At 64.9% G+C, this 57,671-nt stretch carries 49 protein-coding genes and 1 pseudogene (1 of these 50 running past the window's edge); 32 read left to right on the top strand and 18 right to left on the bottom strand.

Annotated elements, in window-relative coordinates; all coding sequences use genetic code 11:
- Window positions 1-472, bottom strand: a pseudogene (locus tag HYH07_RS17880) (thiolase); the annotation flags it as partial.
- Window positions 473-475: 3 nt separating this feature from the next.
- Window positions 476-889, bottom strand: coding sequence for a Zn-ribbon domain-containing OB-fold protein (locus HYH07_RS17885; RefSeq protein WP_220003715.1), 414 nt, complete (start codon window positions 887-889; stop codon window positions 476-478).
- 206 nt (window positions 890-1,095) lie between these two features.
- Between HYH07_RS17885 and HYH07_RS17890 the strand changes: the two genes are divergently transcribed.
- The 9 genes from HYH07_RS17890 to alkB all read left to right on the top strand — a co-directional run bounded on the left by HYH07_RS17890 (window position 1,096) and on the right by alkB (window position 9,315).
- Window positions 1,096-2,343, top strand: a complete 1,248-nt coding sequence (locus HYH07_RS17890; RefSeq protein ID WP_220003716.1) for an amino acid ABC transporter substrate-binding protein — start codon at window positions 1,096-1,098, stop codon at window positions 2,341-2,343.
- A 40-nt stretch (window positions 2,344-2,383) separates the two neighbouring features.
- Entirely contained in the window at window positions 2,384-3,307 is a 924-nt protein-coding gene (locus HYH07_RS17895; RefSeq protein WP_220003717.1) for a branched-chain amino acid ABC transporter permease, read from the top strand.
- Complete coding sequence (locus tag HYH07_RS17900) at window positions 3,300-4,220, top strand: branched-chain amino acid ABC transporter permease (protein ID WP_220003718.1); 921 nt, start codon at window positions 3,300-3,302, stop codon at window positions 4,218-4,220. Before HYH07_RS17895 ends, HYH07_RS17900 begins: the two co-directional genes overlap by 8 nt.
- Window positions 4,210-4,941, top strand: coding sequence for an ABC transporter ATP-binding protein (locus tag HYH07_RS17905; protein WP_220003719.1), 732 nt, complete (start codon window positions 4,210-4,212; stop codon window positions 4,939-4,941). Before HYH07_RS17900 ends, HYH07_RS17905 begins: the two co-directional genes overlap by 11 nt.
- Window positions 4,931-5,650: an ABC transporter ATP-binding protein gene (locus HYH07_RS17910; protein ID WP_220003720.1), complete on the top strand. Its 720-nt coding sequence runs from the start codon at window positions 4,931-4,933 to the stop codon at window positions 5,648-5,650. Before HYH07_RS17905 ends, HYH07_RS17910 begins: the two co-directional genes overlap by 11 nt.
- 42 nt (window positions 5,651-5,692) lie before the next feature.
- The gene (locus HYH07_RS17915; protein ID WP_220003721.1) at window positions 5,693-7,042 is read left to right on the top strand and encodes an amidase; all 1,350 of its coding nucleotides are present in this window, start codon (window positions 5,693-5,695) and stop codon (window positions 7,040-7,042) included.
- Complete coding sequence (locus HYH07_RS17920) at window positions 7,035-7,721, top strand: DUF2848 domain-containing protein (RefSeq protein WP_220003722.1); 687 nt, start codon at window positions 7,035-7,037, stop codon at window positions 7,719-7,721. The genes HYH07_RS17915 and HYH07_RS17920 overlap by 8 nt, the downstream gene beginning before the upstream one ends.
- A 184-nt stretch (window positions 7,722-7,905) precedes the next feature.
- Window positions 7,906-8,652: a 2OG-Fe(II) oxygenase gene (locus HYH07_RS17925; protein WP_220003723.1), complete on the top strand. Its 747-nt coding sequence runs from the start codon at window positions 7,906-7,908 to the stop codon at window positions 8,650-8,652.
- Between the two features lie 9 nt (window positions 8,653-8,661).
- Window positions 8,662-9,315: a DNA oxidative demethylase AlkB gene (alkB, locus tag HYH07_RS17930; RefSeq protein ID WP_220003724.1), complete on the top strand. Its 654-nt coding sequence runs from the start codon at window positions 8,662-8,664 to the stop codon at window positions 9,313-9,315.
- 97 nt (window positions 9,316-9,412) lie between these two features.
- On the opposite strand, the gene HYH07_RS17935 is transcribed toward alkB, so the two are convergent.
- From HYH07_RS17935 to hpaH, 6 genes are all read right to left on the bottom strand, one after another.
- A complete protein-coding gene (locus HYH07_RS17935) occupies window positions 9,413-11,038 on the bottom strand; it encodes a thiamine pyrophosphate-dependent enzyme (RefSeq protein WP_220003725.1) in 1,626 nt (541 codons plus the stop codon).
- 26 nt (window positions 11,039-11,064) lie between these two features.
- The gene (locus tag HYH07_RS17940; protein WP_220003726.1) at window positions 11,065-11,934 is read right to left on the bottom strand and encodes a fumarylacetoacetate hydrolase family protein; all 870 of its coding nucleotides are present in this window, start codon (window positions 11,932-11,934) and stop codon (window positions 11,065-11,067) included.
- Between the two features lie 3 nt (window positions 11,935-11,937).
- Window positions 11,938-12,921: a 3,4-dihydroxyphenylacetate 2,3-dioxygenase gene (gene hpaD / locus HYH07_RS17945; protein ID WP_220003727.1), complete on the bottom strand. Its 984-nt coding sequence runs from the start codon at window positions 12,919-12,921 to the stop codon at window positions 11,938-11,940.
- A gap of 126 nt (window positions 12,922-13,047) precedes the next feature.
- Window positions 13,048-14,586: a 5-carboxymethyl-2-hydroxymuconate semialdehyde dehydrogenase gene (gene hpaE / locus HYH07_RS17950; protein WP_220003728.1), complete on the bottom strand. Its 1,539-nt coding sequence runs from the start codon at window positions 14,584-14,586 to the stop codon at window positions 13,048-13,050.
- Window positions 14,579-14,977 (bottom strand): 5-carboxymethyl-2-hydroxymuconate Delta-isomerase, encoded by a 399-nt coding sequence (locus HYH07_RS17955; protein ID WP_220003729.1) that lies wholly within the window; start codon window positions 14,975-14,977, stop codon window positions 14,579-14,581. Before HYH07_RS17955 ends, hpaE begins: the two co-directional genes overlap by 8 nt.
- Before the next feature lie 33 nt (window positions 14,978-15,010).
- Window positions 15,011-15,817 (bottom strand): 2-oxo-hept-4-ene-1,7-dioate hydratase, encoded by an 807-nt coding sequence (gene hpaH, locus HYH07_RS17960; RefSeq protein ID WP_220003730.1) that lies wholly within the window; start codon window positions 15,815-15,817, stop codon window positions 15,011-15,013.
- Between the two features lie 110 nt (window positions 15,818-15,927).
- Between hpaH and hpaR the strand changes: the two genes are divergently transcribed.
- The 9 genes from hpaR to HYH07_RS18005 all read left to right on the top strand — a co-directional run bounded on the left by hpaR (window position 15,928) and on the right by HYH07_RS18005 (window position 29,149).
- Window positions 15,928-16,446, top strand: coding sequence for a homoprotocatechuate degradation operon regulator HpaR (gene hpaR / locus HYH07_RS17965; protein WP_220003731.1), 519 nt, complete (start codon window positions 15,928-15,930; stop codon window positions 16,444-16,446).
- A gap of 179 nt (window positions 16,447-16,625) precedes the next feature.
- Window positions 16,626-17,402 carry an aldolase/citrate lyase family protein gene (locus tag HYH07_RS17970; protein ID WP_220003732.1) on the top strand — a complete coding sequence of 259 codons (777 nt, stop codon included), beginning with the start codon at window positions 16,626-16,628 and terminating at the stop codon, window positions 17,400-17,402.
- A gap of 95 nt (window positions 17,403-17,497) precedes the next feature.
- On the top strand, window positions 17,498-19,021 hold the full coding sequence (locus HYH07_RS17975; protein WP_220003733.1) for a UxaA family hydrolase: 1,524 nt from the start codon (window positions 17,498-17,500) through the stop codon (window positions 19,019-19,021).
- Window positions 19,022-19,197: 176 nt separating this feature from the next.
- Complete coding sequence (locus HYH07_RS17980) at window positions 19,198-19,719, top strand: PAS domain-containing protein (RefSeq protein ID WP_220003734.1); 522 nt, start codon at window positions 19,198-19,200, stop codon at window positions 19,717-19,719.
- Entirely contained in the window at window positions 19,697-21,001 is a 1,305-nt protein-coding gene (locus tag HYH07_RS17985; protein ID WP_220003735.1) for a methyl-accepting chemotaxis protein, read from the top strand. Before HYH07_RS17980 ends, HYH07_RS17985 begins: the two co-directional genes overlap by 23 nt.
- Before the next feature lie 317 nt (window positions 21,002-21,318).
- A complete protein-coding gene (locus HYH07_RS17990) occupies window positions 21,319-24,588 on the top strand; it encodes a DUF2126 domain-containing protein (protein WP_220003736.1) in 3,270 nt (1,089 codons plus the stop codon).
- 27 nt (window positions 24,589-24,615) lie between these two features.
- Entirely contained in the window at window positions 24,616-27,141 is a 2,526-nt protein-coding gene (locus HYH07_RS17995; protein ID WP_220003737.1) for a circularly permuted type 2 ATP-grasp protein, read from the top strand.
- Entirely contained in the window at window positions 27,138-28,016 is an 879-nt protein-coding gene (locus HYH07_RS18000) for a transglutaminase family protein (protein ID WP_220003738.1), read from the top strand. Before HYH07_RS17995 ends, HYH07_RS18000 begins: the two co-directional genes overlap by 4 nt.
- Before the next feature lie 305 nt (window positions 28,017-28,321).
- Window positions 28,322-29,149, top strand: a complete 828-nt coding sequence (locus tag HYH07_RS18005; protein WP_220003739.1) for an HD domain-containing protein — start codon at window positions 28,322-28,324, stop codon at window positions 29,147-29,149.
- Window positions 29,150-29,155: 6 nt separating this feature from the next.
- Here the strand turns inward: HYH07_RS18005 and HYH07_RS18010 are convergent, their stop codons facing one another.
- From HYH07_RS18010 to HYH07_RS18020, 3 genes are all read right to left on the bottom strand, one after another.
- The gene (locus HYH07_RS18010; RefSeq protein ID WP_312016682.1) at window positions 29,156-29,773 is read right to left on the bottom strand and encodes a sigma-70 family RNA polymerase sigma factor; all 618 of its coding nucleotides are present in this window, start codon (window positions 29,771-29,773) and stop codon (window positions 29,156-29,158) included.
- Window positions 29,774-29,925: 152 nt separating this feature from the next.
- A complete protein-coding gene (locus HYH07_RS18015) occupies window positions 29,926-30,579 on the bottom strand; it encodes a ChrR family anti-sigma-E factor (RefSeq protein WP_220003740.1) in 654 nt (217 codons plus the stop codon).
- A gap of 1 nt (window position 30,580) precedes the next feature.
- Window positions 30,581-31,120, bottom strand: a complete 540-nt coding sequence (locus HYH07_RS18020) for a sigma-70 family RNA polymerase sigma factor (RefSeq protein ID WP_220003741.1) — start codon at window positions 31,118-31,120, stop codon at window positions 30,581-30,583.
- A 317-nt stretch (window positions 31,121-31,437) separates the two neighbouring features.
- On the opposite strand from HYH07_RS18020, the gene HYH07_RS18025 reads away from it, so the two are divergent.
- The 4 genes from HYH07_RS18025 to HYH07_RS18040 all read left to right on the top strand — a co-directional run bounded on the left by HYH07_RS18025 (window position 31,438) and on the right by HYH07_RS18040 (window position 35,484).
- The gene (locus HYH07_RS18025; RefSeq protein WP_220003742.1) at window positions 31,438-32,328 is read left to right on the top strand and encodes an alpha/beta fold hydrolase; all 891 of its coding nucleotides are present in this window, start codon (window positions 31,438-31,440) and stop codon (window positions 32,326-32,328) included.
- An 80-nt stretch (window positions 32,329-32,408) separates the two neighbouring features.
- Complete coding sequence (locus HYH07_RS18030; protein ID WP_220003743.1) at window positions 32,409-33,932, top strand: FAD-dependent oxidoreductase; 1,524 nt, start codon at window positions 32,409-32,411, stop codon at window positions 33,930-33,932.
- Between the two features lie 103 nt (window positions 33,933-34,035).
- Window positions 34,036-34,608: an HdeD family acid-resistance protein gene (locus HYH07_RS18035; protein WP_220003744.1), complete on the top strand. Its 573-nt coding sequence runs from the start codon at window positions 34,036-34,038 to the stop codon at window positions 34,606-34,608.
- 384 nt (window positions 34,609-34,992) lie between these two features.
- Complete coding sequence (locus tag HYH07_RS18040; protein WP_220003859.1) at window positions 34,993-35,484, top strand: septal ring lytic transglycosylase RlpA family protein; 492 nt, start codon at window positions 34,993-34,995, stop codon at window positions 35,482-35,484.
- A 582-nt stretch (window positions 35,485-36,066) separates the two neighbouring features.
- Here HYH07_RS18040 and HYH07_RS18045 read toward each other — a convergent pair.
- Window positions 36,067-37,797, bottom strand: a complete 1,731-nt coding sequence (locus tag HYH07_RS18045; RefSeq protein WP_220003745.1) for a methyl-accepting chemotaxis protein — start codon at window positions 37,795-37,797, stop codon at window positions 36,067-36,069.
- Window positions 37,798-38,107: 310 nt separating this feature from the next.
- Here HYH07_RS18045 and HYH07_RS18050 point away from each other — a divergent pair, with 310 nt between their 5' ends.
- From HYH07_RS18050 to HYH07_RS18065, 4 genes are all read left to right on the top strand, one after another.
- Window positions 38,108-39,490: an ethanolamine ammonia-lyase subunit EutB gene (locus HYH07_RS18050; RefSeq protein ID WP_220003746.1), complete on the top strand. Its 1,383-nt coding sequence runs from the start codon at window positions 38,108-38,110 to the stop codon at window positions 39,488-39,490.
- A 173-nt stretch (window positions 39,491-39,663) separates the two neighbouring features.
- Window positions 39,664-41,250 carry a B12-binding domain-containing radical SAM protein gene (locus HYH07_RS18055; RefSeq protein ID WP_220003747.1) on the top strand — a complete coding sequence of 529 codons (1,587 nt, stop codon included), beginning with the start codon at window positions 39,664-39,666 and terminating at the stop codon, window positions 41,248-41,250.
- A complete protein-coding gene (gene eutC, locus HYH07_RS18060) occupies window positions 41,247-42,032 on the top strand; it encodes an ethanolamine ammonia-lyase subunit EutC (protein WP_220003748.1) in 786 nt (261 codons plus the stop codon). The genes HYH07_RS18055 and eutC overlap by 4 nt, the downstream gene beginning before the upstream one ends.
- Before the next feature lie 207 nt (window positions 42,033-42,239).
- Complete coding sequence (locus tag HYH07_RS18065) at window positions 42,240-44,606, top strand: RND family transporter (protein ID WP_220003749.1); 2,367 nt, start codon at window positions 42,240-42,242, stop codon at window positions 44,604-44,606.
- Between the two features lie 29 nt (window positions 44,607-44,635).
- Here HYH07_RS18065 and HYH07_RS18070 read toward each other — a convergent pair whose 3' ends face one another.
- Together HYH07_RS18070 and HYH07_RS18075 are read right to left on the bottom strand one after the other, a co-directional pair.
- The gene (locus HYH07_RS18070; protein WP_220003750.1) at window positions 44,636-45,481 is read right to left on the bottom strand and encodes a hypothetical protein; all 846 of its coding nucleotides are present in this window, start codon (window positions 45,479-45,481) and stop codon (window positions 44,636-44,638) included.
- A gap of 65 nt (window positions 45,482-45,546) precedes the next feature.
- Window positions 45,547-46,044: a hypothetical protein gene (locus tag HYH07_RS18075; protein WP_220003860.1), complete on the bottom strand. Its 498-nt coding sequence runs from the start codon at window positions 46,042-46,044 to the stop codon at window positions 45,547-45,549.
- 473 nt (window positions 46,045-46,517) lie between these two features.
- Between HYH07_RS18075 and HYH07_RS18080 the strand changes: the two genes are divergently transcribed.
- From HYH07_RS18080 to HYH07_RS18105, 6 genes are all read left to right on the top strand, one after another.
- Window positions 46,518-46,754: a hypothetical protein gene (locus HYH07_RS18080; RefSeq protein WP_220003751.1), complete on the top strand. Its 237-nt coding sequence runs from the start codon at window positions 46,518-46,520 to the stop codon at window positions 46,752-46,754.
- Between the two features lie 193 nt (window positions 46,755-46,947).
- A complete protein-coding gene (hpnC, locus tag HYH07_RS18085; RefSeq protein WP_220003752.1) occupies window positions 46,948-47,832 on the top strand; it encodes a squalene synthase HpnC in 885 nt (294 codons plus the stop codon).
- On the top strand, window positions 47,822-48,661 hold the full coding sequence (gene hpnD, locus HYH07_RS18090; RefSeq protein ID WP_220003753.1) for a presqualene diphosphate synthase HpnD: 840 nt from the start codon (window positions 47,822-47,824) through the stop codon (window positions 48,659-48,661). Before hpnC ends, hpnD begins: the two co-directional genes overlap by 11 nt.
- Window positions 48,661-49,917: a hydroxysqualene dehydroxylase HpnE gene (hpnE, locus tag HYH07_RS18095; RefSeq protein WP_220003754.1), complete on the top strand. Its 1,257-nt coding sequence runs from the start codon at window positions 48,661-48,663 to the stop codon at window positions 49,915-49,917. Before hpnD ends, hpnE begins: the two co-directional genes overlap by 1 nt.
- A 65-nt stretch (window positions 49,918-49,982) precedes the next feature.
- Window positions 49,983-51,935, top strand: a complete 1,953-nt coding sequence (shc, locus tag HYH07_RS18100) for a squalene--hopene cyclase (RefSeq protein WP_220003755.1) — start codon at window positions 49,983-49,985, stop codon at window positions 51,933-51,935.
- Entirely contained in the window at window positions 51,932-52,681 is a 750-nt protein-coding gene (locus HYH07_RS18105) for a phosphorylase (RefSeq protein ID WP_220003756.1), read from the top strand. The genes shc and HYH07_RS18105 overlap by 4 nt, the downstream gene beginning before the upstream one ends.
- Before the next feature lie 69 nt (window positions 52,682-52,750).
- Here HYH07_RS18105 and HYH07_RS18110 read toward each other — a convergent pair whose 3' ends face one another.
- The 4 genes in view from HYH07_RS18110 to HYH07_RS18125 are tightly spaced (each overlapping or abutting the next) and all read right to left on the bottom strand, a layout consistent with a single transcriptional unit that may run on beyond the window.
- A complete protein-coding gene (locus HYH07_RS18110; RefSeq protein WP_220003757.1) occupies window positions 52,751-54,094 on the bottom strand; it encodes an aspartate aminotransferase family protein in 1,344 nt (447 codons plus the stop codon).
- Complete coding sequence (gene phnX / locus HYH07_RS18115; RefSeq protein ID WP_220003758.1) at window positions 54,091-54,906, bottom strand: phosphonoacetaldehyde hydrolase; 816 nt, start codon at window positions 54,904-54,906, stop codon at window positions 54,091-54,093. Before phnX ends, HYH07_RS18110 begins: the two co-directional genes overlap by 4 nt.
- Entirely contained in the window at window positions 54,903-56,066 is a 1,164-nt protein-coding gene (locus HYH07_RS18120; RefSeq protein ID WP_312016684.1) for a TIGR03364 family FAD-dependent oxidoreductase, read from the bottom strand. The genes phnX and HYH07_RS18120 overlap by 4 nt, the downstream gene beginning before the upstream one ends.
- Window positions 56,051-57,671: the 3' portion of a putative 2-aminoethylphosphonate ABC transporter permease subunit gene (locus tag HYH07_RS18125; protein ID WP_220003759.1), read on the bottom strand. It continues 98 nt past the right edge of the window; the window shows 1,621 of its 1,719 coding nt (coding positions 99-1,719); the start codon falls outside the window, past its right edge; its stop codon occupies window positions 56,051-56,053. Before HYH07_RS18125 ends, HYH07_RS18120 begins: the two co-directional genes overlap by 16 nt.

Raw genomic sequence — 57,671 nt, forward strand, 5'->3', positions numbered from 1 at the left:
GTTCATGGGTGATGCCGTAGGTCTTCATGAAGCGCAGCACGGGAATCGGGAACATGCTGGGCGGGCCGTAGACGCCATAGGGCGCCTCGAACTGGCCGTTGAGGCTGTCCGCCGGTGTCGAACGGGGCAGCTTGCCGATCATCGACTTTCCGCTCTCGGCATGGGTGATCAGGACGGTCTTGCAAAGACCAGCCTCGATCGCGGCGGCCGCATGGCGGACGTGCAACATGAACGAGCAGCCGCCGACGGACGTGCCGTCCACCCAGGTCGGCTTGATGCCGAGATAGTGGCAGACCTGCTGCGGCGTTTCGATCGCGGTGGCAAAGCCGTCGATGTCGGAGAGCTTCAGCCCGGCATCGGCGATCGCATTGAGTGCTGCATCCGCGTGGAGCTGGAGCTGCGAGGCGTTGGGGATGATTCCGAGTTCGGTGGTCTCGGCCGCGCCGACGACGGCAACCTGGTTCTTGCGCATGGCTTACCCTTTCGCCGGACGGAATACGGGTAGGGTGATCTTGTCGTCCAGCTGCTGGAACGCGACTTCGAGCTTCATGTCGAGCGCGAGCGCCTCCGGCGTCTGCGGGCAGTCGATGATGTTGCTCATCATCCGCGGTCCCTCGTCGAGCTCGACGACGGCGATCGCGTAAGGCGGCGTGAAGCCAGGCGCGGCAGGGCGGTGGTTGATGACGTAGCTGTAAAGGAAACCCTTGCCGCTCGCCTTGAAGACCGAGACCTTGCGCGAGGCGCAGGACGGGCAAAACGGGCGCGGCGGAAAGTAGACATGCGCACAGGCATCGCAGCGTTGCAGACGCAGTTCGCCCGCTTTGGTGCCATCCCAGAAATGCTGGGTTTCCGGCGTTGGTTTCGGTCGTGCGCGCTGCGGTTCGGCCATGTCGGCAGCTCCTCCCAAAGGCGAGAACTCGATGCTCGTCCGTTTCAATCTTGATGCGCCAATTGACTATCGCGCGTCAACGGTCCAGCACTGAGCTCTGCACGCGCCGTATTCCACCATGCGCACAATTGCTGACGGCGTGCTTGTGTGCCAGTAAGTTCGCACGGTACATAAGTGCCGAGACAAGAAGAGATCGGGAGGATTCCATGTTGAGATCAGTAGGCGTTGCGTTGGTTGCAGGTCTGGCCTTCGCTGCGCCGGCCCTTGCTGGGGATGCGCCGGCCGAGATCAAGATCGGAACGCTCTACGCCTCGAGCGGGCGCTATGCCTCGATCTCGATGCCGGTTCACTATGGGCTGAAGCTGTGGGTCGAACAGAAGAACGCCGAAGGCGGCGTCTATGTGAAGGCGTTCGACAGGAAGATCCCGATCAAGCTCGTTGCCTATGACGACCAGAGCAACACGGCGACCGCGGCGACATTGTACAATCAGCTCATCACCCAGGATAAGGTCGATCTTCTGGTTGCCGATTCCGGCTCGGTGCTGACCGCGCCTGCGGTCGCGATTGCCCGCGACCACAAGATGTTCCTGTTCGACCAGACCGGCACGGGCGCCAGCTTCTTCTCCAAGGACAATCCCTACATCGCCCTGATGGCCGATCCGGTGTCGACCATCTGGCCGAAGCCGGTCGCCGATTTCGTCTCGCATGATGGACCTGGCCTCGGCATCAAGAAGGTCGCGATCCTCTATGCGACCAACGAGTTCACGGGCACGCAGGCCAATGCCTTCCGGAAGTTCGTCAAGGAATCGGGCGCGCCGATCGAGATCGTCTACGATCAGGGCGTTCCCACCGAGACGACCAACTACACCGTCATCATCAACAACATCGCCAACACCAATCCGGACGCGGTGATTCACTTCGGCTATGCGCCGAACGACATCGCCTTCCTTCGCAACGTCCAGGACGTCGGCGTGGTCTTCAAGATGCTGTTCTCGATCTATGCCGGTCTGGAGACCGAGCTGCTCGAGAAGAACGTCGGTGAGAAGGGACTGGAGCACGTCTTCACCTACGTGCCGCCGCAGGAGCTGAAATATCCGGTGAATTTCGGGATGAACATCGACGAGTACAAGGCGGCGTGGAACAAGAAATATCCTGACGGCAAGGTCGAGTTCGGCTTCAACTCGGTTGCCGGCTACACCACGGCTCTGGTGATCGAAAAGACCCTGTCGGTCGCGACCAGCCTCGATCAGCTCGAGCTGCGCAAGGCGACCTTCAGCCTGTCCAACCAGCTGCAAACGCTGGACGGCACCTTTGCACTCGACGAGATGGGCGGCCAGATCGGCGAGCTCACGCCGCTCGGCCAGCTCGAGCTTGGCGATCACGGGCATCTCAAGTTCATCTCGATCTATCCCCATGAGACGGCGACCGGAAAGCCGGTCTATCCGCGTCCATGACGGGAAACCCTGCTGAGCAAGTGCTGGGAGTCGGCTGCTGATGTTGACCTACGCGTTGGTCGCCGGCGTCCTGTTCGGGCTGTATTTCAGCCTGGTCGGTATGGGGCTCAATCTGGTCTTCGGCGTCATGCGCATCGTCAACCTTGCGCATGGCGACGTCTTGATGCTCGGCGCCTTCGTGGCCCTTGGCGTCGTCACCCTGGCCGGAATCGACCCGCTGTTTGCGGTGCCGCTGGCATTCGTGCTGTTTCTGCTAGTCGGCACGCTGCTTTATTGGGTGCTGGTGCCGCGTCTGCAGGGATCGGCAAATCCCGAGATGCTGTCGATCATCCTGTTCTTCGGCCTGTCGCAGGTGATCGAAGCCATCACCACGATCTTCGCCGGCACCAGCGAGCGCTCGATCCAGAGCCGGCTGCTCGGCACGGTGTTCTCGACCATCAAGGTCCAGCTGTTCGGCGGCAAGCCGCAGACCGGTCCGATCCGCATCCTCGGCCAGGGATTTCCGGCGCCGTGGGTGATTGCTGCCGGAATCAGCCTGGTCGCGATCGGTCTCGTTTACGTCTATCTCTATCGCACGCGGCTCGGCACCTTGACGCGCGCCGTGATGTCGCGACGCGACGAGGCGTTGGCCTCGGGCATCGATGTCGATCGTGTCTCGGCCGCGGCGTTCGGAATTGGACTCGGGCTTGCTGCGGTTGCGGGCGTATTTGCGCCGTTCATGTTCGGCTCGATCACGCCGGCCTTCGGCGCGGACGCGACGGTGACGTCATTTGCGATCGTCGTGCTGGGTTCGCTCGGCAATCCGCTCGGCACGGCCCTCGGCGGTGTCGTCTATGGTGTCTGCTACATGCTGGTGCAGACCTATCTCAGCTCATGGGCGGACCTTCTGCCCTATGTGCTGCTGATCCTGATCCTCTTGCTACGTCCGAGCGGCCTGCTTGGAAGGCGGGTGCGCGTTGCCTAATGCCGTCAAGCATGTGCTGTTCATTCTGGTGCCGCTGATCGCCGTGTTTGCGGTGTTGCCGGGCCTCTACCAGAACCATCTGCTGCTGTTCAATTTCGTCACGTTCCTGATCCTCGCGCAGGGCGTCAACATCATCTACGGCTTCACCGGCTATCTGCCGTTCGGCTATGTCGGCTTCTTCGGGGCCGGCGCCTACGGATTTGCCGTGCTGGTGATGCATTATCAGTCGCCGGCGCTGGTGGCCGTGCTGGCGGCGGGGCTGGTCGGCGTGCTGCTCGGCCTGCTGCTGACACCGCTGTTGCGGCTCTCCGGCGCCTATTTCGCCATTGCCAATCTCGCCGCGTCGCTGGCTGTGCTGCACCTGGTCGCCAATCCCGCATTGGAGGGCATTACCAAGGGGCCGTATGGCGTGTCGCTGACGGGCACGTTCAACCCCTCGCACGCCTATGATGCGGCACTGGTGGTGCTGACATTGACGGTGGGCGGTGTCGTCTTCCTGAAGAATTCGAGCTTTGGGCTTGCACTGCAGGCCGTTCGCGAGGATTCGGTGAGCGCGTCGATGGCGGGGGTCAACGTCGTCAAGATGCGCATCGCGGCCTGGCTCGCCTCGGCGCTGGTGGCGGGGCTCGCCGGCGGCATCTATGCCTGGTACGTCTCCGTGTTCTATCCCGACAATGTCTTCAGCGGCGAGTTCAGCATCTTCGCGATCGTCTTCGCGCTGTTCGGAGGTGTCGCGACGATCTCCGGTCCGATCATCGGCGTGCTGATCCTGTACGGCGTCTATAATCTGATCGGGTTCACGACCCCGCAATATTTCCAGCTCATCTACGGTCTTCTCATCATGGGGTTGGTGTTGTTCCTGCCGGCAGGGCTGGTCTCGCTGGCGACGCGGAGGGGCTGGCATGTCCCCTGACACGAAACCCATTCTCAGCGTCGATAAGCTGGTGAAGCGCTTCGGCGGTTTCGTCGCGCTCGACGGCCTCAGCTTTCATGCCGCGCCCGGCGAGGTGCTGGGGCTGGTCGGTCCGAACGGTTCGGGCAAGACCACGGCCATCAACGTGATTTCGGGTCTCTATGCGCCCGACGGCGGCGAGGTCGCTTTCGATGGCGAGCCGATCGGCGGCGTTGCGTCCCACAAACTGGTCCATCGCGGCATCAACAGGACTTTCCAGGTGCCGAAGCCGTTCATGTCGCTGACCGTGCGGGAGAACGTCAGGGTCGCCCTGGCCTACGGCCACTTTGGCGGAACGCCGCCGGCGCTCGATGCGCTGCTCGACGAATATCGTCTGGACGCGGTCGCCGATCGGCCGGCAGCCGATCTCAACAGTGCGCAGCAGAAGATGCTGGATCTGGTCCGCGCCCTGGCGACGCGACCGCGCCTGCTGCTGCTCGACGAGCTCGCCGCCGGGCTCAATCCCGCCGAGCTCGACTGGATTGCCGAGCGGATCAAGCAGCTCGCGGCAGGCGGCATGTCGATCATCGTCGTCGAGCACCTGATGGGCTTCATCGAGCACATCACCGACCGCGTCATCGTTCTCAATGCGGGACGGGAAATCTTCGAGGGCAAGCTCGCTGCGGCCGTGAAGGAACCGCAGGTGATCGAGGTGTTTTTGGGAGGCGAGCATGCCGCCTGAAGCAACGCCTCTTCTCCAGGCGCAAGGCGTCGATGCGGGCTACGGCACGATGCAGGTGCTGTGGGGCGTCGATCTCGACGTCAAGCCCGGCGAGACGGTCCTGCTGCTCGGCGCCAACGGTGCCGGCAAGACCACGTTCCTGAAATCGCTGGTCGGCCTGGTCGAGGCCCGTCACGGCAGCATCGCGCTCGGCGGCCAGGATATCGCGCATATGCGCTCCAGCGACCGCATGAAGCTCGGCATGACCTACATGTCGGAGCTCGCGGTGTTTCCTGACCTGTCGATCGAGGAGAACATCCTGGTGGGGGCCCAGGCGCTGGGACATGCCAACCCGCGCCGGCGCCTCGACGAGCTCTATGGCCTCTTTCCCGTTCTGCGCGACAAGCGCCGCGACGCCGCCTCCAGCCTGTCAGGCGGGCAGCGCAAGATGCTCGGGATCGCCAAGGCGCTCGCGGCCGAGCCGAAGCTTCTCGTCATGGACGAGCCTTCGGCCGGGCTGTCGCCGCTGTTCGTCAAGGAGGTCATCCGTATCCTGAACGGCCTGCAGGGGCGCGGGATCGCGCTTTTGATCGCCGAGCAGAATATCGGTTTCCTTGAAGTGGCAACCCGCGTATTTGTCTTGGAAGGCGGGCGCATTCGCTTTTCCGGCACGGTTGCCGAGATGACCGATAACGAGGCGCTGCGGCGCGCCTATTTTGGATTGAAATAGCGCGGCAGCGTTTTGGCCGCGCCCGACGCAGGCGAACCAGACATGCCGAACGCCCCGACCCTCGCTACACTGGCCGACGATCTCGAAAGCGGCCGTACCACCTCCCGAAAACTGGTCGAGGCGTGCATCGCCAGGATCGCCGATCCCGCCGGCGAGGGGCAGCGCACCTTCATCCATGTCGACAAGGATGCCGCGCTGACCACCGCCGACGCCATGGATGCCCTGCGCAAGGTCAAGGCGGCGCCCTCCCGTTATGCCGGTATCCCGATCTCAATCAAGGATCTGTTCGACATCAAGGGACAGACCACGCGCGCCGGCTCCCGTGCGCTCGACGATTCCGATCCGGCCGAGCACGATGCGGCGGCGGTCGCGCGGCTGCGCAAGGCAGGCTTTGTCGTGATCGGACGCACCAACATGACCGAGTTCGCCTATTCCGGCATCGGTATCAATCCGCACTATGGGACACCTAAAGGCGCCTGGAACCGGGCCGTGGGGCACGTGCCGGGCGGCTCGTCCTCGGGCGCGGCGGTCTCCGTGCTCGACGGCATGGCCCATGGCGCGCTCGGCACCGACACCGGCGGCTCCTGCCGCATTCCTGCGGCCTATAACGGCATCGTCGGCTACAAGCCGACGCAGCGCCGCGTGCCGCTGGATGGCTCCGTGCCGCTGTCGTTCTCGCTCGACAGCATCGGCCCCTTGGCGCGCTCGGTCAGTTGTTGTGCCATTCTCGATGCGGTGCTGGCGAACGAGCCGGTCACGGCGCTCACGCCGCGTCCCGTGAAGGGCATGCGGCTGGCCGTGCCGACCACGATTGCGCTTGACGATCTCGACTTCCCGGTCGCCGAAACCTTCGAACGCGCGTTGAAATCGCTCGCCGATCACGGCGCCATCATCGAGCGCATCGAGATGGCCGAATTCCACGACATCGGCCCGATGAACGCCAAGGGTGGCTTTGCGGCGTCCGAGAGCTATGCCTGGCATCGTTATCTCATCACGGCCAAGGGTGACGTCTACGATCCGCGCGTCGCCGTCCGCATCATGCGCGGCGAGGCGCAGAGCGCGGCCGACTACATCGATCTGCTCAACGAGCGCCGCTCGCTGATCGCCCGCGTCAACGCCCGCATTGCACCCTACGACGCGTTGGTGCTCCCGACCACCGCCAACACGCCGCCGAAGATCGCAGATCTCGCCGACGACAAGGCGTTCACGACGCAAAACCTGCGCGCGCTGCGCAATTGCACGCTGATCAACGTGATCGACGGCTGTGCCATCTCGCTGCCGGCGCATCGCGAGGGCGAGGTTCCCGTCGGCCTGATGCTTGCCGGAGCGGGCGGCTCGGACCGCCGTATTTTTGAACTTGCTGCCGGCATGGAGGCCGTCATTCGTGTTTGATCTGACTTTCACCATCGACGCCCAGGACACCACCACGCCGCTGACCTTGGCGATCGACCAGATGGTCATCGCCGGATGGACCGGCCGCGATCCTGTTGCGCGCGACAAGCACATTGCCGAGCTGCAGGAGATGGGTATCGCCCCGCCGGCCTCGACGCCGATCTACTATCGTGCCTCGGCGCGGCGGCTGACCCAGGAAGACAGCATCGAATGCACCGGCGGCGATTCCTCCGGCGAGGTCGAGTTCGTGCTGGTCGGCTGGCAGGGCCGTATCTTCGTCGGCTGCGGCTCGGATCACACCGACCGCAAGGTCGAGGCCTACAACGTCACAGTCTCCAAGCAGATGTGCGACAAGCCGATCGCCTCCACGCTGTGGGAGCTCGAGGATGTCATCGGCCACTGGGACAAGATGATCCTGCGCTCCTACGCCACCATCAACGGCCAGCGCGTGCTCTACCAGGAGGGTACGCTGGACGCGATGCTGCCGGTAGCCGAGCTCATCACGCGCGGCTTCGCGGGCGGCAAGTTCCCCGACGGCTGCGCCATGTTCGGTGGCACCTTTGCGGCCAAGGGCGGCATCCGCCCTGCGAACCGGTTCGACTTCGAACTTGAGGATCCCGTGCTGAAGCGGATCATCAGGCACGGCTACGATGTGGTGACGCTGCCGGTGCGAGGCTAAGGCGCTTCCTCCGTCACTGCGAGCGCAGCTCTCTCCGTGTCATTGCGAGGGGCCCTTGCGACGAAGCAATCCAGGCTGGTTCCGCGGAGGGATTCTGGATTGCTCCGCTACGCTCGCAACGACAAGGAGACAGTCATCGGAAATCGGGTGGTCGGGTGAACGTCGGCCTGCGAAGTTGGTTGTTATGACAATGACCGCTCGGAAACCGCCCCAAAATCCCTCCGCCGACCTCGCCACCCATGTCGACAGCCTCGACTGGCCGCAAATCACCGCCGAACTCGACTCCCATGGCTGCGCCGTCCTCAAGGGCCTCCTCACGCCCGACCAGTGCCGCGCCATCGCCGCGCTCTATTCCGACGACGCGCACTTCCGCAGCCGCATCGTCATGGGTCGCCACGGCTTTGGCCGCGGCGAGTACAAATATTTCTCCTATCCGCTGCCCGATCCGATCGCGGAGCTGCGCCCGGCGCTCTATAGGCATCTGCAAGGCGTCGCCAACCGCTGGAACGAGGGGATGGGGATCGACATCCGCTATCCGACCTCGCACGCCGCGTTCCTGAAGCGCTGCCATGAGGCGGGGCAGGTCCGGCCGACGCCGCTGCTGCTGCAGTACGAGGCCGGCGATTACAACTGCCTGCATCAAGACCTCTACGGCGAGCATGTGTTCCCGCTCCAGGTCGCGATCCTGCTGTCCGAGCCGGGAGGCGATTTCACCGGCGGCGAGTTCGTGCTGACCGAGCAGCGCCCGCGCATGCAGTCCCGCGCCGAAGTGGTTCCGCTGATGCAGGGCGATGCGGTCGCCTTCGCTGTGCATCACCGCCCGGTGCAGGGGACACGCGGCACGTATCGCGTTAATCTCCGCCACGGCGTCAGCAGGCTTCGTTCGGGGCAGCGCCACACGCTGGGTGTGATCTTCCATGATGCCAAATGAGCGGAGCCATTGACGGCTGATTTGTTCGACAGCGTTGCCGAAGCCCAACCGTCGCGCGAGCAGATCGCGGACGGCGCCGTGCTGCTGCGCGGCTTCGTCAGGCCGATCGAGGACGAGCTGATCGAAGCGGTGCGCGCCATCGTGGTGCAGTCGCCGTTCCGGCGAATGACCACGCCCGGCGGCTACCAGATGTCGGTGGCCATGACCAATTGCGGCGAGCGCGGCTGGATCACCGATCACACCGGCTACCGCTATGATCCCATCGATCCGCGAACCGGCGCGCCATGGCCGGCGATGCCGCCGGCGTTTCGCGATCTCGCCCACCGTGCGGCGGAGCAGGGCGGCTTCAAGCACTTCGCTCCCGACGCGTGCCTGATCAACCGCTACGAGCCCGGCACGCGGCTGTCGCTGCATCAGGACAAGGACGAGCTGGACTATTCGGCGCCGATCGTCTCGGTCTCGCTCGGCCTGCCCGCGACCTTCCTGTTCGGCGGCCTGGCGCGCGCCGACAAGCCGCGCCGCTTTCGCCTTGTGCATGGCGACGTCGTGGTGTGGGGCGGGCCGAGCCGGCTCGCCTATCACGGCGTCGCGCCGCTGGCCGAGGGCGAGCACGCGCTGCTCGGGCGTATCAGGATCAATTTGACGTTCCGCCGGACGCGGTGATCTTTCCCGTCATTCCGGGGCGCGCGTAAGCGCGAACCCGGAATCTCGAGGTTCCGGATTCGGCTCTGCGAGCCGCTCCGGAACGACGATGTCTTGATTACGGCTTCGGCGGGTGGATGAATGCCCAGGGGCTCACCTCGGAGTCCCGCGGCACTTCCACTGAGATCAGATACGGCCCACGATGGGCGAGCGCCTTCTCCATCGCGGACTTGAACTGGTCCGGCGCCGTGACGCGCGCGGATGCCACGCCAAAGGACTCCGCGAGCTTGACGAAGTCAGGATTGACCAGATCGGATGCCACCACGCGACCGTCAAAGCGTTCGCGCTGGTCGCGGCGGACATTGCCATAGGCGTTGTTGTTGAACACCAGCGTCACCACGCCGATGTTGAACTGCACGGCGGTGGCCAGCTCCTGCACGCCGAACATGAAGCCGCCGTCGCCGGTAATCGCAACCACCGGCGTGTCGGGACTGGCGACTTTGGCCCCTAACGCCGTCGGAAAGCCCGAACCGAGCGTGCCCTGATAGCCAGAGGTGATGAAGGTCCGCGGCTGGTAGATCGGAAAGCCGTACCAGGAGGCGAAGCCGAACTGCGACAGCTCGTCGGTGACGATCGTGTTCGCCGGCAGCACCTCGCGCAAAATGTTGAGATACGCCATCTGCGGCTGGACGCGCTGGATCTCTGCCAGCGCCGTCGCGGTCGCCTCGCGGATCGCCCCGCGGCGGCCGGCGATCTTGCTGTAGCCGACCTTGCTGACGGCGGCGACGAGATCGGCGGTCGCGGCCTTGGCATCGGCAACGATGGAAGCGTCCGAAATGAAGCGTCGCATCTCGACGGGATCGATATCGATCCGGATGCTCTTCAATCCGTCCGGCCGATAAGGCCAGCGCGACATCGTCGGCAATTCCAGCCGCGTGCCGATGCCGATCATCAGGTCCGTCTTGGCCCACAGCTTGTAGGCGGCAGCCATGGTCAGGCCAAGTCCGTGCGCATTGGAGACGATGCCGCGGCCGCTGCGGAAGGCGACCACGGGCGCATCGATCATCTCGGCGAGCTCGAGGATTTCCTCGCCTGCCTCGATCGCGCCGCTGCCGACGAAGATCATCGGTGCTTTGCTGGCCTTGATCAGCGCTGCGGCCTGCTTGATCGCATCGGGATCGGGGAGCGGCGCGGGCAGGGGCTCCAGCACCTGCGCAGCGGCGGTGTCCGCGCGCTGCGTAAAGATATCCCACGGCATCTCCACCGAGGCGGGGCCGCGTCGGCCGGACATCATTTCCTGGAAGGCGCGCGCCACCGTGGTCGGTGCATTGGCAGGAGCTTCGATCCTGTCGGCCCATTTCACATAGCTCCGCAAGGTCGCGAGCTGGTCCGGCATCTCGTGCAGATGGCCGCGCCCCTTGCCCAGAAACTGCGTCGGCACTTGTCCGGTGACGCACAGCACCGGCTCGTTGCAGCCGTAAGCGGTGAGCAGCGCCGCGCTGGCGTTGAGCACGCCGGGGCCGGGAACCACGCTGAACACGCCGGGCCGGCCGCTCGCGCGCGCATAGCCGAACGCCATGTAGCCGCAGGCCTGTTCGTGCCGCGCGCCGATCACCTTGAGCTGAGCCTGTTGGAAGGCGTCGAACAGGCCGTAGATCTGCGCGCCAGGCAGGCCGAACACGGTGTCGACGCCATGGGCGACGAGCCCGCTTACGATCGCTTCGCCGCCGGTGAGGGTGGTCATTGCATCATTCCATTCGTGTTGTTGTCTTAGGCTTCGTCGACGACGCCGTTGCGTAAAACTCCGATGCCCTCGGCCGCGACCTCAATGACGTCACCGGGCTTCAGGTACCGCGGCGGATCGAATCGCGCACCCGCGCCGGTCGGCGTGCCCGTGACGATGATGTCACCGGGCACGAGCGTCGCGAAGGTCGAGATATAGCTGATGAGATAGCGGAACGGAAACATCAGCCGGCTGGTGCGGTCGTCCTGCCTGAGCTCGCCATTGACATGCGTGGTGAGCCTGATGTCGGCAAGCTGTGCTTCCCTGGTGTAAGGCACCAGCCACGGCCCGAGGCTGCCGCTGGAGTCAAAATTCTTGCCTTGCGTGACGTTGAACTTGGCGTGGCGCAGCCAGTCGCGCACTGAGCCTTCGTTGCAGAGCGTCAGCGCGGCGACGTGATCGAGCGCAGCGCTCTGCTTGATGTGCCGGCCGGCCTTGCCGATCACCAGCACGATCTCGCCTTCATAGTCGAGCTGCGCGGACGCGCGCGGGCGCACCAGCGGCGTGTCGTGGCCGACGAAGGAGCGGGGCGAGCGCATGAACATGCTCGGATATTTCGGCGCATCCTGGCCGTCCTTGTACTCGGCGTTGCGGTCGGGATAGTTGACCCCGATGCAGATGATCTTTTCCGGCGCTGGCACCGGCGGCAGCCATGTGATCTCGCCGAGCGCGTGAACCGGCGTACGGCTGGCGGCCTCTTCGGCGAGGGGCACGTGCTTGCCGGCGGCGATCACCTCGCGCAGCGTCGGATAATCCTTGGCGTAGCGCGCAGAGAGATCGACGATGCCGCCCTCCAGGACGGCGCCGTAGCGGGTTTCACCCTTGACGGAATAGGTAGCGAGGCGGGGGAGCTTCATCGCTTAATCCGCCACCAGCACATCGGCGACGAATTTCGGCTCGCGCACGGCCTGGCCCGTGAACGGCGAGCCCTGTTCGAACCATGAGCGGGGCGCCGGCGCGCCCCACAGCGTCTGGCGGCGCGGGTCGCGCAGCGACCAGCGCAGCGGCTCGTGGTCATGATCCCCGGTAAAATAATCGCTGGTGTAGAGCTCGAGGCGGTGGCCATCGGGATCGCGGACGTAGAGGAAGAACGCGTTCGAGATGCCGTGGCGCCCGGGGCCGCGCTCGATGTTCTTCACAAAGCCCTGTGAAGCCATCACGTCGCAGAGATGGATGATGTTCATCGCCGTCGGCGTCCAATAAGCGAAGTGGTGCAGGCGGGGGCCCTTGCCATTCGTGATCGCAAAGTCATGGACGTTGCCCTTGCGATGCATCCAGGCGGCGGCGATGCGGCCGTTCGGCCCATCTTCCTCGGCGTATTCAGTGAGGCGGAAGCCGAGCCGCGCATAGAAGTCGACTGTGTCCTGCACCTCGGCGGCGAAGACGTTGAAATGGTCGAGCCGCTGCGGGTGGCAGCCCCGGTAGAGGTCGTAGCGGCGCAAGAGATGCGGCCGCCGCTCCATCGAGGCATAGAGCTCGATCTGGAAGCCGAAGGGATCGGTGAATTGCAACGTGCGCCCCTGGAACGGCTGATCGACCAAGGCATGGGCGAGGCCGTTTTCGGACAGAAACTTTGCGGCCTTGTCGAGATCGCCCTCATTGCCGACCTTGAAGCCCAGCCGGGCGCAGGCCGGCGCCGCAGCTTTCCGCAGCACCAGCGAGTGGTGCTGATGCTCCTCGGCGGCGCGCAAATATACGATGTTGTCGTCGGCATCCTCGACATGCAGACCGACGGTGATCTCGTAGAACTCGCGGCTCAGCTTCAGATCAGTGACGTCGAGCACGACGTGGCTCGAGCGGATGATGTTGAACGGCGGCTCGAAGATATGTTGCGGTACCGGCATTGGCGTTTCCCCTCCTGTCATTCCGGGGCGTGCGAAGCACGAACCCGGAATCCATCACGCGGCAGAGTTGGTGGATGAATGGATTCCGGGTTCGATGCTTCGCATCGCCCCGGAATGACCGTTTCCCTAAATTCCCAGTTTCTGAATCTTGTGCGTGCCCCGCGCCAGCGAGACGTGCTTGGTTTCCATATAGAAATCGAATGAGTAATCGCCGCCGTCGCGGCCGATGCCGGAGGCCTTCATGCCGCCGAACGGTGTCGGCAGATGGCGGACGTTCTCCGAGTTCAGCCAGATCATGCCGGCTTCCAGCGCGTCGGCAACGCGAAGAGCGCGGCCGACATTGTTGGTCCAGACATAACCGGTGAGGCCATAGCGGATGTCGTTGGCGATCTCGATGGCGTCGGCTTCGTCGTTGAACGGCAACACGGTGAGGAAGGGGCCGAACACCTCCTCCTGCGCCACGCGCATCCTGCCGTGCGCGCGCGTCACCAAGGTCGGCTCGACATAATGTCCGCCGCCGGGACCGTCATAAGCCTTGCCGCCGACGGCGATGGTCGCGCCGTCCTGGCGCGCGACGTCGAAATAGGAGCAGACCTTTGCGAGGTGCCGCTCGTGGATCAGCGGCCCGATCTCGGTGGCGGGATCGAGGGGATGGCCGACCTTCAGCGCCTTCACGCGCGCAGTCAGCTTCTCAACGAATTTCTCGGCAATGTTCTGCTGGATCAGCAGGCGGCTCGACGAGGTGCAGCGCTCGCCATTGAGCGAGTAGATCATGAACACGACGGCATCGAGTGCGCGGTCGAGATCGGCGTCGTCGAACACAATCACGGGGTTCTTGCCGCCGAGCTCGAAATGCACGCGCTTCAGCGTCGGCGCGCCCTGGACCATGATCGCCGAGCCCGTCGCGCTCTCACCGACGAAGCCGATCGCCTTGATGGCGGGGTGCTCGGTCAGCGCCTTGCCGGCCTCTTCGCCAAAACCGTGCACGGTATTGAGCACGCCGTCGGGCACGCCGGCTTCCCTGACCAGCCGCGCCAGAATGGCCGCCGTCACCGGCGACCACTCCGCCGGCTTGTGCACGACGGTGCAGCCGGCGGCCAGGGCCGGCGCGATCTTCCAGGTCGAGAGCATGAAGGGCGTATTCCACGGCGTGATCACGCCAACCGGGCCGATCGGCACGCGGGTCGAGATGTTCCAGTGCTCATCGCTCGGGGTGTTGAGGCCGTCGCGCGCTTCGGCGCATTTGTCGGCGAAGAAGCGGAAGTTCTCGGCGGCACGGATCGCGGCCTTGGCCATGAAGCGATAGGCTTGTCCGGTGTCGATGCATTCGAGGACGGCGATGTCCTCGGCATTGTCCTCGATCGCATCGGCGACGCGATGCAGCAGCTTACGCCGCATCGCCGGTCCCATGTCGCGCCAGGACTTGAAGGCAAGCGCTGCGGCTGTAGCGGCGGCATCGATGTCCTCGGCGTTGCCGCGCGCGACGCTCGCGAGTGTCGCGCCGTCGACCGGCGACTTCGTCTCAAAAGTCTCGCCGGAGATCGACGGCACGATCTTGCCGTCGATCATGTGACCGATGCCGTCCGCCCTGAGTTTCTTCAGCAGCGGCGCGACGCGGTCGCGATTGGCCTGGAATACGTCGACTTTCGGAGCGGGCTTATCCATGGGCGGCTTCCGCTTTCAGGGCGTGGTGGATATTGTTGCGCTTCCAGCTGGTGTCCTTGTCGTTGATCTGCATGTCGAACGACAGAGCGAACTTGCTGGCGGCGAAGACGGGATCGAGATGCTTTGAGAGTGCCTGGAAGACGTGCTCACCGGCTTTCTGGCGGGTCGGCAGATCGCGGCCCTCGCCGATGCGCAGCACCATGTCGAGGAAGCCGTAATCGTGCCTGCCATCTGCGATCGCGTAATACTCGCATTTGATGGCGCGAACACGGATGCCGCCGAGCGGGAAGATACCGGTCTCGACCGCCGCTTTGCGCACGACCTCGCACACCGCGCCGATGTCGAGGCAGCCATCGAGATTGGCCGAGTATTCGATCCTGAAATGCGGCATGGCGGTTTCACTCCTTAGGTCGTCTTATTGCTTCTAAGCGAAGTAGCAGCTGACCGAGCCGTAGGCACCGTAATCGGCTTGAATTGTGTCGCCCTTGCGGGTCTCGATCGGACGGATGAAGGAGCCGGCGAGCACGATCTGGCCGGGCTCGAGCGCAAGGCCGAGCGGCGCGATCTTGTTGGCAAGCCAGGCAACCGCGGTTGCGGGATGATTGAGCACGCCGGCGGCAAGGCCGGTCTCTTCCAGCTGGCCGTTCCTGAAGCAGAGCGCACCGATCCAGCGCAGGTCAGCCTCGAGTGGACGGATCGGCCGTCCCCCGAGCACGATGCCAGCGTTCGCCGCATTGTCGGCGATGGTGTCGCAGATTTTTCGCGTCGCCTTGGTCTTGGCATCGACGCGCTCAATCCGCGTGTCCAGGATCTCCAGCGCCGGCACCACGAAGTCGGTGGCGTTGAGCACGTCGAACATCGTGCAGTCCGGCCCCGACAAGCGTTTGCTCATGACGAAGGCGAGCTCCGCCTCGATCCGCGTCGCGATGAAGCGGTCGGTCGGAACGACCCCGCCATCGGCGAAGAACATGTCGTCGAGCAGCACGCCGGAATCAGGCTCGTTGATGTCCAGCGCGCTTTGCATCGCTTTCGAGGTCAGGCCGATCTTGTGGCCTTTGACGATCCGTCCCTCGGCGATCTTGATGTCGACCCATGCCTTCTGAATCGCGTAGGCGTCAGTGATGGTGATCTCGGGGAAATCCTGCGACAGCTGCCGGATCTGCACGCGGGTCTTCTCCGCCTGGTGCAGACGGCCCGCGCAAGCTTGGATATCGTCGTGGGAAAGCGCCATCCCTGATCTTAAAAAACGTGGTGCCGAAGATATTTAACATGTTAAGTGAATGCGTCAAACACAAATCGGGCTTGCTGCACTGCAAACGTTTGGTGGTCTGAGAGGGTATCATGGCGAAGAGACCGGCTGATCCGATCAGCGCAAGCGCGCCTGCCGCCCGGCAAGTGCCGATGCGCGACTTCTCGCGCTCGCTGCCGATGTCGCTGCTGCGGGCGCGCGAGGCAGTGATGCGGCAGTTCCGTCCCTCGCTGCGCGAGCATGGCCTGACCGAGCAGCAATGGCGCATCCTGCGCGCGCTCGCCGCCATCGAGGCCGCCGAGGTCACGGAACTCGCGCGCACCGCATTTCTCCTGGGCCCGAGCCTGTCGCGCATCCTGCGCGATCTCGAGGCGCGTAATTTGATCGAGCGCAGGACGGCGAAGACCGACCAGCGCCGCAGCATGGTCTCGATCTCGAAAGAGGGCGTGAAGCTGATGGCCTCCGTTGCGCCATCCTCGGAAGCGATCTATGCCGAGATCACGCGGCGCTTTGGCGCACGCAAGCTTGCTGACTTGCAGGAGATGCTTGGAGAACTCGAGCAGAGCCTTGCCGGGCTCAGTGGTGGCGATGAGGCAAGTGCCGAGGAGTGAAACCAGATATGCGCGCCAGCGCGGCAACAGCCATGGACATTGCCGTCGTTTTTCGCTCAAAGTGCCGCCCAAGCTGATCCGTCCAAAATCGGCACCGGAAAGCAGGATCTCACTGTCGTCGCCGCCGTCATGGTGACGAAGATCCAAACAGCGTTCGAAGCAACAAGAAGGAAGGCAACGTGGCGAACAAGGTCAAGGACATCTGGAAGTCGGGCAAGGCCGTGGTCAACGCGTGGCTCGCCATTCCCTCCGGCTTCTCGGCTGAGATGATCGCGCAATGCGGCTTCGACAGCGTCACCGTCGACATGCAGCACGGCGTGCAGGACTATCTGTCGATGGTGCAGTGCTTCCAGGCCATGGACAAGCACCCGGTGACCCCGATGGTCCGCGTGCCCTGGAACGAGCCCGGCATCATCGGCAAGGTGCTCGATGGCGGCGCCTATGGCGTGATCTGCCCGATGGTCAACACGCCGCAGGAAGCCAGGAACCTCGTTTCCTACTCGAAATATCCGCCGCAGGGGGTCCGTTCCAACGGCCCGATCCGCGCCGGCATGTACGGCACCGCGGGCTCGTACCAGAAGACCGCCAACGCCGACACCATCCTGCTGCCGATGATGGAGACCAGGACTGCGGTCGAGAACATGGAAGCGATCCTCGACGTCGAGGGCATCGATGGCGTCTATATCGGCCCGTCCGACCTCGGCTTCTCCTACGGCCTGGAGCCGAAGCTCGACCGCACCGAGCCCGAGATCCTGGCGATCTACGACAAGATCATCAAGGAATGCGGCAAGCGCGGCCTCAACCCCGGGATCCATTGCAGCGGCGCCGAAGGCGCAGCACGCGCCATCAACATGGGCTTCAAGCTCGTGACGCTCTCGAACGAGGTCGGCATGATGACGACCTACGCCAGGATGCAGGTCAACGCCACCCGCAAGGATTCCGGCGGCAAGGCCTGACAAGTCTCGCGAATGGCGAATGGGGAGTAGCGAACGGCTGCTCCCTTTTCCATTCGCCACTCAACATTCGCTACTCGCCTCCGAAGGAGACTCCCATGACCATCAGCCCCGTCATCCGCCTGCATCCCGATGATGGCGTGCTGATCGCGCGCGCCAGCCTGCCGCCGGGAACATTGGTGGCCGACGGCGTCACCACGGTCGAGCGCATTCCCTCCGGCCACAAGGTCGCGATCAAGCCGTTCGCGGTGGGCGAGCCCGTGATCCGCTATGGCCAGATCATCGGCTTTGCGACGAAGGCGATCGCGCCGGGCCAGCACGTGCACGTGCAGAACATCGGCATGGGGGATTTCGCCAAGGACTACGCCTATTGCGCCGACGTCAAGCCGACGCCCAATTTCGACCTGCCCGCGACCTTCGAAGGCATCCGCCGCCCGGACGGCCGCGTCGCCACGCGCAATTATATCGGCATCCTCACCTCGGTGAATTGCAGCGCACATGTTGCTGGCCTCGTCGCCGACGTCTTCAAGAAGAATCCCTTCACGGGCGACAATCCGCTAGCCGAGTTTCCGAACGTCGACGGCGTCGTCGCCCTGACGCACAAGACTGGCTGCGGCATGACGCAGAACGAGCCGCTCGCGCTGCTCCGCCGCACGCTCGGCGGCTATGCGCGGCACGTCAATTTCTCCCACGTCATCGTGCTCGGCCTCGGCTGCGAGGTGAACCAGATCGGCGGCCTGATGGAAGAGCAGAAGCTCGCCGGCCGCCTGCGCGCGATGGACATCCAGGAGGTCGGCGGCACCCGCAAGACCGTTGAAGCCGGCATTGCCTTCGTGCGCGAGGCGCTGACCGACGCCAACAAGGTCAAGCGCGAGAGCGTGCCCGCGAGCGAGCTCACCGTGGCGCTGCAATGCGGCGGCTCGGACGGGTATTCCGGCGTCTCGGCCAACCCGGCGCTGGGTGTGGCCAGCGACCTCATTGTGCGCCACGGCGGTACCGTGATCCTGTCGGAGACGCCCGAGACCTATGGTGCCGAGCATCTCTTGACGCGCCGCGCCGTCAGCCGCGAGGTTGGCGAGAAGCTGGTCGATCTCATGCGCTGGTGGGACGAATACACTGCGCGGGAAGGCGCCGAGATGAACGCCAACCCGAGCCCCGGCAACAAGGCCGGTGGCCTCACCACGATTCTGGAAAAGTCGCTCGGCGCGATGGCCAAGGCCGGCACCACCAACCTCGTCGAGGTGCTGCGCTACGCCGAGCCCGTCACAAAGAAGGGCTTTGTCTTCATGGACACGCCCGGCTACGACCCTGTCGCAGCAACGGGGCAGGTCGCCGGCGGCGCCAACCTCGTCTGCTTCACCACCGGGCGCGGCAGCGTGTTCGGCTGCAAGCCGGCGCCCTCGATCAAGCTCGCCACCAACACGCCGATGTACAAGCGCATGGAAGAGGACATGGACGTCAATTGTGGCACCATCCTCGAAGGCGAGGAGAGCGTCCAGCAATGCGGCGAGCGCATCTTCGATCTCATCCTGAAGACCGCCTCCGGCCAGCTGACCAAGAGCGAAAGCTTCGATTTCGGCGGCGCCGAGTTCGCGCCGTGGGTGCTTGGCGCAACGATGTGATCGCGCGCGGCGGTAGCTGGACACAGCAGGCCGCCGGCTACGTAATCATACGTAGGCGTCATTTGATCGCACGGGTTCCCGTGCTCACCGCTGATTAATATTTGCTGCCGTAATCCTGAATCGAAGCGGGTTCGACTCCTCACGGCGTTGCCCCTTCGCGAGGGATTGGGCGACAGATGACGTATGCGATAAGACCGACCGGCGTGGAGAGTTTCCTCGGCGAGGAAGAGCTGATCGTGTCGAAGACCGATCTCAAAGGCCGCATCACCTACGCCAACGACGTCTTCGTCCGCATGGCGAAGTACAGCTACGCGGAGCTGATGGGCGCGCCCCACAGCCTGATCCGGCATCCCGACATGCCGCGCGCCGTCTTCAAGCTGCTCTGGGACACGCTGCAATCCAAGCAGGAGATCTTCGCCTATGTCGTCAATCTGGCGAAGGACGGCAGCCATTACTGGGTCTTCGCCCACGTCACGCCGACCTTCGACGAGCGCGGCAATATCGTCGGCTATCACTCAAACCGTCGCAAGCCCGATCCCGTCCAGATCGAGCGCATCAAGCCGATCTACAACACGCTGTGCACTGAGGAGGCGCGGCACGCCAATGCCAAGGACGGCATGCATGCGAGCTTCGATGCGATGGTCGGACTCCTAAAGCAACAGGGTGTCGGTTACGATGAATTTGTGCTCTCTCTCTAAGGCGCAGCGAGCGGCCGCGCTCGCGTGGGTTTTTGCCGTGGTCGCGCTCGTCCTCTCGCTTCTTGGCGTGACCGGACTCTCTGTTGCGGCATTGCTCGGCGCAACCGTCGCGCTGCTCGGCTACGCGGTCTGGTGCCAGCATCGCACGGCGGTGGCCGTCGACGAGGTGGCCGATGTCTGCCGCAAGGCCTCGCACGGCGATCTCGAAGCGCGTATCCTGAGCGATCGTCAGGCCGGCCGGATCGGATCGATCCAGAAATCGGTCAACGACATGCTCGACATCACCGACGCCTTCGTCCGCGAAGCGTCGGCGTCGATGGACTATGCCAGTCGCGGCAAGTATTTCCGCAAGATCCTCGCGCGCGGTCTGCCCGGCTCGTTCCGCCGTTCGGCCACCGTCATCAATTCCGGCACCGACAGCCTCGGCCGCCGCGTGGTCGAGATCGGCGATCTCGCGCGACAGTTCGGTACTCATCTCGACGCCGTCGCCGGCACGCTGATGGGCGCGGCAACGGATCTCGAATCCGACGCCGGCCAGATGGCGACCGCAGCCGAGAAGACCAGCCGCCAGACCTCCGGCGTGCTCAGCGCCTCCGACCAGGCCTCGCGCAACGTCGCGACCGTCGCCAGTGCCGCCGGGCAGCTCGCATCCTCGATCGCCGAGATCGGCCGCCAGGTTGCCGGGTCGACCGCGAGCACGGGCCGCGCCGTGACTGAAGCGAACCGCGCCGGCAGCGAGATTCGAAACCTCGCGGATGCCGCCCTGCGGATCGGCGACGTCGTCAAGCTGATCAGCGAAATCGCTTCGCAGACCAATCTGCTTGCGCTCAATGCCACCATCGAGGCGGCGCGTGCCGGTGAGGCCGGCCGCGGCTTTGCGGTCGTGGCTTCCGAGGTCAAGAGTCTCGCCAACCAGACCGCCAGGGCGACCGAGGAGATCAGCGCCAAGGTCGGCGAGATGCAGCAATCGACCACCAACTCGGTCGCGGCGGTCGAGGCGATCGCACAGACCATCGCCGAGATCAACGGCATCACCGCCTCGATCGCGACCTCGATCGAGCAGCAGGGTCTCGCCACCCGCGAGATCGCCCGCAACGTCCAGGAAGCCTCGGCCGGTACCGCGCAGATGTCCTCCAATGTGACGGGCATCAGCGAGGCCGCCGCCGACACCGGCCGCGTCGCAGCCCGCGTCAACAGCGCCTCCGAGCGCGTCCACGGCGAGGTCGAGACTCTCCGGCGCGAGGTGACGCAGTTTTTGCAGAGGCTGACCTCGGCAGCGTAGGAGTTTAGGGGAGAACGACGCGATCGCTGCGAGGCGGGGAAGGGGGCTCTATCCGCCGGGCTCGGAATCGTAGGGTGGGCAAAGGCGCACTTGCGCCGTGCCCACGCAACAGAAGCCGTGGGCAGGCTTCCGCCTTCGCTCTTCGAGCTACGGCGGACAAGTCTCTTTGCCCACCCTACGATGCTGCCCGTGTAGAGCTCCATCCGGGTTACGGGGCCACGGCGGATACTTCCTAGGCAGCCTCTGCCCGTTGTTAGTGCTTGATCGCATTGACGTCAGGTGTTCTGCTCAAAAAAGCTGCTGGAGCACCGTACCCCGTGTCGATCTACGTCGCATTACACCACGTCACGCACTACAAATACGACCGCCCGATCGATCTGGGACCGCAGACCATCCGCCTGCGGCCGGCGCCGCACACGCGGACGCCGATCCTGAGCTATTCGCTCAAGGTCACGCCATCCAATCACTTCGTAAACTGGCAGCAGGACCCGCAGGGCAACTGGCTGGCACGCTACGTCTTTCCGGAGAAGACCACCGAGCTGAAATTCGAGGTCGACTTCACCGCGCAGATGACGACGGTCAACCCGTTCGACTTCTTCGTCGAGCCCTATGCCGACAGCTTCCCCTTCGAGTATCCCAGGGATCTCAAGACCGAACTGGCGCCGTATCTCGAGACCATCAAGCCTGATCCGGCCTTTGCAAAATATCTGGCCTCGATCCCGCGCGAGGCGCCGAACACGGTCAACTTTCTGGTCGATCTCAATCGCGAGCTGCAGAAGAAGATCAGCTACATCATCCGCATGGAGCCCGGCGTGCAGACGCCGGAGGAGACGCTCACCTCCTGCGCCGGCTCATGCCGCGACTCCGCCTGGCTGTTGATCCAGACCTTTCGCCATCTCGGCCTCGCCGCCCGCTTCGTCTCCGGCTATCTGATCCAGATCCGCCCCGACATCGATCCGATCGAGGGGCCGCCCGAGGTCGAGAACGATTTCACCGATCTGCATGCCTGGGCCGAGGTCTATCTGCCGGGCGCGGGCTGGATCGGGTTTGACGCGACCTCGGGCATGCTGGCCGGAGAGGGGCACATCCCCGTCGCCGCCACGCCTCATTACCGCTCGGCCGCGCCGATCTCGGGCGGCGCCGGCTTTGCCGAGGTCGAGTTCTCCTTCGACATGAGCGTGAAGCGCATCCGCGAAGCGCCGCGCATCACAAAGCCATTCTCGGACGATTCCTGGGCGCGCCTCAATGATCTCGGCGAGCAGGTGGACGGCGATCTCGCCGCGCAGGACGTGCGGCTCACCATGGGCGGCGAGCCGACCTTCGTGTCCGTTGATGATCTCGAAGCGGCGGAATGGAATACGGAAGCCGTCGGTCCGACCAAGCGCACGCTCGGCGACGAACTGATCCGCCGTCTGCGCAATCGCTTCGCACCGGGCGGCCTGCTGCATTACGGCCAGGGCAAATGGTATCCGGGCGAGAGCCTGCCGCGCTGGGCCTTTGGTCTCTACTGGCGCAAGGACGGCGTGCCGATCTGGAAGAACGCAGACCTCATCGCGAAAATCGAGAACCCCAGGCGCGCCCAGACCGAGGATGCCGAGGATTTCATCGAGGGCACGGCGGCACGGCTCGGGCTCGATCCCGGCTACATCATTCCGGCCTATGAGGATACGGTCTACTGGCTCCAGAAGGAAGCCGAGCTTCCGATCAACGTCGATCCTTCCAATTCGCAATTGTCCGATCCCGAAGCGCGCGCCCGCATGGCGCGGGTGTTCAACCAGGGCCTCCGCGCGCCGCGCGGCTTCGTGCTGCCGGTGCAGCGCTGGAACGCGCCGCCGCGCTGGCGCAGCGAGCGCTGGCAACTCCGGCGCGGCCACCTGTTTCTCTCGCCGGGCGATTCACCGCTCGGCCTGCGGTTGCCGCTCGGCTCGCTCGGCTATGTCCCGCCCAATCAATATCCCTACATCGTCGAGCAGGACCCGATGGAGGCGCGCGGCAAGCTGCCGGTATTCACGCTGCCGGAGCGCCCGAAAGCGCCGCCTCGCGCCGCGCCCGAGCATCTCAACACATCCATTCCCGTCCGCACCGCGCTGTCGATCGAAGTACGCGACGGCGTGATCTGCGCCTTCATGCCGCCGGTCGAGCGCATCGAGGATTATCTCGAGCTGATCGCGGCGATCGAGGCCACCGCCGAAGAGATGCAGCTCCAGGTCCATGTCGAGGGCTATGCACCGCCGTTCGATCCGCGCATCGAGGTCATCAAGGTGACGCCCGACCCTGGTGTCATCGAGGTCAACATCCAGCCGGCACAGAGCTGGCGCGATGCGGTCGAGATCACCTCGGGTCTCTATGAGGACGCCGGAAAAGTCCGTCTCGGCGCCAATCGTTTTCTGCTCGACGGTCGTCACACCGGCACCGGCGGCGGCAATCACGTCGTGATCGGCGGCTCGAGTCCGCAGGATTCGCCCTTCCTGCGCCGGCCCGATCTCTTGAAGAGCCTCGTATTGTACTGGCAACGGCATCCGTCGCTGTCGTACTTCTTCTCGGGTCTGTTCATCGGCCCGACCAGCCAGGCGCCGCGCATCGACGAAGCCCGCCACGACAGCATCTACGAGCTCGAGATCGCGCTCTCGCATGTGCCGCCGCCAGGCTACCAGGTGCCGCTGTGGCTGGTGGACCGGCTGTTCCGGCATCTGCTCGTCGACATCACCGGTAACACCCACCGCTCCGAGATCTGCATCGACAAGCTCTATTCGCCCGACGGTCCGACCGGACGTCTCGGCCTCGTCGAATTCCGCGCGCTCGAAATGCCGCCCGATCCGCGCATGTCGCTGGCGCAGCAGCTGCTGATTCGCGCGCTGATCGCAAAGTTCTGGCGCGAGCCGCAACAAGGCAAGTTCGTGCGCTGGGGCACCGCACTGCATGATCGCTTCATGCTGCCGCATTTCATCTGGGAAGATTTCCAGGACGTGCTCTCCGAGCTGAAAAGCTCCGGATATGCGTTCGAGCCGGAATGGTATCTGGCCCAGCTCGAATTCCGCTTCCCCGGCTTCGGCCGCGTCCATCACGGCGGCGTGACGTTGGAGCTGCGGCAGGCGCTGGAGCCCTGGCACGTCCTGGGTGAAGAAGGCTCGGCCGGGGGCACGGTGCGCTATGTCGATTCGTCGGTCGAGCGGCTCCAGGTCAAGGCCGAGGGCTTCGTCGAAGGCCGCCACATCATCACCTGCAACGGCCGCCGCCTGCCGATGACCTCGACCGGCCGCTCGGCCGAGGCCGTGGCCGGCGTCCGCTTCAAGGCCTGGCAGCCGGCCTCCGGCCTGCACCCGACCATCCCGGTCCATGCGCCGCTGACTTTTGACCTGATCGACAGCTGGAACGGCCGCTCGCTCGGCGGCTGCGTCTATCACGTCGCCCATCCCGGCGGCCGCAACTACGAGACCAAGCCCGTGAACACCTACGAGGCCGAGGCGCGGCGGCTGGCGCGTTTCCAGGACCACGGCCATACGCCGGGGCCGATCCAGCCGCCGCCGGAGGAACGCACAAATGAATTTCCCCTGACCCTCGACTTGCGAACCTCGCTCCTGCAATGAGTATGATGGCGGGGCAGGGAGAGGCGCATGGGCGAGGGCGCAGCCGAAGGGGACACGGGGACAGGTAAGGGGCAAGGCCAGCGTGACGGCGAGCGCCGCCTCGCGCAATGGGTCCGCGATTACAGCCGCCTGCCTGGCATCCCCGACGAGTTCCTGGGCCCCGATGGCGCCCCGCGCGCGGTCTGGGGCCGGTTCTTCGAGGCTTTTGGTGCGCTGGCGCCTGACGAGGTCGAGCGGCGCTTCGGCATGGCCGACCGTCACCTGCGCGAGGCCGGCGTCACCTATCGCGCGCCCGGCGACAGCGCCGACCGGCCCTGGATGCTCAGCCATCTGCCGCTGCTGATTGATGAAGCCGACTGGCAGCAGCTCTGCGCCGGCATCACCCAGCGCGCCGAGCTCTTGGAGCTCGTGCTGCGCGACATCTATGGCGAGGGCCGGCTGATCGCGGAGGGCGCGTTGCCTGCCGGCGCGATCGCCGGCAGCCCCGAATATCTGCGTCCGGTCTGCGGCGTGCCGCCGCCGGGCGGCCGCTATCTCTCGCTCTATGCCGCCGATGTCGGCCGCGGGCCCGACGGCCGCTGGTGGGTGCTCGGCGACCGCACGCAGGCGCCGTCGGGCGCCGGCTATGCGCTCGAGAATCGCCTCGTGCTCTCGCGCGCCTTCTCCGATCTCTACAAGTCGATGAACGTGCCGCGCGTCGCGCCGTTCTTCGAGGCGTTTCGCGATTCGCTACGCGCGCGTGCAGACCGCGACGAGCCGCGCATCGGGGTGCTCACGCCCGGCAGTTTCAGCGAGACCTATTTCGAGCATGCGACGCTGGCGCGCTATCTCGGCTTCCTCTTGGTCGAGGGTGACGATCTCGCCGTCAGCGACAACCGCGTCCACATCCGCACTGTTGCGGGGCTGAAGCGGCTCGACGTGCTCCTGCGCCGCGTCGATTCCAACTCGCTCGATCCGCTCGAGCTCGATGCGTCCTCGCATCTCGGCGTGCCCGGCCTGATCGACGTGCTGCGCAAGGATGGCGTCGTCGTCGCCAACATGCCGGGCTCTGGCGTGTTGGAGGCAAGGGCGCTGCTCGGCTTCCTGCCGGCGCTCAGCCGTCGCCTGCTCGGCGAAGAGCTGAAGATGCCGCATATCGCGACCTGGTGGTGCGGCCAGAAATTGGCGCGCGACGAGGTGTTGTCGCGGCTCGACGAGGTCGCGATCGAAGGCGCCTATCAGCGTGGCGTGCCGGGCTTCGATAGCAACGGTCCGGTGCTCGCGAGCGAGCTCGATGCTAAAGGACGTCAGCGCCTGATCGATTCCATAGCTGCGCGCGGCATGGATTATGTCGGCCAGGAGGTGGTCCGGCTCTCCACCATGCCGGTGTGGGAGCATGGCCAGCTGACACCGCGGCCTTTCGTGCTGCGGGTGTTTGCGGCCGCAACGCCCGAGGGCTGGGCCATCATGCCCGGCGGGTTCTGCCGCATCGCCGAGCAGGCTGACGCGCGCGCGGTGTCGATGGGCGATGGTGCGCGCGCCGCCGACGTCTGGGTTGTCTCCGAGAAGAAAGTCTCGACCGCATCTCTGCTGCCGGCCACCGACAAGGTGCGCATCCGCCGCATCGCCGGTGTGCTGCCGAGCCGCGCCGCCGACAATCTGTTCTGGCTCGGCCGCTATCTCGAGCGTGCCGAAGCAACGCTACGGCTGGTGCGCGCGCTGGGCTCGCCGAGCGGGCCCAACAAGGGCACCGCGGCTTCGCTGCAATCGGCCGAACGGATCCAGCGTCTGCTGGTGACCTGGGGCGCGATCTCGCAGACTTCGCGCACGGCACCGGGGCGGATCGTCGCCGAGGCCTTGCAAAGCGAGGCGCGTTTCGGCTCGGCGCTGTCGCTGGTGCGCTCGGCGCTGCGCACGGCCACCTCCCTGCGCGAGCGGCTGTCGCCCGATGCCTGGCAGGTCATCACCGAGATGGCCGAGCGTCTCTCCTGCGAGGTCGACGACGACGACAGCGTGCTGAGCGCGGCCGAGCTGACCCTGCAGGAACTTGCGAGCTTCGCCGGCCTTGCGCAGGAGAACATGAACCGCGCCGCCGGCTGGCGCTTCCTCGATATCGGCCGCCGCACCGAGCGCGCCATCAACACCGCGCGCTTCGCGCGGCAGTTCGCCTATGACGAGGCCGGCGATGAGGATCTCGACATCCTGCTGACTCTGGTGGATTCCCAGATCACCTATCGCTCGCGCTATCTGCTGGCGCCGATCCTGGCGCCGGTGCGCGATCTCGCGGTGCTCGACAGCTACAATCCGCGCTCGGTCGCGTTCCAGGTCGCGACCTTGAACGAGCATATCGCGGCGCTGCCGAGCCTGAAGGAGCACGGCCTGATCGAACAGCCGCAGCGGCTTGCGGTGGCGGTGCAGGCGATGCTGGCGACCGCGGAGGCCGAGAAGCTCGAGGTCAAGGCGCTGTTCGCGCTGGAGCAGGACCTGCTCAGCCTCGCCGAGGCGATCGGGCTGCATTACTTCCCGCATGGTCCGAATGCGAGCCGGCCGGAAAAATTGACGGGGCTGGCGTGATCTACGACATCCAGCACGTCACCACCTACGAATATGAGAACCCGGTCAGCTTCGCCCGCTGCACGCTGCGGCTCGAGCCGAACAGCGGCCACGGTCAGGAACTGATCTCGCACAAGGTCGAGATCCGCCCGCGTCCGTCCGAGCGCAACGTCCGCCGCGACTTCTTCGGCACGCTGACCCAGAGCATCGTCATCGAAGCCGCGCATCGCAATTTGCGCATCGACTCGCGCTCGCGCGTTTCCGTCGATCGCAAGCCGCCGGCGCGCGATGCCGCGAGCCCGAGCTGGGAGAGTATCCGCGACATTGCCTTCGAGGCCACGAGCCTCGGGCCATCCTCGCCGGTCGGCTATGTCTTTGCCAGTCCGCTGGTGCCGGTCCTGCGTCCCCTCAGCGCCTACGCTGCGGAGAGCTTCCAGCCCGATACCGGCATCCTCGCCGGCGCGGTTGATCTCATGCACCGCATCCGCGCCGAATTTCGCTACGACCCCAAGGCTACTGCGATCTCGACGCCGCTCAACGAGGTCTTCGACAAGCGCCACGGCGTCTGCCAGGATTTCGCTCATGTCATGATCGCGGGACTGCGCGGGCTCGGCCTGCCTGCGGCCTATGTCAGCGGATACCTGCGCACCATTCCACCGCCGGGCCAGGCGCGATTGCAGGGCGCGGACGCAACCCATGCCTGGGTGTCGCTGTGGTGCGGGGCCGAGCTCGGCTGGATCGATTTCGATCCGACCAACGATCTGCTGGTCGCCAACGACCACATTGTGCTGGCGGTCGGCCGCGACTTCTCCGATGTGTCTCCGGTCGACGGCATCATCGTCGGCTCGCCGAAGCAGAAGCTCGGCGTCGCCGTGGACGTGCTGCTGGTGGAATGACCGGTCCGCAATGCGGTGCAGGCGCTCTGGCCGCGCCGCGATACCGCCGGCCCTCGGCCTTCCTCACAACATGAACGGTTGGCCATTGGACATGCCGGCACAGCGCCCGCACAGCCTGACCGTGGCGTGCATCGAAGTGTGACCGCATCCGTGATGTTGCGCGGCGGGAGAGTAACACATTTACGTATTTTTGTTCCGGGATTTGGTCAGTCGCCCCAGATTGGGCTATGCTGGCGGCTGCGTCGAGGACCAGAATGAGGCTCGGGAGTTGCCGTGGGACACAACCGACAGACGGGACTGCATCCATGATGACGTTACCGCGACTGGCGGCTGAATCCCTGGAGAAGTTGCTGGGCTCGTTCATGCGTCGCAGGTACGACGAGACCTATGCCAGGGTCGTGGAGGCCTCGACACGCACCGCGATGGAATGCATCGGCAACAGCGATGCGCTCTATCACAACATCGAGCATACGATGCTGGTGACGCTGGCGGCCCAGGCGATCATGCTGGGCCGCAATCTCCATGCCCATATCGATGCCGAGGATTACATTCACGTTCTGATCGCCTGCCTTGCGCACGATATCGGCTATGTCCGCGGGCTGTTTCCGGAAGACGACGAAGACGGTTTCATCATCGACGAGGCCGGCACCAAAGTGTCATTGCCGCGCGGTGCGTCCGATGCCAGTCTGATGATGTATCACGTCGACCGCTCGAAACTTTTCGTGCGGCGGCGGTTGCCGCCGATCCGTGGCGTTGACTCTGAGCGGGTTGCCCGCGCCATCGAGGGGACGCGCTTTCCGGCCCGCCAGGGCCAGGAATACGACCACGAGGCCTCGATCCTGCGCGCCGCCGATTTCATCGGACAGCTCGGCGATCCCAACTATCTGCGCAAGGCCAACGCGCTCTATTACGAGTTCGAGGAAGTCGGCATGAACCGCCAGCTCGGCTACGACTCGCCCGCCGACATCGTGAACCGCTATCCGCAATTCTACTGGAACAGCGTCGCACCCCACATCCAGACCGAGATCGGCTATCTCAACAAGACCGAGATCGGCCGGCAGTGGATCGCCAATCTCTACAGCAATGTGTTCAGAGCCGAACGCGAGATCTCGCTGTCCGGACCGCAGAAATAGAATTGCTCAACCGGTCTGCGCGACGGCACCACTGCTGGCGCCTTCGATGCAATCGCGCCGAACGGAATCCAACGTCCGCCGCAGCCAGGTCTTGATCGTCCCGACCGGCACCCCGAAGCGCTCTGCCAGCATCCTCCGGCTTTCGCCATCGAGGTAAGCCCGCGACAGCAGCTGACGGCGTTGATCGGGAAGCCGCTGAATGGCGCGAGCCGCGATCGGATGAACGAGGTCGTAGTCGAACGCACCTTCGTGCTCGGAGATTTCGGGCACCGACAGCGCTTCGTCGAAATCCGCCATCGGCACCTGCTTGAGCCTGGCAGCGTCGATCGCGGTGTGGCGCATGATCGCACACATCCAGGTGATCGGTGAGGAACGGGCGGGATCGAAGCGGGCCGCATGTTTCCAGATCTTCAAATACGCGTCCTGGAGCAGGTCATCGAGATCGGCGTTCACAGGCGCAATCGGGCGTGCAGTCATGCGCAGCTTGTTGCGCGTCGTGGCGAAAAGCTCGGCGAAGGCGCGCTGGTCGCCGCGTCCGACGCGGGCGAGAAGATCGCTCAGGCGTTCGATCGTCGGGTCCCGTGCCGTCCGTCTGCCGCAACTCATTCCCTCGTCCTCCAGCATTGCCTGCCAAAGCATGATCCGGAAAAGTGTGAAGCGGTTTTCCGAAAGAGATCATGCTCAAACAAGGAGCTAAAGCGCGATGACGATTCAATCCAATCTCATCGCGCTTTAGGAGAACGGCGGCGCGATGCGAATGGATCACATGAGGATGCTCAAAGCCGCACGAAGGGCGAGATCAACCGGCCAAGCCAGCCGTGCATCTGCAAGTCGCCGCGCATGGCCACAAGGCACAGGCACGGCATGTCGCTGCCGACGATCGGCTGGTGATCGACCTCGCCGTCGCCGAAGTCGAAATCGCCTGGCCTGAAATCACCGCCCTGATGGCTGAAGCTGCCTTTGAGCACCAGGGTCAGCTCGGTCCCCGTGTGCGAATGCTCCAGCATGCGCGTGCCAGGTGCGGACCACAGTAGGAACGCGCGCGAGGTGTCCGCGCCAGGCAGGACGATCGGCTGCATCTTGACGCCCGGTGCCACGCGCCGGCTCTTGGCGAACCGGCATTTGCGCAGCATCTCGGGCAGGTCATCGTCAAGCAGCGGCACCGGCCGCGAAGAGGCGGGCGCATGCGTTGATGTCGTCTCCGGCTCGTCGATCGCAGCCACGATCGTCGCGAACGCATCGTCCGCCATGGCGACCGGAGGGGCCTGTTCAAGTGCGGCCCCCGCAAGCTGCTCGATCGCGGCGATGAAACGCTGGCAGCGTGGACATTGCGCGGCATGGACGCCGATGACGAGGCGATCGGCTTCGTCGAGCCGGCTGGCGGCGAAATCGCCGAGCAGATCTTCGGGTGGATGATGGTTGATGGTCATGTCAATCGTCCAAGAGATCTCTGAGCCGCGCCATGGCGAGCCTGATGCGAGACTTCACCGTTCCGAGCGGGAGACCGAGCCTTTCCGCGATCTCGCTGTGCGGTTGCTCCTCGATAAACGACATTCGGATCACGGTGGATTGCTCGTCTGACAATTGCTGAAGCGCCGCCGATACGCGCGATATGTCGTCGCGCCGGGTCATCACGGCTTCGGGCGAGTCAGCGACTTCGGGCGTCTCATCCTGCTGCGCGCTCACGGTAGCCTTGGCCAGCCGCGTCGCAGCCCTGGCGGAATCGATGCGCAGATTGCGCGCGATCGTGAAAATCCACGCAGCCGCCCCTGCGGACGTCGGGTCGAACCGGGCCGCCTTCCGCCAAACCGTCAGGAGCGTCATTTGCGCGATCTCCTCCGCGGCGTCGGCATTCATCCCGGTCCTGACCAGGAAACCCTTCACGCGCGGAGCAAAATGCTCGAACAAAAGCTTGAACGCGTCGCGATCGCCGTGGGCCGCGACACGCCCGATCAATTCAGCCCATTCCACTGTCGCCTTGGGCCTCTCGTTGGGCCTTCCGCCTGAAACTCGTCGAGGCCAATCCCGCCGGGGAGTTGCTGCAGGCTTGCTGCGCCACAGGGGCTCGCTCACAGCGCTAGGACCGGTCGTCATGGAGCCTCTGATAACATGTCCCAACCATAACGCCGGGCATGGCCATCCGGATCACTCCATGAACCGGCTTGTTTTAGGGGCAGGGCCCGGGCGCGACAAGCCTCGGCATTCTGAACGCATGAGGCTGTGCGCCGAAACGGATGGATTGCCGGAGGCGTTCGATTTACGCTGCGGGAGGTAGCGAGGTGCGCAGCATGCAATACAAATCCGTCACGACTGAGGTTCTGGAGATTGCCTATCTCGACTACGGCGCGCCCGATGGCTGGCCCTGCATCATGGGCCACGGCTTTCCCTATGATGTAAACGCCTATGCCGCGGCCGCGCCGATCCTGGCCCAAGCGGGCGCACGGGTGCTGGTGCCGTGGCTGCGCGGCTACGGGCCGACGCGGTTCCGCTTCCCGCAGACTTTGCGTTCCGGCGAGCAGGCGGCGCTGGGCGCCGATCTCTTGGCCTTCATGGATGTGCTCAAAATCGAACGCGCCGTCGTCGGCGGCTATGATTGGGGCGGCCGCGCCGCCTGCATCGTCTCGGTGCTCCACCCTGAGCGCGTCGTCGGGCTCGTCTCCGGCAATTCCTACAACATCCAGAACATCGCGCGCGCGATGGAGCCGGCTTCGCCGCCGCAGGAGGCCGCGTTGTGGTACCAATATTTCTTCCACAACGAGCGCGGCCGCCGCGCACTGGAGCGTAATCGGCGCGGCTTTGCCCGGCAGCTCTGGACGATGTGGTCGCCGAAATGGCAATTCGACGACGCGACCTTCGACAGAAGCGCGGTGTCGTTCGACAATGCTGATTTCGTCGACGTGGTGATCCATTCCTATCGCCACCGCTTCGCGCTGGTCGAGGGTGATTCCGCCTACGCCGCGATCGAGGCGAAGCTCGCCGCGCAGCCACAGGTCCGCGTCCCCACGATCGCGATCGACGGCGACAGCGACGGCGTCATCCCGGGTACCGCGCATCACGCGGAGAAATTCGAGGGTTTCTACGAGCGGCGCGTCTTCGCCGGCGCCGGTCACAACCTGCCGCAGGAGCGGCCCGCCGAATGGGCGCAGGCCGTGCTGGACGTGCGGAAAGCGGCGTCCTGATTTTCGCGGCCGCGGGAACTTTTCGCGGTCGCCGCCGTCCGAGTCCTGAGCCGTGTATGAAGCTGCCAGGGAGATGACGCATGACCGAGGACAAGAGGCCGAGCGGCCCCGATCTGACCAAGGGCGTTTCGCTGTCCGAGTTCAAGGACGGCAAGCTGCTCGGCCATGTCGGCGAGGAGGACGTCCTGCTGGTGCAGGCCGGCAGCGAGATCTTTGCGATCGAGCCGCTTTGCAGCCACTATCATGGTCCGCTCGCCGAGGGGCTGGTGGTCGACAACACCATCCGCTGTCCCTGGCATCACGCCTGTTTCGCCTTGCGGTCAGGCGAAGCCACGCGGCCGCCGGCGCTGAATGCACTGGCAGTATGGGATGTCACGCGCGATCAGGACAGGATCACCGTTGCGCGCAAGCGCGAGGCGCCCAAGCCCTCGATCGCTCATCGCAGCGCGCCGACGTCAGAAAAATTCGTCATCGTCGGCGGCGGTGCGGCCGGCTTCGTGGCGGCCGAGACGCTTCGCCGCGAGGGCTTTGCCGGCGCCATCACCATGCTCAGCAATGACGGCGCGATGCCGGTCGACCGGCCCAACCTCTCCAAGGACTATCTCGCCGGCAACGCGCCGGAGGACTGGCTGCCGCTGCGCGGCGAGGACTATTATCAGGACGCCGGCATCGATCTCAGGCTCAATACCAGCGTCTCGGGGATCGACCCGAAGACGCGCAGTGTCACGCTCGGCAATGGCGACAAGCTGCCATTCGATCGTCTGCTGCTCGCAACCGGTGCCGAGCCGGTCAGGCTGCAGATACCAGGCGCAGACCAGCCGCATGTCCACACCTTGCGCTCCGTCGCCGACAGCCGCGCCATCATCAAGACATCAGGCAGCGCCAAGCGCGCGCTGGTGATCGGCGCCAGTTTCATCGGGCTCGAGGTCGCGGCCTCCTTGCGCGCGCGCAAGATCGAGGTTCACGTGGTCGCGCCTGAGGAGCGGCCGATGCAGGAGGTGCTCGGCCGCGAGATGGGCGACTTCGTCCGGTCACTGCACGAAGACAATGGCGTGATCTTCCATCTCAACGACACCGTCGAGAAGCTCGATGGCACCCGTGCCGCGCTAAAGAGTGGCGGCATGATCGAGGCCGACCTCGTCGTAGCAGGCATCGGGGTCAAGCCCCGCCTCGCGCTGGCGGAGCATGCGGGGCTTGCGGTCGATCGCGGCGTCAGCGTGAGCGAATATCTCGAGACCAGCATCGCTGGAATCTTCGCGGCCGGCGATATCGCGCGGTGGCCGGATCCGCATTCGCGGCAAACCATCCGCGTCGAGCACTGGGTGGTGGCGGAGCGGCAGGGCCAGACCGCGGCGCGCAACATGCTCGGCAGACGCGAGCGTTTCGACGCCGTGCCGTTCTTCTGGAGCCAACACTACGACGTGCCGATCAACTATGTCGGCCACGCCGAGAGTTATGACGACATCGCGATCGAGGGCAGCATCAAGGACCGGGATTGCCTGTTGCAGTACCGGAAGGACGGCCGGGTGCTCGCGGTTGCCTCGATTTATCGCGATCTCGATAATCTCAAGGCCGAGCTCGAGATGGAGCGGTCGCGCGCTTGATCTGCGTCAACGTCGGTGGCCGCCTGGCTGATTTGCTGGCTGCGGTCCCGGTGCCGTGCTATCCTGAGATGTGCTCTGGGGCATCACATGCAGGAGGTGCGTCATGACGTCTACGGATACCTCTTCCCATCTCGGCCTTGGTTCCGGCGTTGCGGCGCTGCATGGCAAATGGGGCTGGATCGTCGCCATGGGTGCGGTCTATCTCATCGCCGGCTTCGTCGCGCTCGGCAGCGTCGTGATGGCGACGGTGGCGAGCGTGCTCGTGGTCGGTGCGATGATGATCGTCGCCGGCGCGGTCGAGATCATCGGCGCCTTCCAGATGAAGAGCTGGGGCAAGTTCCTGATCTGGGTGCTGCTCGGCGTGCTCTACGTCATCGCGGGCATCCTCACCTTCGACAATCCGCTGTTCGCGGCAGTCTTGCTGACGCTGTTCCTGGGCATATCGCTGATCGCCTCCGGCGCCGTCAGGCTGTTTCTCGCCTTCAGCATGAAGCGCGAGAGTCCGTGGGTGTGGGTCGCGTTATCAGGCGCCATCACGCTGCTGCTCGGCCTGTTGATCGTGGCGCGCTGGCCGGTCAACAGCGTCTACGTCCTCGGCCTGTTCCTCGGCATCGATTTGATCATGGCGGGCGCAGGCTGGATCAGCCTCGGCCTCGCGCTGAAGCGGCGCGGATAGCAATCGGCAACTCGACGCCGGGCCGCCGACGAATCGCGGCGGCAACAAGGCCGCGCGCGATCTCGTGGCCGCGGCCACATCGTGGTGTTCAGCTAGAGTTCCCGGCCACTGCGGGTTTCATGGGCCTGCGCTAGGCCTCGCCGCTGAGCGCGTAAGACTCCGGGGTATGTGATCGATCACGGCCGAGGTCATGTTGCTGACTCATTCCCTGTTTTAGACAGCGACAACGAAAACACGCGGGGGCCGCTTAGGTTCTCGCAACGGTTCCGCGGCCAGGGGTTGGCGCGAATTCGCAAGAGACTGGCGCAAGTTCAAGAACGCTGACGCGTTCGCTTGGCCATGTCCTGCGACATCGGGAACCGCACGAAAATCAAAGGAGATGTAATGGTGTTCCGCTCGAGCGCCGCAATTTGCGGCGCCCTGGTTGCGCTTGTCGTTTCAGTAACCGTTGCTCGCAGTGAAACAAGTGGGGTTCAATCAAGTGCCGTCGTCGAGGCCGCCTGCGAGGGAGCGATCGTTGGCGCTGCATCCACCTATAATCCATTCAAGCCCGGCAAGGAGGAGGGTGGACCGAAAACAGCTTCCGGCGAGCGTTACGATCCCGAGGTGTGGACCGCTGCGATCAAGACGAGCTTGCGTCGGAAGTTCGGCGGGGTCCAATTCGGCGCGAGACCGAAATTTGCGCTGGTCGAAGCTGTCGGCAAGAAGGTCATCGTCAAGATCAACGACGTGGGGCCGCTCAGGCCCGGCCGCATCATCGACCTCAACGAGCGGACGATGCGCCATTTCGATCCGCGCATGAAGCTTGGCGTCATTCCCGACGTCACGGTCAGGCCGCTGTCCGGAGATGGTTGGACAGCGGGCCCGATAGGCTGAAGCTTCGTTGATCTGGTTCAAGGAGGAAATGCCGCGGGATGGCGCGATGCGATCGCGCCTTCCCGCTCGCATCGTGCGGAGCCTCATCATGTGGGTCCTGACGTATGTGTTCTCCTATTCGATCAGTCCCGCGAGAGCACCGTCCCAGTCGCTTCAGCTGCGGTTTTGGCACAAACTGCACAGACGCGCTGCGTTATCATAGGTTAACTTTGGCCATGGGCAGCGAGCTCATCATACGTGTCGTCGTCGTTGCGGCCGGTGCTTTCACCGTGGCTGCCGCCTCCGTGCTCATTCTCGGCTATTGATCTATCTCAATTGACGCACCGCGCCCCGGCGTTTCCTGCGTTCGGCAGGACAGGCGGACGAGGTGCGATAATGCAGCCTTGGGCTTTGCATTCGCTGGTGTGGGGGCTGACCGCGATCGGCTTGATAGCCATCGTCTCCATGCTGCTTTGAGGCCGTCGGTACCTGAGCCGTTGCAGGTCCAGGCGCTCCGGCGGATGATGAGGCATCATAGGCAAGCCCATCCTCATCGTGTTCGGCGGTCTTCCCGCCAGCATGACGACATCATGTCGATGGCGATCATCCCGCCTTGGCGATGCGGTTGTCCGCGCGCAGGTTCTGGAAGAATTTTTCCACCTCCCGCGACAGCGTGTCCGCGGTCGCGGTCAGGCTGCTCGCCGCTGACAGCACCGAGGATGCCGCCGTATCCGTCTCGCCGATGGCGTCGCGCAGCGAGGTGATGTTGGCGACCAGCGTCTCGTTGCCCTGGGCGGCGCTCTGCGCATTGGAGGAGATCTCGCGCGTGGCCTGGTCCTGCTGGCCGACGGCACCTGCTATCGCCGAGGTGACCTCGTTGATCTCGCGCACCGCGCCGCCGATCTCGCGCACCGCATCCACCGCGTTGCGGGTGGAGGCCTGGATCATCGCGACGTTCTCGCTGATGTCGGCGGTTGCCTTCGCCGTCTGTCCCGCCAGCGCCTTCACTTCGTGCGCGACGACGGCAAAGCCGCGGCCGGCATCGCCGGCGCGGGCAGCCTCGATGGTGGCATTGAGCGCGAGCAGGTTGGTCTGCTCGGCGATGGTCTGAATGAGGGTCAGCACGCCGTCGATGCGCTGCGTGGCGGCAGCAAGGCTCTCGATCTCGGCGATCGATTTCTCTGTGCGCTGGCCGGTCTGCTCGACCGCGCTTGCGCTCTGACGCACCTGGCGGCCGATCTCCTCGACAGAGGCCGACAGCTCCTCGGCCGCACCCGCGACCGCGGTGACGTTGTGCGAGGCCTGCTCGCTGGCGTTCGCTGCCGTTCCGGCGCGGTTGCTCGCATCCGCGGTGACGCGCGTGATGGTCTGCGCGGTCTCGCGCATGACACCGGCGTTGTCGCTGAGCCCGCGCATGATCGCGCCGATCGCCTCGCGGAACGCCTCGACCGATTGCTCGATGTGGCGCGCGCGCTCTTCGCGCGCGGCAGAGTCCCGCGAGACCTGCGAGGCGAGGTTGCGGTTGCGGCCCATCGCGTCCTGGAACACCTCGATGGCGCGGGCCAGCGCACCGATCTCGTCGGCACGCCCCGAATGCGGCACCACGACATTCTCGGCGCCGTCGGCGACCTGCTTGATGGTCGCGGTGATGGCGGCGAGCGGCCGGGCGATCGAGCGGGCGATGATGATGATGCCGATCACGACCAGCGCCAGCGCCAGGCCGGCGAGGCAGGTCAGCACCAAGGACAGCGTGCGGTTGGTCTCGGTCTGAAGCGCGATCTGCCTGGCGCGCTCGGCATAGACCTTGGAGAGCGCCTCGAGGTCCTTGTTCAGCGCCGAGCGCACCGCGCGGTTGGCGTCGTTGTCGCCCCATTCGCGTCCCGCGGCTGCGTTGATCTCGATGCCGCGGCGGACCAGCTCCTTGCGGAACTCGACGAACTGCTCGATGCGCTTCTTGAAGGTCGCGAACTGCTCGGCGTCATCGGCCTTGACGATGCTCTCCCAGCCCTTCACGACGCCGAGAATCTGCTCGTTGAACTTGAGCAGGCCCTCGCCGTATTTCTTCACCACCGCCGGCTCGGTCGACATGTAGACGCCGCGCGATTCCATCACGACCGCATAGACCAGCGAGTTGACGCGCTCGACATTCAACGCAGCCGCATTCGCCGTCTCGATCGCGCTCGTCAGCTCGGCACTGCGGCGGCTGTTGTAGTCGGACAGCATCGCGATCGCCGCGGTGAGCAGGGCGAACAGCGCGAAGATCGCATAGAGCTTGGTGGCAAGCGAGAAACGGCCAGCGAGGCCGGCGGCATTCCCAGATCGGTCGATTTGCATGCTGTTCGGGCCCAGATGGCCAGGATCGGCCGGTGTGCGCAGTCGTATAAATTGACGTAAAACTATGCAGAATGAAGATGGACGCAGTGTTAACGCGCAAGTCCGCGCGTGCGCCGAAGCTCGAGGGAAATGCAAGCTGTCTCAGCGGTTTGGTGCCGGGCGATGGTTCCCGGCAGATTGATCCGGGCATCGCCCGAAATGCCCCAAACATCGGCGTGCATACAGACCGTCAAGCGCGTATTCCTGACACCTGCGCCGCCTTTCGCACCGACCGGAGTCGGTCACTGGCCGACGATTTCAGGAGGGGCCTTTGGTCTATCGCCACACCATCGACGCCACGACCTATCGCTTCGCCGATCTACGCGACCTCCTGGCCAAAGCGACGCCGCCGCGCTCCGGCGACCGGCTGGCCGGCATTGCTGCCGAGAGCGCCGAGCAGATGATCGCCGCGCGAATGGCGCTGGCCGACGTCGCCCTCGGGCAGTTCTTGCAGGAGGCCGTCATTCCCTATGAGGCCGACGAGGTCACCCGCCTGATCATCGACAGCCATGACTCCGGGGCCTTCGCGCAGGTCTCTTCGCTGACGGTCGGAGCATTCCGCGACTGGCTGCTGTCGGACGCCGCCACTCCCGAGACCTTGCGCAAGCTCGCGCCGGGCATCACGCCGGAAATGGCCGCAGCGGTGTCAAAGCTGATGCGCAACCAGGACCTGATCCTGGCGGCGCGGAAATGCGAGGTCACGACCGCCTTCCGCAACACCATCGGCCTCAAGGGGCGGATGAGCACGCGGCTGCAGCCCAACCATCCCTTCGACGACGCCAGGGGCATTACTGCCTCGATCCTCGACGGGCTGCTGCTCGGAGCCGGCGATGCCTGCATCGGCATCAATCCGGCGAGCGACGATCCGGCCGTGATCGGGCAATTGCTGCGATTGCTGGACGAGATCATCGCGCGGCTGAAAATCCCGACGCAAGGCTGCGTGCTGACCCATGTCACCACGACGCTGTCACTGATCGGGCAGGGCGTGCCCGTCGACCTCGTCTTCCAGTCGGTCGCCGGCACCGAGGCCGCCAACCGCAGCTTTGGCATCGACCTTTCGCTGCTGAGGGAGGCGCACGCGGCCGGGCTGTCGCAGAAGCGCGGTACGGTCGGCGACAACGTGATGTATTTCGAGACCGGCCAGGGCTCCGCATTGTCGGCGGGCGCCCATCACGGCGTCGACCAGCAGACCTGCGAGGCGCGCGCCTATGCGGTGGCACGCGCTTTTGCCCCGCTGCTGGTCAACAGCGTGGTCGGCTTCATCGGCCCGGAATATCTCTACGACGGCAAGGAGATTATCCGGGCGGGGCTGGAGGATCATTTCTGCGGCAAGCTGCTCGGCCTGCCGCTTGGCATCGACATCTGCTACACCAACCATGCCGAGGCGGACCAGGACGACATGGATAATCTCCTGACGCTGCTCGCCGCGGCCGGCGTCACCTTCATCATGGGGGTGCCCGGCGCTGACGACGTCATGCTGAACTACCAGTCGACGTCCTTCCACGACGCGCTCTATGTGCGCGACGTCTTCGGTGTGGCCCGCGCTCCGGAGTTCGACGACTGGCTGGTGCGATCAGGCATTGCCGGCGCCGACTTCCGCCTTGCGGGCGATGCGGGCCTCTTGCCCGATTTTGCCTCGCGGCTGATCGCGTGATGCGAAAAAAAACCGGCGAAAACCCTGTCCGCTGCCGTGAACCGGCGAAACCACTGGCGCGTCTCACGAATTAGTTCGCTGCCACAATATTGAGGAATTCCGGTCGCAGCGTTACGCTATGTTTCTGGAGACCTCGTCAGTACCGTCAGCAGAACGTGGTTGGGGGAAGTTCGATGCGCGCTGAAAGCAACGGAACGAGCCGAAAGATTCTCTGCGTCTTTCCGCGTTACACCTCATCCTTCGGCACCTTCGAGCACGCCTATCCGCTGACCGATGGCGTCCGCGCCTTCATGCCGCCGCAGGGCCTGTTGCTGCTCGCGGCCTACCTTCCCAGGGAATGGCAGGTCAAATTCGTCGACGAGAACCTCCGCCGCACCAGCAAGGAGGAGTTCGAATGGGCAGAGGCCGTCTTCGTCAGCGGCATGCACATCCAGCGCCAGCAGATGAACGACATCTGCCGCCGTGCCCATGAATTCGACCTGCCGGTGGCGCTCGGCGGTCCCTCGGTCAGCGCCTGCCCGGATTATTATCCGTCGTTCGACTATCTCCATGTCGGCGAGCTCGGCGATGCCACCAATCAGCTGATCGAGATTCTTTCGCGCGATACGTCGCGCCCCGAGCAGCAGGTCGTGCTCACGACCAAGGACCGCGTGCCGATGACGGAGTTTCCGATCCCGGCCTATGAGCTCGCCGACGTGAAGCGCTATTTCCTCGGCAGCATCCAGTATTCCAGCGGCTGTCCGTACGAGTGCGAGTTCTGCGACATTCCCGGCCTCTACGGCCGCAACCCGCGGATCAAGACGCCGCAGCAGATCATCGCCGAGCTCGACCGCCTGCGCGAATGCGGCATGACCGACACGGTCTACTTCGTCGATGACAATTTCATCGGCAACCGCAAGGCCGCGATGGACCTGTTGCCGCACCTGATCGAATGGCAAAAGAAGACCGGCTATGTGATGCGGCTCGCCTGCGAGGCAACGCTCAACATCGCCAAGCGTCCCGAGATCCTCAAGAAGATGCGCGAGGCCTATTTCATCACCATCTTCTGCGGCATCGAGACGCCGGACCCGGACGCACTGAAGGCCATGCACAAGGACCACAACATGATGGTCCCGATCCTCGAGGGCGTGCGCACCATCAATTCCTACGGAATGGAGGTGGTCTCAGGCATCATCATGGGGCTCGACACCGACAAGCCCAACACCTCCGATGCGCTGCTCGCCTTCGTCGAGGAATCACGCATTCCGCTGCTCACCATCAACCTGCTTCAGGCACTGCCGAAGACGCCGCTGTGGGACCGCCTGGAGAGGGAAGGGCGCCTGGTCGACGATGAGGGGCGCGATTCCAACGTCGACTTCCTGCTGCCCTATGACGAGGTTGTCGCCTCCTGGAAGCACGCCATGAGCGTCGCCTACGAGCCCGAGAAGGTCTACGAGCGCTTCCAGTATCAATGCGACCACGTCTACGTGCACCGCCTCAAGATGCCGGTGCCGGACGAGATGAAGACCTGGGCCAACATCCGGCGCGGCCTCGTCATGCTGCGCAACATCTTCTGGAAGGTCGGCGTGCTCGGCGATTACAGGCGCGTGTTCTGGAAATTCGCGCTGGGGCGGATCCGCCGCGGTGACATGGAGGGCCTGATCGGCTGCACCATGATCGCGCATCATCTCATCACCTTTGCGCGGGCGGCCACCAGCGGCAAGCAGAACGCCTCGAACTATTCGATCCGCTTGCGCGAAGCTTCCGTTCCCGCCGAATGAGCGACGAGCCCGTTCCGGCACGCCCGATCATCGACCTCAAATCGTTCACGCCTGCGCGCGTTGCGCTCGGGCGCAGTGGCGCGAGCCTGCCGACCAGGCCGCTGCTCGATTTCACACTGGCGCATGCCCGCGCCCGCGATGCCGTGCATGCCGCCTTCGACGCGCCGCGTCTGGTTGCCGAAGTGAGGGCGCTCGGCCTTGCCGCCACCGAGGTCCGGAGCCGGGCCGCCGATCGCGGCGACTATCTGCGCCGGCCGGATCTTGGACGGCAGCTCGATGCCACCTCCGCCGCGACGCTGGAGGGGATTGCCGCAACGCCGTGCCAGCTTGCGGTCGTCATCGGTGACGGCTTGTCGGCTGCTGCGGTCCATGCCCATGCGGCCGGGCTGCTGCAAAGCCTGCTGCCGCGCCTCGCCGAAGAGGAGGCGGTCGCGATCGGCCATGTCGTCGTCGCCTCAGGCGCGCGCGTCGCCCTTGGTGACGAGGTCGGCGCTATCATCGGCGCCGGCATGATCGTGATGCTGATCGGCGAGCGGCCGGGGCTATCAGCGCCCGATAGCCTCGGGGCCTATCTGACCTTCGCGCCGAAGCCCGGCCTGACCGATGCCGAGCGCAATTGCGTGTCGAACATCCACAAGGCCGGCTTGAGCTATGACGAGGCGGCCCTCAAGATCGCCTGGCTGGTCCGCGAGGGGCTGGCGCGCCAGGTCACGGGCGTGGCGCTCAAGGACGAGAGCGCCGACCGCGCCCCGCGTCGAATCGGCACGGCTGTGCCAGAATGACGGGCATTCCGGCAAAATCGCCGCATCTTGATCGATTCGGAGACCCCCGGCGTGCTTGCGAGAAGGGCGCTTGACCTGCTAAACCGCTGCCGGCGATTTTCCGCGCGTTTTCAACGGGCAAGCCTCCCATTGGTATGGCGTTTTCAAGCCGTTCGCGGAGCGCAATAAGCTCTCAAGACCGAGTCGATTGAGGAACTGGACAAAGGCATGCTCGAAAAGCACCGCGAGAATGAGGTTCATGTCGACAAGGTCGAGCAGGGGCCTGCGTCCTCCATCGCCTTCGGGCTGGAGCGTCTCGGGCTGATCGCGGTCCGGGCGCCGATCGTCTCCTGCATCATCCTGCTCGCGCTGATCGTGGCCGCCGTGTTCGGCATCGAGCGGATCAAGATCGACGATTCGCTGTCGCAGCTGTTCCGCTCCAACACCCGCGAATTCCGCCAGTACGAAGAGGTGACCAAGAAGTTCCCGGCCGAAGAGTTTGACGTCCTCGTCGTGGTCGAGGGCAAGACCCTGCTGGCGCGGAATAACCTCGAGAAGCTCCGTGACTTCGTCACCGACATGCAGCTGGTCGAGGGCACGCGCGGCCTGGTCTCGCTGTTCTCGGCGCGTCAGGCGCCGGCGCCGGGCAAGCTGCCGGCCGCTCTGTTCCCGCCCGAGCTGCCTGAGGGCGCGGCCTATGACCAGTTCATCGAGACCGTCAAGAACAACGAGATCATCCGTGGCAAGCTGTTGTCCGAGGACGGCACGCTCGCGCTGATCGTGCTCTCGCTCGATCCGCAGGTGGTCGCCTCCAGCAAGCTCGGCAAGGTCGTCGGCGACATCCGCGCGCTGATGAAGGAGGATCTCGGCGACACCGGGCTCAGCGTGCAGCTCTCCGGCGTTCCGGTGATGCAGCTCGAGATCCGCAACGCGGTCGAGCGCGACGGCCTCACCTATAACATCCTCGGCATTCTCGCCGGCTGCATCATCGCCATCATCTTCTTCCGCAAGATCTCGTTCATGGTGGTGGCGGCATTCCCGCCGATGATCGCGATCCTGATCGCACTTGGCGCGCTCGGTTGGGCCAATTTCAATCTGAACATGTTCCTGAATGTGATGACGCCGCTCATCATGGTGATCTCGTTCTCGGACTCGATGCAGCTCACCTTTGCCGCGCGAGACCGGCTGATCGCAGGCCAGGACAAGTTCACCGCGTTCAGGAACGCGGTGCTGGTGGTCGGCCCGGCCTGCGTGCTGACGCATGGCACCGCCGGCATTTCCTTCATCGCGCTGCAGTTCTCGGACTCCGACCTGATCCGCAAGTTTGGCGAAGCGGGCTTGGCTGCCACCATCATCGCGCTCATCACGGTGCTGTCGCTGGTACCGGTGTTCGGCGTGCTGTTCGTGCGCAACGAGAAGATTTTTGCGGTCAAGTTCCAGAGCGCGGACGCCGGTGTGCAGGCGCTGCGCAATTTCTGCTACTGGATCGCGGTGCGCATGGTCGGCCGGCCCGGTCTGTTCAGCCTGATCGCGCTGCTGTTCGTCGGCAGCCTCGGCGTCATCTACGCCAATCTTCAGCCGCGCTACCGGCTCGCCGACCAGGTGCCGGACAAGCGCCAGGCGGTGGCCGCCAGCAACCGGCTCGACGCCAAGCTGACCGGCGCCAATCCGGTCAACGTGCTGATCACGTTCCCCAAGGGTCAATCGCTGTACTCGCCGGAGACGCTGCAAACCATCGCAGACGTGCATGCGACCGTCGAGAAGGCGGCCGGTGTCGGCAACGTCTGGTCACTGGAGACGCTGCGCCGCTGGCTGGCGGAAAAGGCCGGCAGCAGCGACGTCGCGACCCTGAAGGAATATGTGGGCGTCATCCCCGAGCATCTGGTGCGACGCTTCATCGATGCCGAGCAGGATGCGGTGGTCGTGGCCGGCCGCGTGCCGGACAAGGATTCCAGCCAGCTTCTGCCGATCGTCGACAAGCTCGATTCAGAGCTCGACGTCGTCCGCAAGAAGCATCCCGGCTACGAGGTTGCCGTCACCGGTCTTGCCGCCATCGCCGCGCGCAACTCGGCCGGCATGATCGAGAAGCTGAACCGCGGCCTCACCGTCGAATTCGCGCTGGTCGCGATCTTCATTGGTCTTGCTTTCCGCTCCTGGGTCGTGATGTTTGCCTGCATCCTGCCGGGCATCTTCCCGGTGGTGATGTCGGGAACGGTGCTGTGGGCGATGGGCGAGGGGCTGCAATTCGCCAGCGTCGTTGCGCTCACCGTCTCGTTCGGCCTCGGCCTGTCCGCGACAATCCACTTCCTCAATCGTCTGCGATTGGAGAGCAAGCCCGGCGTCGGCTCGGCGCTCGCGGTGGAGCGCGCGACCGTGCTGGTTGGACCCGCGCTGATCCTGACCACGGTGGTGCTGGCCTGCGGCCTCGTCGTCACCGTCTTCTCGGACCTGCCGTCGCTGCGGCTGTTCGGCTGGCTCAGCGCCTTCTCGATGGTGGCGGCACTGGTCGCCGACCTCTTCATCCTGCGGCCGACGGCGATGTGGCTGATCAATCTGCACGCCAGGCTTCACGGCCCGGACAGGCCGGCGATCTGAGCGGGGGGGCGAAAGCTGCCCGCTATATTTCACGCCTCGACGTGAACGATCCCGTACGGGTTGAATTTGAAATCGTCCTCGGCGTATTGCGATGTTCGTGAGAGGCTCAGCTTGCGGTCGGCGAGCACCGCATCGATGCCGCGTTCGGCCATGGCATCGGCGATCTCGTCCATGAGCCTTGCCGCGTCCCGGTCGCTGCCGCGCGACTTCGCGACATAGATCTCCGGCAGGCCGACGAAGTGGTAGCCGACGCTTTCATAATAGACATCGCCGCCGAGGGGACGCTTGGCAAAGGCGAGGCGGCAGGCCCGGCTCATCGCTGCCGTGACGGCGAGGCCCTGGTTCGTCTTCGCAGCCGCCTTGCACTCGGAAGCCAGCTGCATCCATCGTTTCAAACCATGGGCGACGCCGGCACTTTCGCCTTTCACCGCGGTGGCTCCTGCCTCGATCATCTCCTCGACGATGCGCAAGGCTGCGCCGGAATAGGCGACCGCCTTGTGCTGCTCCATCGGTGGGCTCAACACGTAGAGCACGGATTTGTGGTGGGTGACGGCGGCCTCATCGGCGGCGGACCAGGCATTCGGAAAGGTGCGGTCCCAGCACACACCGAACGACCGCTCCATATGCGGATCGGGCTTTGCTTGCGAATAAGTGCGGTCGATCTCGAAGCCGAAATCGGCAATCATCTTGGCGACGGCTTTCGGCGGATGCAGCAGGCTGTCATCCTTGCCGAGGAAGCAGAGCACGTGGCGCGGCTTGACCGCAGAAGGCTGCATGTCCGTCTCCCGCTGGATTGACTGTTGATCATCGGCCCATGCGCTGCTGGCTGCGAAGAGCCCAATGGCTTTGAGCAGGGTTCTGCGGAGTTGGTTCATGTCAGCAAAAAGCCCCCGGCTCGCGGAGAACCGAGGGCGTGTTCCTTGTCAGCCGGGACGGGCTATCAGCCCTTTGTCATCGTGATGTTCACGCCGCGGATCTCGCCCTTGGACGAGATCTGCACCGTCTGCTTGGAGCCGTTGGTGCGCAGCGACAAATTGGCGGCAAAGCCGTTGGCCTCGACGAACACTTCGATCTGGCCGCCGCCAGCGGTGCCCTGCAAATTGCCGAAGATGTTGCGGTTGGACTCGCTCCAATTGCCGGAAATCCGCTCGCCCTGGCTGGTCACGTCGCTGGTGAGGTCGAATTTGTAGCTGTCGGAGGCACAGTGCAGCGCCTGCTTGAGATTGAGGCCGGTGCCGGCGACCTTGTAGTCCGCCTTGCAGCGGATGCGCTCGGTCGAGCCGTCGGACAGCGACACCGTGCCGGTGCCGGTCCAGGCGCCGTCGAAGCCGGCGAACGGCCCGGACGACTGAGCGTGGCTTGCCGCGACAGAGAAGAGCAGCGCTGCACCAATGCCGGCTGCCTTGATTGCCAGTTCAGATCGCCCAATGAATTTCATCATCAATATCCCGTCTTGGAACGACGGCTGCTTCATCGCAAGCCGTCTCGCCACATCGAAAGTTTAGTGTTGCCAGCCTGTATCAGGTTCAAGTTCTGTGAGGGATAGGCCGCCGGCGGCGTCAGGCTCGCGAAAGCGGTTCTCACCTGCAGTTCGGCCCCGGATTCCCTCTGTTTCCATAAGTTTCCGGCCCAATTGGCCGGCTGGACAGATGCAGCTCTGCAACAGGTATGCAGTAAAACACCACGCGCCAGAATTATGACGTAGTATCAAGCTCTTACATCTGCCAATGAAAGCCGAGGGAAGACCTGATTTGGTGGACGTGGTGCCAATTTGGCCGCATTTGCCAGCGCTTGTGCCTTCTCCGGTGCCGCACTATCCGTGGCAACTTGCCAACAGAACAATCCGTTCCGGCTCTCCGCCCTGTGCTGTCCGGGATTGGTGCGATTCTGCCGTCAGAATGAAGGAATACAATGCGTAAGCTTCTCGTCGCTCTCACCGTGCTGTCGGCAACCCTGTCAACGGCTGCGCTCGCCCAACAGGGCGGGCGTGGTACCGAAGCCGAGCAGAAGGCCTGCACGCGCGATGTGCAGAAGTTCTGCCGTCCGGTTATCGATCAGGGCGATTTCACCATCCTGGCCTGCCTCAAGGAGAACCGGGCCAAGATCTCGCAGGCCTGCGACCAGGTTCTGAAGGACCACAACCAGTAAGATCGGCCACTGGCCCACAAAGGCGGCCGTGGGGCCGCCTTTTCCGGGCCGGATCCGCAAAGGGCCGCCATCGCGCGACAGGATTGGTTTTGCGGCCGTATTCCCCTATATGGGGGCCGCGGCGGCGTCGCCGGCATGAGCCCGCGCGAACGCAAAAGCCCTTTCTGTCCAAACGATTGTTGATCAGCCCTCGATGACCTCTGCGAGCGAATTGCGATCCGGCAAGGGTGACCGCGACGAGAATTTTCCCGTCGCGTCCTGGATCATTCATCCCAGTCATCGCGCCCTGATCCTGGCCTATTACAATTTCGTCCGAACCGCCGACGACATCGCCGACCACGCCAGCTTGCCGGCGGACGAGAAGCTTCGCTACCTCGACCTGCTCGAGGCGGAACTGCTCGGCAAGGGCGAGTCCCAGGCCGAGGCCGTCACCTTGCGGCGCGCGCTCGCCGAGCGCGGCATGGCGCCGCGCCACGCGCTCGACGTGCTGATCGCGTTCCGCATGGACGTGACCAAGCTGCGCTACGAGACCTGGGACGAGGTCATCCACTATTGCCGTTATTCGGCGATGCCGGTCGGCCGCTTCATGCTCGACGTCCATGGCGAGAGCACCTCGACCTGGGCGGCGTCGGATGCGCTTTGTGCGGGCCTGCAGATCAACAACCATCTGCAGGATTGCGGCAAGGATTATCGCGAGCTCAATCGCGTCTACCTGCCGCGCGACGCGCTGGCAGCACACGGTGCCTCGGTCGAGCAACTCGGCCTCGCGCAGTCGCCGCCGGCGATGTTGGCCTGCCTGCAGTCGCTTGCCGTGCGCAACGAAGCGCTGCTGGGCGAGGGCAGGTCGCTGGCTGCCGAGATCCGGGATGTCCGCCTCGGCGTCGACGTCGCCGTGATCCAGGCCTATGCCGACCGCATCGTGCGTCTGTTGAAGGCGCGCGATCCCCTGCGCGAGCGCGTGCATCTGAACAAGTTCGAACTGCTCACCTTCAGCCTTGCCGGCATCGCCGGTGAGCTCGGCCGCCGCGCGATCGGCCGCAAAACCATCACCAATCCGGGGACTGCCCATGACGCTTGAGGCGACCGCGCCCGGCGCCAATTATGGCTCGTCCGCATCGAACAGCTCCTTCTACGCTGCGATGCGTATCCTGCCCCGCGACCAGCGCGAGGCAATGTTCCAGATCTACAGCTTCTGCCGCCAGGTCGACGACATCGCCGATTCCGACGGTCCGCGCGATCAGCGGCTCGCCGCGCTGCAGGAATGGCGCAACGACATCGACGCGCTCTACCAGGGCAATCCGCCGCCGCGGCTGAAGGACTACGTCGCCTCGGTAAAAACCTTCGGCCTGAAGCGCGAGGATTTCCTTGCCATCGTCGACGGCATGGAGATGGACGTGCCGCAGGACATCCGCGCGCCCGACATGGCGACGCTGGATCTGTACTGCGACCGGGTTGCCAGCGCGGTGGGACGTTTGTCGGTACGCGTGTTCGGCCTGCCGGAAGAGGACGGCATCCTGCTCGCCCATCATCTGGGCCGCGCGCTCCAGCTCACCAACATCCTGCGCGACATCGACGAGGACGCGGGCCTCGGCCGGCTCTATCTGCCGCGCGAGGCGCTGCTGCATGCCGGCATCACCTCCAACGATCCGAACCGCGTCATCGCCGAGCGCGCGCTGCCGAAGGTCTGCATGCCGCTGACGCAGCGCGCGAAAGCGCATTTCGAGAAGTCGGACGAGATCATGAACCGCAACAAGCGTCGCGCGGTGCGCGCGCCGCGGATCATGTCGAAATACTACCATTCCATCCTGGACCTCCTGATCGCGCGCGGCTTCAACGCGCCGCGCCAGCCCGTGCGTGTGTCGAAGGTCACACGCATTTTGATCCTGCTCCGCTACGCTTTCATCTGATGCAAAACACAGCTCACATCATCGGCGCTGGAATTTCCGGCCTCTCCGCCGGCGTGCGGCTCGCCAATGCCGGCTACAAGGTCGCCGTGCACGAGGCGACGCACCAGGCCGGCGGCCGCTGCCGCTCCTATTTCGATGGTGCTACCAATCTCACCATCGACAACGGCAATCATCTGCTGCTGTCCGGCAACAGCCACGCCCGCGCCTATGCGCGCGCGATCGGCACCGAGGCGGGCCTGGTCGGGCCTGAGACCGCGCAGTTTCCCTTCGTCGACATCAAGACGGGTCAGCGTTGGCAGCTCGATCTCGGCAACAGCCGGCTGCCGACCTGGGTGTTTGATGAGGGCCGTCGCGTGCCCGATACGGGTCTCACCGATTATCTCAAGCTGGCGCCGCTGATCTGGGCGTCGGAGCAGACGCTGGTCGGCAAGTCCATTCCGTGCGAAGGCACGCTCTACCATCGCCTGGTGCAGCCGCTGCTGCTCGCAGCCCTCAATGTCGATCCGCCCGAGGGCTCGGCCGGGCTTGCCGGCGCGATCGTGCGCGAGACGCTGCTGGCGGGCGGGCAGGCCTGCCGTCCGCTGATCGCCCGCGACGGCCTCAGCGCCGTGCTGATCGAGCCCGCCGTGAAATTCCTCACAGAGCGGGGCCACACCGTTCAGCTCGGCCATGAGCTGCGCGGCTTCGTCACCACCGATGGCAAGGTCAGCGCGCTGAATTTCGGCGGCGAGGATGTGGTCCAGCTAGCTGCAGGCGACGTGGTCGTGATGGCGGTGCCGCCGCGCGCCGCGACGAGCCTGCTGCCGGGCCTGACCGCGCCGACCGAATTCCGCGCCATCGTCAATGCGCATTTCCGCTTTGAGCCGCCGCCTGGATCAGCGCCGATCCTGGGCGTGATCGGCGGCGTCGTGGAATGGCTGTTCGCCTTTCCGAACCGGCTCTCCGTCACCATCAGCAATGGCGACCGTCTCATCGACATGCCGCGCGAGGAGCTCGCACAGACGATCTGGAATGACGTCTGCGCGGCCGGCGGGGTCTCCGGCGAGCTGCCCCCTTGGCAGATCGTGCGCGAGCGCCGTGCCACATTTGCGGCAACGCCGGCCCAGAATGCCTTGCGTCCGGGGCCGGTCACGTCGCTGAAAAACCTGTTTCTCGCCGGCGACTGGACTGCTACGGGATTGCCTGCAACGATCGAGGGATCGGTCCGGTCGGGTGATCGCGCCGCCGATCTGGTGCTGGCCGCCAAAAAATCCTGAAAAGCGGGGCCTGACGGACAATGTCACGGTCATCATCAAATCGACGCCAGGAGCAATCGAGCGACATGGATTCCGTGAACGCGACCAGCCGCGAATCTTTGGAATCGAGCATTGCGTCAGCGACGCAAGGCGTGCTCGGCTTCCAGCAACCCGACGGCCATTGGGTGTTCGAGCTCGAGGCCGACTGCACCATTCCGGCCGAATACATCCTGCTGCGCCATTATCTCGCCGAGCCCGTCGACACCGCGCTCGAGGCCAAGATCGGCAACTACCTGCGCCGGGTCCAGGGCGCCCATGGCGGCTGGCCGCTGGTGCATGACGGCGAGTTCGACATGAGCGCCAGCGTGAAGGCCTATTTCGCGCTGAAGATGATCGGCGACTCCGTGGACGCGCCGCACATGGTGCGCGCGCGCGAGGCGATCCACGCCCGCGGCGGCGCGATTCACAGCAACGTCTTCACCCGCTTCCTGCTCGCGACCTTCGGCGTCGTGACCTGGCGCGCGGTGCCGGTGCTGCCGATCGAGATCATGCTGCTGCCGTTCTGGTCGCCGTTCCATCTCAACAAGATCTCCTATTGGGCGCGCACCACCATGGTGCCGCTGATGGTGATCGCGGCGCTGAAGCCGCGGGCGAGGAATCCCAAAGGCGTCGGCATCGACGAGCTGTTCCTGCAGGATCCGCGCTCGATCGGCATGACCGCGAAGGCGGCGCATCAGAGCATGGCCTGGTTCCTGCTCTTTCGTTCGCTGGATGCGATTCTGCGTGTCATCGAGCCGATGTTTCCGAAGAGCCTGCGCAAGCGTGCGATCGACGTTGCGCTCGCCTTCACCGAGGAGCGGCTCAATGGCGAGGACGGCATGGGCGCGATCTATCCGCCGATGGCCAACATCGTCATGATGTACGACGCGCTCGGCAAGGATGAGAATTTCCCGCCGCGTGCGATCACGCGCCGCGGCATCGACAAGCTGCTGGTGATCAAGGGCGAGGAGGCCTATTGCCAGCCTTGCGTCTCGCCGGTGTGGGACACGACGCTGACGGCGCACGCGCTGCTGGAAGCCGGCGGCGACAAGGCGGTACCTGCGGCCAAGCAGGGCCTCGACTGGCTGATCCCGAGGCAAGAGCTTCAGGTGAAGGGCGACTGGGCGGCGAAGCGCCCCGACGTGCGCCCGGGCGGCTGGGCGTTCCAGTACAACAATGCGCACTATCCCGATCTCGACGACACCGCCGTGGTGGTGATGTCGATGGACCGCATGCGCCGGGAGCACGGTGCCACCGGCTATGATGCCGCGATCGATCGCGGCCGGGAGTGGATCGAGGGCATGCAGAGCGACGACGGCGGCTGGGCCGCCTTCGACGTCAATAACCTCGAATATTACCTGAACAACATCCCGTTCTCGGATCATGGCGCGCTGCTCGATCCGCCGACCGAGGACGTCACGGCGCGCTGCATCTCGATGCTCGGCCAGCTCGGCGAGACCGAGAGGACCAGCAAGCACGTCGCCGCCGGCGTCGCCTATTTGCGCAAGACCCAGCACCCCGAGGGGTCCTGGTATGGCCGCTGGGGCATGAACTTCATCTATGGAACCTGGTCGGTTCTGTGTGCTCTCAACATGGCCGGTGTCCGCCACGACGACCCCATGATGCGAAAGGCCGCCGCCTGGCTGGCCTCGATCCAGAACAAGGACGGCGGCTGGGGCGAGGACGCCGTCAGCTACCGGCTGGACTATCGGGGATGGGAACCCGCTCCCTCGACCGCCTCGCAAACGGCATGGGCCTTGCTTGCCTTGATGGCTGCTGGCGAGGTTGATCACCCGGCCGTCGCCCGCGGGGTGGAGTACCTGATTGCAACACAAAACGAAAAAGGACTGTGGGACGAGCAGCGGTACACCGCCACAGGCTTCCCCCGCGTGTTCTATCTACGATATCATGGTTACCCGAAGTTCTTTCCGCTGTGGGCGCTGGCGCGATATCGGAACTTGCGGAACACCAACAGCAGGGTGGTAGGGGTCGGAATGTGACTTTGGGGACGGGGGACTATGTTACCGCGGGCAATGCCATTGATCCGCGGCCGATCTTGATCGTGACTGGACTTGTTCAGGAGGCCCGCATTGCCGCCGGCCCCGGAATGGCGGTTATCTGCTCCTCCAGCAGCCCGACGCAATTGCGCGCGCTGCTGACGGTGGTTGATCCCCAGACGATTCGCGGCGTGATCTCGTTCGGCGTGGCCGGCGGGCTCGACCCGAGCTTGCGCTCCGGCGACGTTGTGGTGGCGACCGAGGTGCTCTCGGGCGATGCCCGCTGGGCCGCCGGCCTGTCGCTCAGCGAGGACCTCATCGACAAGCTGACCTCCGGCCGCCGCCGGGTGGTGCGCGGCAGCCTCGCCGGTGCCGAGGAGGTGGTCACCGGCTCATCCTGCAAGGCGGCGCTGCATTCGGAGACCGGCGCCTCCGCCGTCGATATGGAGAGCCACATCGCCGCCGCCTATGCCGCCGAGACCGGCCTGCCGTTCGCCGCGGTCCGCGTCATCAGCGACCCCGCCCACCGCGCGCTGCCCGCGCTCGCCCGCGCCGCCATCAAGCCCAACGGCCAGATCGACCTCGCCGCGGTCTTCCGCGGCATCGTCCGCAATCCGGCAACGCTCCATGCCCTGGTCTCCACCGGCCTCGACTTCAACCGCGCGCTGCGGTCATTGCGCGGCTGCCGCGATTTCCTGATCGGGACGGAGCTGGTGGACAGCGAGACGCTGGTGGCGGAGACGATCTGAGCGGTTTCTTCGAACCGAGAGACAAGGCTCGGTCGCACGCTGTCGCGAAGCGCGCGCTTCGCGATCGGCTCACAAGGCCGACATCGCTGCCTCGAGAATATCGAGAGCCTGGTCGAGCTCGTCCCGCGAGATCGTCAGCGGCGGGCATAGCGTGACGACGTTGCCGCCGCCGAGCTTGAAGCTGAGACCTGCTTCCAGGCAGCGATACATTAGGCGCTCCGCGCGCGCGTTGGCATCAAGCTCGTCGCGGCGGCCGATCTCGACGCCGAGATAGAGGCCTGCGCCGCGCACCTCTGATATCAGCTTGTACCGCTCTGCCATCGATCGCAGCCGTTCGAGCGCGTGCGCGCCGAGCACGCGCGCCGTGGTGAGCAACTTCTCGTCCTCGATCACGTCAAGCGTGGCGAGCGCCGCAGCGCAGCCGACCGGGCTCTTCTCATGGGTGTAGTGGCCGAGCGCTCCCTCGGGCACCACGTCGAGATCGGCCCGCGCCACGATCGCTGCCATGGGCATGATGCCGCCGCCGAGACCTTTGCCGAGCACGAGAATGTCGGGTGTGGTATCCGTCTGCTCGCAGACGAACATGGTCCCGGTGCGGCCGAGGCAGCTCGGTACCTCGTCGAAGATCAGCAGCGCCCCGTGCCGGTCGCAGCTCGCGCGCACGCGCGGCCAGAAGCCTGATGGCGGCAGCTCGACCGTGGTCCAGCGCATCGGCTCGGCGATTACGGCCGCGACGTCGCCCTGCACCTCGAGGATATAATCGATGTAATCGGCGAGGCGCTCATGCGCGCGGCCGTCCTGTCCGAAGAAGCGCGCGGCGAGGCCCGGCGGCGGCACATGCTCCGTGCCCGGCAGCAGCGGGCCGGCGCCGCGCCGGAACAGCGCTTCGCCGCCGATCGAGACCGCGTCGAGATTGGCGCCGTGAAATGCATCCCACATCGACAGGGTCTTGTGTCGCCCCGTGGCATAGCGGGCGAGCTTCAGGGCCATGCCGATGGCGGCTGAGCCGCTGGGGGCCAGCAGCACTTTCTCGAGTGAACCGGGCGCCAGTTCGGCGAGGCGCCGGGCGAGGTCGATGGCGGATCTGTTGGTATAGCGGCGCGGGCAGAAGGGCAGGGTATCGAGTTGCGACTTGATGGCCGCCACGACGCGCGGATGACCGTAGCCGACCTGATGCACGCTGTTGCCGTGGAAATCGAGGATGCGCCGGCCCTGCAGATCGACGATGTGGTTGCCTTTGGCGCTGGTCGCCACGTTCAGGCACGGCGTCGACAGCGATTGGCGCAGGAACCAGCGCTCATCCTCGTCGAGCCATTGCTGGGTCTGCGCGTCGAGATGGCGCTCCTGGAACGCAACTCGCTCCGCCGACAGATTGACGTCGCCCTCGGCGGCACTCATGTCGGATGTGCTCATGGTCGCTCTCCGCGGGCCAGCCGGCCCTCGATCGCGGTGATGACAGGGATGATGTCGGCGACGCCGTCGATCACGTAATGGGCGCCGGCGTCCGTCAGCCGCTCGATTGCGGCCGCGCGCCGCTCGGCGAAGGCTTGCGGTGGCAACGCTGCCGTGTCGGCCAGCGACAAGCCGAACTCATTGCCGGTGACGGCAACGCCGACAGTCCAGCAGCCGCCGTTGAGGCCCTCCTTGATCCCGACCTCGGTGTCGTCGACCTTGACGCAGCTCCAGGCCGGCCAGACCGCGAGCTCCAGGAACGCCTTGTAGAGCATGAACGGCGTGGGCCGGCCATCGGGCGTGTCGCCGGTGCAAACGATGCAGTCGGGCGCATAGCCTTGCGCGGCCGCGACCGGAATCACCTTGGCCATGATCTCGCGCGTGTAGCCGGTACTGGAGCCGATCTTCAGGCCACGGCGCCGCAGGTGAGCGACAGCCTCAGCCACGCCCGGGATCACGTCGGCGTAGCGGGCGGCGACCTCGACATTCATCGGCACGAACACCTGATAGAGCGCATCGATGTCGGCTTCGGTCGGCTCGTGTCCATGCTTGTCGCGCCAGGCGGCGGTGATGCGCGGCAGGCGCAGGAGGGCGGCGATGTGCGGGCGCTTGGCCATGCCCATGGGCCCGCGTGCCTCGTCGACGCTGATGGTCACGCCGAAGCGCGCGAATGCCTCGACGAACACGCCCATCGGCGCCAGCGAGCCGTGGTCCACCGTCGTGCCGGCCCAGTCGAACACCACGGCCCTGACGTGCTCGAACGTAGCGCTCATGCCGCTCGGCTCCCGGACATCAGTTCGTCAATGACTTCCTCGGCGATCGCAAACGAGGTGCTGGCGCCGGTGCCGCTGGTGATCATGACGAGGCGCACGCTTTGAGATGGGCGATCGATCAGCATCAGCCGGTCGGACGCCGAAGCGTAGGTGCCGATCCAGCGCTCGCGGATATTGGGTGTTGGCCAGGCCAGGACCTGGCGGAATTCGTCCATGATCAAGTCGTCCACCGCTTCAGGACCGAACGGGTCCGGCGTCGCATCGTAATGGTGGGAATCGCCGACGACGAGCGAGCCATCCTCGCTTTGCACGGCGATCAGATGCACACCGTTGGCCAGATGCTGTCCTTGCTCGGATTCAAGTCGCTGCTTCAGCGCGGCCGCCTCCGGCAGTTCGGCGTAGCCGAGATAGCGCACGAGGCCGAGGTCCGACATCACGGCCGCGTTGAAGCGCGGCGCCGCGCTTCCTGAAGCGAGCCGCAGCATGTGCAGCTTGCAGCGGACGAGGCCGTACGCGCCGATGCGTTCCGGATAGAGGCTCAGGAAATCGTCGCCGGGGCAGACCACGCAGAGCCGAGCCCGGACCGGCCCCCGCGTGGTGTCGATGTCAGGCGGGGCGACCGCCCTGGCCAGCGTCTGATACAGGAAGGTGACGCCGTGCACCTCGGCGAGCCACTTCGCCAGGGCCGGCACGGCGATGCGCGACTCCACCCGCAAATCGTGCGGGCTCGCCAGCACGGCTTGCAGATCGTCGGTGCGCAGCATCGGGAAACGGCGGCCCGCCTCAAGCGGGCTCAGAAGCTCGCAACCCCCGCCCATCTCGGTGCTGCGGAACGCCTCGAGCACCGCCGCGGCCTCCGGCCGTCGCACCGCGACCGCAAGTCCGGCATGTTCGATCCTGATGCCCGCGGCCGCGGCCACTTCGGCCCAGACCTGCCGCGACCGCATCGCCCGCTGCCAGCACTGGCCGCGCTGCTGCCCGGTAACGGTGACGAAACCGAAATTGCGGATCGAGGCGCCGTTCGCCCTTGCATCGCGCTCGATGACCACGACCCGCAGGCCGCGGCGCACGCCCGCAAGCGCGTGGGCCAGACCACAGATGCCGCCACCGATCACGGCCAGATCGAATTCGTCCCCGGACACGCTCACCGTTTTCTCCACATCTGCGCGCGCGCAAGATAGCCCTGCGTGAGTAACATATAGCTGGCGCGTGTGACGGCCGCCGTGGCGAACACCACCATGGCCATGGCTGCCGCCGGGGCCACGTCGCCCGCGTCATCCATGTTGAGCACGGCGATCGCCGCAAGCGTCGTGTGCGGCGCGTAGATGAAGACCACCGCTGATACGGTCGTCATCGCGTTCACGAACAGGTACATGGCGATATCAAGCACGGCCGGCAGGCAGACCGGCAAGGTCACGCGCATGAAGGTACGCCAGAACGGCACCTTTAGCGATGCCGAAACGGTCTCGAACTCCTGGTCGATCTGCTTGAGCGCGGTCACCGCGGTCAGGTGCGAGACCGAGTAGAAATGCGAGATGGTGCAGATGACGAGGATGGCCATGGTGCCGTAGATGAAGTTCAGCGGATTGGCCGGGTTGTTGAAGAAGAAGATGTAGCCGAGGCCGAGCACCAACCCGGGAACGGCCAAGGGGAGCAGCGCGAGAAACTGCACGAAGCCTCTGATGGCACGAAAGCGCGGGGTCTTCTCGACCAGATAGGCGCCGGTAAAGATCGCCGCGGTTCCGAACAGCGCGGTGAGCCCGGCCATGACCAGCGAGTTGAAATAGCTGCGCCAGCCGCCGCCATCCATCATGTCGAAGTCGAAGTTCTTGAAGCTGGGCGTCAGATTGTAGGGCCAGAGCGTCGCGATCGAGGCGAAGAACGACACGCCGAGAATGACCAGGATCGCGAATGCGACCAGCGAGCAGATCGCCAGCAGGCTGCGATCGATCGCGGTGTCGGGCTTGGGCGTATACGGCACGGCGCGCGCGGAGAGCAGCGCAAGCTGGCGCCGCTGCATCAGCTGGTCCACGACGAAGGCCAGCGCCGCGGGCAACAGCAGGATCAGGCCGACCACCGCGCCCATCTGGAAATTCTGCTGCCCGACCACCTGCTTGTAGATGTCGGTCGCGAGCACGTTGAACTTGCCGCCGATGACCTTGGGCACGCCGAAATCGGTGATGACGAGGGTAAAGACGACGAAGACCGCGCTGATCAGCCCGTAGCGCGCGCCAGGAATGGTCACCGTCCAGAAGGTGCGGTGCGAACTTGCCCGCAACGCTTCCGCGGCCTCGTACAGACGCGCGTCCGAAATCGCCAGCGCCGTGGTGATGATGATGAGCGCATGCGGGAAGGTCCAGAACACCTCGCCCATGACGATGCCGATCGGGCCGTAGATCGATGCGCCGAACAGCATCCATTTGACGAGGCCCTGGTTGCCGAACAGGTAGACGAGACTGATCGCGGGCAGCAGCGAGGGCGCGAGAATCGGGATCTGCGCGATGATGCGGAACAGTCCGCGCCCTGGCATGCAGCTGCGGGTCAGCCCATAGGCGTAGACGAAGGCGAGCAGAACGCAGATGAACGTGCTCAGCAGCGAGACCCAGATCGAGTGCCAGATCGAATTGGCCAGCGCTGGACTTGCGAAATAGGCCTGGAAATTGGCGAGGCCGACGAAGCTGCCATCTGCCGCCTGGAAGCTCTTGGACAGCAGCGCCCAGAGCGGCAATAGCACGGTGACGATCAACCAGAGACCGAGCGCGACC

The sequence above is a fragment of the Bradyrhizobium sp. BR 10261 genome, from assembly GCF_019455395.1.
Taxonomy (GTDB): domain Bacteria; phylum Pseudomonadota; class Alphaproteobacteria; order Rhizobiales; family Xanthobacteraceae; genus Bradyrhizobium; species Bradyrhizobium manausense.

What these genes read in the sequence shown, in the direction of transcription:
- HYH07_RS17885 (WP_220003715.1), bottom strand. Translation starts at nt 889, where the DNA reads ATGGCCGAACCGCAGCGCGCACGACCGAAACCAACGCCGGAAACCCAG.
- HYH07_RS17890 (WP_220003716.1), top strand. Translation starts at nt 1,096, where the DNA reads ATGTTGAGATCAGTAGGCGTTGCGTTGGTTGCAGGTCTGGCCTTCGCT.
- HYH07_RS17895 (WP_220003717.1), top strand. Translation starts at nt 2,384, where the DNA reads ATGTTGACCTACGCGTTGGTCGCCGGCGTCCTGTTCGGGCTGTATTTC.
- HYH07_RS17905 (WP_220003719.1), top strand. Translation starts at nt 4,210, where the DNA reads ATGTCCCCTGACACGAAACCCATTCTCAGCGTCGATAAGCTGGTGAAG.
- HYH07_RS17910 (WP_220003720.1), top strand. Translation starts at nt 4,931, where the DNA reads ATGCCGCCTGAAGCAACGCCTCTTCTCCAGGCGCAAGGCGTCGATGCG.
- HYH07_RS17915 (WP_220003721.1), top strand. Translation starts at nt 5,693, where the DNA reads ATGCCGAACGCCCCGACCCTCGCTACACTGGCCGACGATCTCGAAAGC.
- HYH07_RS17925 (WP_220003723.1), top strand. Translation starts at nt 7,906, where the DNA reads ATGACAATGACCGCTCGGAAACCGCCCCAAAATCCCTCCGCCGACCTC.
- HYH07_RS17935 (WP_220003725.1), bottom strand. Translation starts at nt 11,038, where the DNA reads ATGACCACCCTCACCGGCGGCGAAGCGATCGTAAGCGGGCTCGTCGCC.
- HYH07_RS17940 (WP_220003726.1), bottom strand. Translation starts at nt 11,934, where the DNA reads ATGAAGCTCCCCCGCCTCGCTACCTATTCCGTCAAGGGTGAAACCCGC.
- hpaD (WP_220003727.1), bottom strand. Translation starts at nt 12,921, where the DNA reads ATGCCGGTACCGCAACATATCTTCGAGCCGCCGTTCAACATCATCCGC.
- hpaE (WP_220003728.1), bottom strand. Translation starts at nt 14,586, where the DNA reads ATGGATAAGCCCGCTCCGAAAGTCGACGTATTCCAGGCCAATCGCGAC.
- HYH07_RS17955 (WP_220003729.1), bottom strand. Translation starts at nt 14,977, where the DNA reads ATGCCGCATTTCAGGATCGAATACTCGGCCAATCTCGATGGCTGCCTC.
- hpaH (WP_220003730.1), bottom strand. Translation starts at nt 15,817, where the DNA reads ATGGCGCTTTCCCACGACGATATCCAAGCTTGCGCGGGCCGTCTGCAC.
- hpaR (WP_220003731.1), top strand. Translation starts at nt 15,928, where the DNA reads ATGGCGAAGAGACCGGCTGATCCGATCAGCGCAAGCGCGCCTGCCGCC.
- HYH07_RS17975 (WP_220003733.1), top strand. Translation starts at nt 17,498, where the DNA reads ATGACCATCAGCCCCGTCATCCGCCTGCATCCCGATGATGGCGTGCTG.
- HYH07_RS17980 (WP_220003734.1), top strand. Translation starts at nt 19,198, where the DNA reads ATGACGTATGCGATAAGACCGACCGGCGTGGAGAGTTTCCTCGGCGAG.
- HYH07_RS17985 (WP_220003735.1), top strand. Translation starts at nt 19,697, where the DNA reads ATGAATTTGTGCTCTCTCTCTAAGGCGCAGCGAGCGGCCGCGCTCGCG.
- HYH07_RS17995 (WP_220003737.1), top strand. Translation starts at nt 24,616, where the DNA reads ATGGGCGAGGGCGCAGCCGAAGGGGACACGGGGACAGGTAAGGGGCAA.
- HYH07_RS18005 (WP_220003739.1), top strand. Translation starts at nt 28,322, where the DNA reads ATGATGACGTTACCGCGACTGGCGGCTGAATCCCTGGAGAAGTTGCTG.
- HYH07_RS18010 (WP_312016682.1), bottom strand. Translation starts at nt 29,773, where the DNA reads ATGCTGGAGGACGAGGGAATGAGTTGCGGCAGACGGACGGCACGGGAC.
- HYH07_RS18015 (WP_220003740.1), bottom strand. Translation starts at nt 30,579, where the DNA reads ATGACCATCAACCATCATCCACCCGAAGATCTGCTCGGCGATTTCGCC.
- HYH07_RS18025 (WP_220003742.1), top strand. Translation starts at nt 31,438, where the DNA reads ATGCAATACAAATCCGTCACGACTGAGGTTCTGGAGATTGCCTATCTC.
- HYH07_RS18030 (WP_220003743.1), top strand. Translation starts at nt 32,409, where the DNA reads ATGACCGAGGACAAGAGGCCGAGCGGCCCCGATCTGACCAAGGGCGTT.
- HYH07_RS18035 (WP_220003744.1), top strand. Translation starts at nt 34,036, where the DNA reads ATGACGTCTACGGATACCTCTTCCCATCTCGGCCTTGGTTCCGGCGTT.
- HYH07_RS18040 (WP_220003859.1), top strand. Translation starts at nt 34,993, where the DNA reads ATGGTGTTCCGCTCGAGCGCCGCAATTTGCGGCGCCCTGGTTGCGCTT.
- HYH07_RS18045 (WP_220003745.1), bottom strand. Translation starts at nt 37,797, where the DNA reads ATGCAAATCGACCGATCTGGGAATGCCGCCGGCCTCGCTGGCCGTTTC.
- HYH07_RS18055 (WP_220003747.1), top strand. Translation starts at nt 39,664, where the DNA reads ATGCGCGCTGAAAGCAACGGAACGAGCCGAAAGATTCTCTGCGTCTTT.
- eutC (WP_220003748.1), top strand. Translation starts at nt 41,247, where the DNA reads ATGAGCGACGAGCCCGTTCCGGCACGCCCGATCATCGACCTCAAATCG.
- HYH07_RS18065 (WP_220003749.1), top strand. Translation starts at nt 42,240, where the DNA reads ATGCTCGAAAAGCACCGCGAGAATGAGGTTCATGTCGACAAGGTCGAG.
- HYH07_RS18070 (WP_220003750.1), bottom strand. Translation starts at nt 45,481, where the DNA reads ATGAACCAACTCCGCAGAACCCTGCTCAAAGCCATTGGGCTCTTCGCA.
- HYH07_RS18075 (WP_220003860.1), bottom strand. Translation starts at nt 46,044, where the DNA reads ATGAAATTCATTGGGCGATCTGAACTGGCAATCAAGGCAGCCGGCATT.
- HYH07_RS18080 (WP_220003751.1), top strand. Translation starts at nt 46,518, where the DNA reads ATGCGTAAGCTTCTCGTCGCTCTCACCGTGCTGTCGGCAACCCTGTCA.
- hpnC (WP_220003752.1), top strand. Translation starts at nt 46,948, where the DNA reads ATGACCTCTGCGAGCGAATTGCGATCCGGCAAGGGTGACCGCGACGAG.
- hpnD (WP_220003753.1), top strand. Translation starts at nt 47,822, where the DNA reads ATGACGCTTGAGGCGACCGCGCCCGGCGCCAATTATGGCTCGTCCGCA.
- hpnE (WP_220003754.1), top strand. Translation starts at nt 48,661, where the DNA reads ATGCAAAACACAGCTCACATCATCGGCGCTGGAATTTCCGGCCTCTCC.
- shc (WP_220003755.1), top strand. Translation starts at nt 49,983, where the DNA reads ATGGATTCCGTGAACGCGACCAGCCGCGAATCTTTGGAATCGAGCATT.
- HYH07_RS18110 (WP_220003757.1), bottom strand. Translation starts at nt 54,094, where the DNA reads ATGAGCACATCCGACATGAGTGCCGCCGAGGGCGACGTCAATCTGTCG.
- phnX (WP_220003758.1), bottom strand. Translation starts at nt 54,906, where the DNA reads ATGAGCGCTACGTTCGAGCACGTCAGGGCCGTGGTGTTCGACTGGGCC.